Below are 57384 nucleotides of genomic sequence, written 5' to 3' on the forward strand. Positions count from 1 at the left end.
GTGAAGCCTGGGGTTATCGACATCACTCTGCCTCCTACTGATCGTGAACTGACTCACAAGCAGCCTGACGCAGAGGGACGGGGAACAGTTGCGGGGGACTCGCGCGGGTTAGTCCTCGTCGGTGATGACGGAGAGCGTGACCGCGATGTTGCCGCGGGTGGCGCGGGAATACGGGCAGACCGCGTGCGCGGCCTCCATGGCTGCCTGAGCGGTGGCCGGGTCGGCGCCGGGGATCTGCGCCTCGATGGTGACCTCGAAGTCCAGGCCGGCGGCCATGCTGCCCACCAGGTTCACGGTGAGGGTGACGGCGGACTCGGAGACGTCGATCTTGTTCTGGCGGGCGGTGGCCTTGAGGGCGTTGTGGAAGCAGGCAGCCCAGCCGCTGGCGAAGAGCTGCTCTGGGTTGGTGCCAGGGCCGTCGTCGCCGCCCATGTCCTTGGGGATGGACAGGTCGAGCTGGAGTTTGTTGTCGCTGGTGACGACCTTGCCGGTGCGTCCGCCCCAGGAAGTGGCGGATGCGGTGTACATGGCGTTGGTCATGATTGTCTTCTTTCGGGTAGAGCGGAGGACACTGGACTCAGTGCTCGAACCGAGCACATCGCTAAAGTGCTTCGTATTCGAAACAACTCTATACACCCGGTAACGTGAGGACCGCCCATGGGAATTCCCGAACCAGCCATTTCGGCCGATGAGATGCGTGCCTGGGCGGCTCTGTTCGAGACGTCGAACATCGTGCAGTACGCGGCAGACCGCAATCTGCGCGACAGCGTGGGGCTCACCCTGGCGCAGTTCGAGATCCTGTTGCGCATCGGCGAGGCCGGCACAGACGGCCGCCGGATGACCGACATCGCCGACGCGCTCACGGTCTCGCGCAGCGGGCTGACCTACCAGGTGGGCCAGCTCGAGAAAAAGGGACTGGTGATGCGCGGGCCCGCCCCCGACGACGACCGCTCGGTGATCGCCCAGGTCACCCCGGCCGGCCTCGACCTGCTGCGGGCGGGCATCCCCGGCTACGTCACCCTGGTGCGCGAGATGCTCTTCGACCGCTTGAGCCACACCGACCTGATGACGGTCACCGAGATCCTCGACGACGTGCGCCGCCAACTCAAGGACCAGCCCAAGCGGTCGACGTTCCGGCGCGGGCGGCGCACCGGCGAGGTCGCCGCAGGGGCGGATGTTCCGGCCGAGCCGGCCGGGTCCGCACCCGAGTAACGCCCATCAGAGCCGGTCCGCGACGGGGTTGCATCCTGTGGCACGGTGGGCACACTGGGGAGATGAGTACCGCACCCGGTGACACCCCAGACGAGACCCGCTCCGTGGCCCTGGTGGAGGCCGAACGCCGGTACGTGTTGCTGCAGGGTGGCGTGCGGGTCGGCTTCACGACCTATGTCGACCACGGCCAGCAGCGGGTGTTCGTGCACACCGAGATCGACGCCGATCAGGCCGGCAAGGGTCTGGCGTCTGTGCTCGTGGCCGGGGCGCTGGCCGACGTGCGGGCCCGGCGGCTGCGGGTCGTGGCGATCTGCCCGTTCACGGCGTCGTACCTGCGCGGCGACCGCGAGTACGACGATCTCGTCGACCCGGTGACGCCGCGGCTGAAGGCCGATCTGCGCGCCGCCAAGATGCTCTGACCCGAGCCGCGCACCGGTGCCGTTCACCGGCCCGCGGGGGTACTGTGTGCAGCGAAAAGCAGGCCGACTCACAAGGAGATGCATCATGGCTGGAGCCGTTTCACGCCGCGACCGATTCGAACTGCCCGACTCGGTCCGGCGGTTCTTCGAGGGTGATTGGGATTCCCCCGCGCTGCGGGTGGAGGAGTATCAGGACGGCAGCACCCTGGTGGTGAAGGCCGAGCTGCCCGGCATCGACCCGGACCAGGACGTGGACATCTCGGTGTCAGACGGGGTGCTGCACATTCAGGCCGAACGTCAGGAACGCACCGAGCACAAGGAGAAGGGCGGCTACCGCACCGAGTTCCGCTACGGCTCGTTCGCCAGGGACATCCCGCTGCCCAGCGGCAGTAAGGATGCCGACGTCACGGCGAGCTACCGCGACGGCGTGCTCGAGGTGCGGGTGCCCGTGATCGAGCGGCCGGAGACCACGGCGAAGATCCCGGTCACGCGCGGCTGACGCGTGTTCCCCGAGGGCCCACGACGATCGGGCGATCACCGGGTCTGGCGGCGGCGCTTCCGCGGGAGGGATCGATGAACGTCGATCCGCATGGCAGGATGGAGGGATGGCGACAGTGGACATTCTTCAGGCCCCCGCGGATGCCCAGGCGGCGGAATGCTGTGCGCCGCCGGTGCGCCAGGCGCTCGCCGCCGAGGGTGCGGAGAAGCTCGCCCGCACGCTCAAGGCCGTGGCCGACCCGGCCCGCCTGCGCCTGATCTCGATGGTCGCAGCGCACGACGACGACGAGGCCTGTGTCTGCGACCTCACCGAACCGCTCGGGCTCAGCCAGCCCACGGTGTCGCACCACCTCAAGGTGCTGGTGGATGCCGGCATCCTCTCGCGCGAAAAACGCGGCACCTGGGCGTACTACCGGCTGGTTCCCGGCGCGCTCGATGCCCTGGCGCACTCGGTGGCCACGGTCTGACCCTGCTCGATGCGTGCATATGTATGGACGCACACGGGATACCCAGATAGCTGATGTAACGTCACTTTCCTGCGCCCGGGCCGATGACGCCCCCGTGGCGCTGGATTCCCTTCGACGGAACCGGTCCGGTTCCGCCGCTCCCGCCCTACACCGGCGCGCGTTCTAGCGCTCGCCGGCGAGTGGACCTCTGCCGAGGTCACGTGGATCCTTCGTCCTGATCCTGACTCGACCAGAGAGTTCCCCATGCCGTTTCACACCATCCACCCGCGCGACACGCGCTTCAGCCGGGCGGCCCATGCGCGGGGCTAGGCGTACGGGGTTCGTGGCCCCGCCGACCCTTCGCCGCAGCCATCCGCGCCGCCGCCAGGCGGCTGCCGTGACGGCCATGTCTCTCGTCGCAGCCCTCACCACGGTGGGTGCGCTGCCCGCGCATGCTGCCCACCTCGACCCGGGCGTGGCCATCCCCGTCGTGGCCGATCGGGCGGCCGATGCCGCGGCGGCCCGGCTCGCCGCCGGTCCGGTGCAGAGCATCACCGTGACGGCGCAGGCGCCCGTCGCCGTGCAGGTCGATACCTTCACGGGCAAGGAGATCCCGCCGCCCCCGCCGCCGCCACCTGTCGTCGCGCCCGCCGCCACCGCCGCGGTCGCCGCCGGTGTGGAGGCCGCACCGGCCGCCCCTGCCGGAGCCGCCGTGCGCTGGCCGTTCGCCGGCGCCACCCGGATGTCCGACGGGTTCGGCCCGCGGTCCGCTCCCTGCTCCGGCTGCTCCTCCTTCCACGACGGTCTCGACCTCAACCCCGGTGTCGGCGCCCCGATCGGCTCGATCGCCGACGGCATCGTGAGTTCGGTCACCGCCTCCGACAACGGCGGGCTCGGCGTGCACGTGATGATCGACCACGTGGTCAACGGTCAGCGGGTCACCAGCACCTATGGGCACATGCTCTCCGGCTCGGCAGCCGTCAGCGAGGGCCAGTCCGTCACGGCGGGCCAGCTGGTCGGCAACGTCGGCAGCACCGGCCAGAGCACCGGACCGCACCTACACCTGGAGATCTACAGCGGTTCCACCGCCCTCGACCCATACGCCTGGCTCACCGAGCACGCCGGACCGATGTAGTCCGGTCCCCGCCGGCCTGGCTGGCTTGGCCCCGCGTGGCCCGGCCTGGTCAGTCGGCCAGTGGCGCGACCTCGAAGTACAGGTGGGCGTGCAGGCGGCAGCCATCGTTGAACGCCGACCCGCAGGCCGGGCAGCCAGACACGCCCCGGTACTCATCGATGGACAGGGTGTGCCCGCAGGCGCCGCAGAGAATTGCCCGTTCGGCCCACTCGGTGGGTGCCCAGCGCGTGGCCGGATGCGTTTCGGCCTCGGCGTGGCACTGGAAACACGGGTAGAACCGGTCGCAGCAGCGGAACCTGATCGCGATGATGTCGGTGGGCCCGTTGTAGTGCACGCACCGGGTGTTGTCGTCGATGACGGCCCCGTGCACGCGAACGGCGGCTGGCTCGTTGGCCGCTCTGCTGCTGGTCACGTCGTCGCCTTCCTCGGGTTTCGCCGGTCGGTGTCGGCCGGGCGCATCCGCAGATACGCATCCGCAGATAACTGTGGCCGGTGCGGACATCTGCGCCCGGTGTGCCGGGACCATTTGTCCGCACCGGCCACAGTAGTCGAGGCGGGTGCGTCGAGGCGGGTGCGCGCGGGTACTACTCGGCGGAGGCCTGCTCCATGACGAAGGTCTCGAAGGCCGCGGCGTCTTCGAGGGCGCCGGTGTACTGCACGCCGTTCACGATCACCGTGGGGGTGCCGGTGAGCTTGTCCAGCGAGGAGTTCGGCAGCGGGTTGTCGAGGGCACGGTCGGTGGCATCGCCCACCCAGGAGCTGAACTCCTCGTCGGTGATGCAGGTGGCGACGGAGGCATCCGTCACGCCGGCGGTCTCGACGACGCTGACCAGCTCGGCGTTGGTGAGCCCGCTGGTGCCCTCGGTGGGCTGGTTGGCCATCAGGGCGGCGCTCACGTCGAGGAAGCTGTCCGGCGAGTAGTTGGCGACGCAGGAGGCCGCGTTGGCCGACCGGGTGGAGTACTTGGTGCCGTTCGACGCGTTGTCGAGGATGGAGATGGGGTGCACCTCGAGAGTGGCGGTGCCGGCGCTGACCCAATTGTTGATCTGGTCGGCGTTGGTGGTCTCGAAGATGTTGCAGTACGGGCAGAGGTAGTCGAGGTAGACCGCGATGTTGACGGTGTCGGAGAACTCACTCAGATCGGTGGGGACGGGCTCGGCGTCCGCGGCGGTGGCCGGGGTGGACACGGCGCTGATGGTGCTGCCGTCGCCCTCGAAGAGGATGCCGTCGCTGGCCATGTTCTGCGGGCCAGGCGTGGGCGGCTTGATGCTGCCGACCACGAGCACGGCCACGATGGCGGCGATCGCGATCAGGCCGACGCCGATGCCACCGCGGAGGAGCCAGCGGTTGCGGGTGTCGCGCTTCTTCTGCTGCTCCCGCTGGATGCGGGCGGTCTCGCGGGCCACATCGCGGCGGTCCTTTTTCGGGGGGAGCGGCTGGCCGGGGGATTGTGCGTTCATGGACTGCGTTTGCCGTTTCGTCGGGACAGATTCGCTCCCCACACTATCGACCGAAACTATGAGGCCGGTCGGGGGGTGCTGTGAGCGCGCTGGGAGGGGTGCGTCGGCGGGCCCAGAACGAGCCTAGACCGGATGCGACGCACCCCGGCAGGGACGTTCGACCCAGACCGTCGGGCTAGAACCAGGTGCTGAGGTGCGGGGCGTAGGCGGAATGCAGGGCCGTGTCCAGCCGGACGGCGGCATCCGTCGTTCTCTCGATGATGCGACCGGCGCGGGCGAGGTCGACGGCGCTCGTGCCGCCGAGGTACAGCGACGCCAGGTCGGCGGCCGAGAGGGCCACCTCGACCGTGCCGGCAGGGGTCGTGTCGGCGTCGCCGTGCGGGCGCACCCTGGCGGTGCCGTCGGCGGCCACCGTGAGCAGGAACCGGCCCTGGGCGAAACCGAGGTCGTCGGAGACGTCGAGCAGGTAGTCGCCTGCGGTGCTGTAGCGGCGGGCGCTGAGGGCCGCCGGAACGTCGAGGATGCGCAGCCAGAGGTGGTCGCGCTCGCCGGTCTTGCGCACGGCGCGGTGGTCGGAGACCTGCCAGGCAACCGGTTCGGAGACGCTGCGCAGCGGCGCCTCGATCTCGGAGACCATGTCCATCTCGATCACGAAGCGCCAGAGCGCGGCGTAGGCGTCGTCGGTGGCGGCGACCAGGTCGACCAGCTTGAGCCGGCCGGGCTGGCTCACTCCCTGCAGGGCGATCTCGTAGAGGGCGAAGCCGGCGATGGCGCCGTCGGCGTCGTCGTAGCGCACCGCACGGATGCCGCGCTTGTGCGCCTCAGGCTCGTTCGGCAGCAGGCCGAGGGCGCGCTTCCACCAGATCTCGCGGCGGTCGACCTCGCCCGGGGAGCGCTCGCGGGTGCGCTCGAAGACCGCGGGGCCGTCGGCCAGGAGCGACTCGGCACTGACGAACTGCACCCGCCCGGTCGGGGTCGGGCCGATCCAGCGGGCCCGCGACGTGTCGACCAGGTACGCGGCCTGCCGGGCGGAGGGGCCGAAACCGTAGCGGCCGTAGATGGTGGCCTCCGAGACGGTGAGCATGGCCAGCGGCAGGCCCAGCTGCACGGCGGTGCGGAGTTCGGCGGTGAGCATGGCGCGGGCGATGCCCTGGCGGCGGTGGGTGGGGGAGACGGTGACCGAGCTGATCGCCCAGCTGTCCAGGGCGGCGCCGCCGGGAACGGTGAGGCCCATCTGCCACGAGCGCACGGTGGCGACGGGGGTCTCCGGGTCGGCCTGCGACGCGTCCCACACCCCGGTGACCCGGTCGGTGGCGATGTCCTCGACCTGTACCTCGAGGGTGCCCTCGGTGGGGGTCACCTCGTGGAACCCGCGCGCATCCGCCAGCAGCCAGCGCTTGAGGCCGGCCTCGTCGGTGGCGTCGAGCACCGCGAGCCTGAGGCCACGCTCGGTCAGGGCGGCGGCGGATTCCGGGTCGACGGGTGCGGAGGTGTAGGAAGTCACGCGTTCAGCCTAGTCACGGCGGTGCCGGGGGCCGCGGGTTGACAGTGCCGGCTCTGGCCGGTCAGGCTGGTGAGCATCTTCCCCGTGATCGGGGGTTGTGGCTCGCTGCGGTGGCGCGGACCGGCAGGACGAAGGTGACCGGATGACGAGTACTGACCGCGTGGTGATCGCCCCGGACTCGTTCAAGGGCACAGCAACGGCCACCGAGGTGGCCAGGGCGTTGGCCGCCGGCTGGGCCTCGGTGCGACCGGCCGACGAGCTGGTGCTGCTGCCCATGGCCGATGGCGGCGAGGGCACCCTGGACGCGTTCGAACTCGCAGTGCCAGGGGCGAGACGGATGCCCGTGCTGGTGGTCGGCCCGGACGATCGCGCGGTGCGGTCGCACTGGCTGCTGCTGCCAGACGGCACCGGAGTGGTGGAGTTGGCCTGCACGAGCGGGATCACTCTGCTGGCCGAGCTTCGACCACTTGACGCCCACACCGTCGGCTTCGGCGAGGCCATTGCGGATGCGCTGCGGCACGGTGTTGACCGGCTCTACCTCGCGCTCGGCGGCAGTGCCTCGACCGATGGCGGGGCCGGAGCCCTGACCGCCCTGGGCGCGGTGCTGCTCGATGACGCGGGCCGGCCTCTGCCGCCGGGCGGCCGGGGCCTGGCCGAGGTGGCCGCGGTCGACCTCGCCGGCCTGCCGGCACTGCCGCCAGGCGGCGCGCTTGTTCTCAGCGACGTGACCAACCCGCTGCTGGGCGCGGCCGGCGCGGCGGCCGTGTTCGGGCCGCAGAAGGGCGCGGATGCCGGGCAGGTCGCTGTGCTGGAGGCGGGGCTGGCTCGGTGGGCGGGGTTGCTCGGGTCGGTTAGAGGTGCCGGGGGTGCCGGAGTTGCCGGGTCGGCTGGACTCGGGTCGGCCGGGTTCGCGTCGGCCGGGGCGCCCGGTGTCGATCCGGCCACGCCGGGGGCCGGGGCTGCCGGGGGCGCCGCGTTCGGGCTGCTGGCCTGGGGCGCCCGCCTCGCCGCGGGCTCGGCCGCCGTGGGGGAGGCGCTGGGGGTGCCGGCCGGTGTCGCCGGTGCATCCGTCGTGATCACCGGCGAGGGCCGGTTCGACGCCCAGTCGGCGGCCGGCAAGGTGCCGTCGTACCTGGCCGGTCTGGCAGCGGATGCCGGCGCCCGCGCCCTGCTTGTGGCCGGCGCGATCGACGCCACCGCGCTCGCCGCCGACCCCGGCCGGTTCGCGCACGCCGTGTCGCTCACCGACCTGGCCGGCGGCAGTGCTGCCGCGATGGCCGACCCGTTGGTCTGGCTGGAGGTCGCGGGGGCACGGTTGGCGCGCGGGGCCTGAGCCGGCGCGCATTCGTCCGTGGCGCGGTTGGTGGCCCTCGCGCGGCTTGGCGTCGGGCTCGCGGCGCAGCTCGCGGCGCAGGATTGTGCTCGCGGCCCGGGTTGTTCCCGGCGGCACGAGTTCGAACACGGGCCGTGAGCACTTACGCGTGCCGCGAGCGCTAACACGTGCCGCGAGTCTGCCCGCGGCGGTCGCCACGGCTGCAACGTTGTAACTCACGCTGTATGTTCGGAGGCGAACCGGTAGTTGCCGGGGCGGTGGTGACGGTCGCGATCGCGGCCGGACGCATCCGCTCGGCGCGACACCGACCACCCAGGGAGCGAAATGGCAGCAACACTGCGCGATGTGGCGGCGCTCGCCGGGGTGTCGATCAAGACCGTGTCCAATGTGGTGCACGACTTCGAGCACATCCGCCCAGCGACTCGCAGCCGAGTGCGCGCGGCCATCGACGAGCTCGGCTACAAACCCAACATCACCGCCCGCAGCCTGCGCTCCGGCCGCACCGGTGTGATCGGGTTGGCCCTGCCCGAGCTCAGCCTGAGCTATTTCGGCGAGCTCGCGGACGCGGTGATCCGGGCGGCGGAGCGCGCCAACCTGGTGGTGCTCGTGGAGCAGACCGGCGGCGGCGACCGGGATCGCGAGATCGCGATGCTCTCCAGCGCCCGGCTGCAGATGACGGACGGGCTCATCTTTAGCCCGCTGGGCATGACCAGCGACGATGCCCAACTGCTCGCGGTGCCGTACCCGCTGGTCGTTCTCGGTGAGCGGGTCTTCGGCGGGCCGGCCGATCACGTGACCATGCAGAACGTGGCGGCGGCCCGGGCGGCCACCCGGCTCCTGATCGACCGCGGATGCCGGCGGATCGCCGTCATCGGAGCGCGCGCGGACGAAGCGGTCGGCTCGGCGGCGCTGCGCCTGCAGGGCTACCGGGAGGCCCTCGCCGAGGCCGAGCTTCCGTTCGATCCCGAGCTGGTGGGCGTGGCTGAACAGTGGCACCGGGTGGACGGCGCCGAGGCCATGCGGGCCATGCTCGCGACCGGCGTGCGATGTGACGGCGTGTTCGGCTTCAGCGATACCCTGGCGCTCGGCGCTATGCGGGAAATTCAGGCGGCGGGCCTGCGCGTGCCCGAGGATGTGGCTGTGATCGGCTTTGATGCCCTCGACGAGACTCGATTTTCGCTGCCGACGCTCAGCACCATCGATGCGGGCCGGGAGCAGATCGCCGACACCGCGGTGCGGCTGTTGGTGGAGCGGATCGCGGGGCGGAGCGAGCCGGGTGCGGTGCATTTCGCCGACTTCACCGTTCTCCAGCGGGAGTCAACTGCGGGTGAACGCGGGCCAGACCCGGCGGCCTGAACCGACCAGGGGTTGACGTCCCCGGTCGCCGCCCGACACAATGGGTTCACCATTTACAACGTTGTATTTTCTGAGAGTCGAGTCCCCGCATGACCACCGCACGCATCAGCATCGACCGCAGCAGCGTGGTCGCCACGCTCAACCGGCGCATCTTCGGATCCTTCGTGGAACACCTGGGCCGTTCGGTCTACGACGGCATCTACGAACCAGGGCACCCCGCCGCCAACGACGACGGTTTCCGCCTCGATGTGGTGGAGCTGGTGAAGGAACTCGGCACCACCACCATCCGCTACCCCGGCGGCAACTTCGTCTCCAGCTACCGCTGGGAAGACGGCGTTGGACCGCGCGCGGCGCGTCCGGTGCGCCGCGACCTGGCCTGGCACTCCCTGGAGACCAACCAGGTCGGCCTGCACGAGTTCGCCCGCTGGTGCGAACTCACCGGCTCCGAGCTCATGATGGCGGTCAACCTGGGCACCCGGGGCATTGAAGCGGCGCTGGACCTGCTCGAGTACGCCAACGGCGAGGCCGGAACGGCACTGGCCGACCAGCGGGTGGCCAACGGGCGCGCGGAACCGTACGACATCCGCATGTGGTGCCTGGGCAATGAGATGGACGGCCCTTGGCAGATCGGCTACATGACGGCGGAGGAGTACGGCACCATCGCCGCGCGCACCGCCGCGGCCATGAAGACCGCGGATCGGACCCTCGAGCTGGTGGTCTGCGGCTCGTCGGGGTCGAACATGCCCACCTTCGGCGACTGGGAACGGGTGGTGCTGGAGAAGAGCTACGACCACGTCGAGTACATCTCGTGCCACGCCTATTACCAGGAGCGCAAGGGCGACTTGGGCTCCTACCTGGCGTCGTCGCTGGAGATGACCTATTTCATCGACACGGTCGTCGCCACGGCCGACCACGTCAAGCACAAGCTGCGCAGCCAGAAGACCATTCAGCTCTCCTTCGACGAGTGGAACATTTGGTACCTCGACGAGCACCAGGCCTCGGAAGAGGTCAATGATGAGTGGCGCATCGCGCCGCGTCAGCTCGAGGACGTGTACTCGGTGGCGGATGCCGTGGTGCTGGGCAATCTGCTGATCACCCTGTTGCAGAACCACGACCGGGTGACCAGCGCTTCGCTCGCGCAGCTGGTGAACGTGATCGCGCCCATCATGACCGAGCCGGGCGGCGACTCCTGGCGCCAGACCACGTTCTTCCCGTTCTCGGTGACCTCGCGGCTGGCCCGCGGCGAGGTGCTCAAGCCGCGGATCGACGTGGGCAGCTACGACACCGCGCTGTACGGTGCGGCCCCACTGGTCGACTCCGTGGTCACAGTGGATACCGAGACCGGCACCTCCGCGGTGTTCCTGGTGAACCGCAGCCAGACCGAGTCGATCGAGGTGTCGATCGACGTGTCCGGGTTGGACGCATCCGTCATCACCGAGGCCGTCTCGCTGCACGACGCCGACCCGTACGCCAAGAACACGCTGGCCGACCAGAACCGGGTGGGTCTGTTGCAGCTGGAGGGTTCCGTGCTGGCCGACGGCACGCTCACCGTCACGCTGCCGCCCGTCTCCTGGTCGGCGCTCGCGCTCGGCTAGGACGAACGGTATCTCGCGAAAGCGGTGGCGTGGTCGCTTTGGATGGCGTCAGGTGACCGCTACCCCGCTTTCGCGAGCTGGTGCATCCGCGAGAGCGGTGGTGTGGTCGCTTCGGGTGGCGTGAGGTGACCGTTACGCCGCATTCGCGAGCTGTGCGGGTGCACCGCGAGACCGGCGCGCGCCACGCGGGGCGCGCACCGGACCCGGTCAGGCGCGGTGGGCCGCGTACTGCGCGCGGATCACCGGGCGGTGGTCGGGCGCCGGATGCGCCGCGAGGGTCACCGTCCAGGCCGGGCGGGAGCCGGTGAGCGCCCACGCGGCCTGGGCGGCGCCGCCGTCGGCCACGTACTCGCCCGGCTCCGGCACGGCCACTTGCGCATCGAAGACCTGCGCCGCGATGAACTGCACGGCCGGGTTCTGCGCGGCGCCGCCGATCAACAGGATGCGCTCGACGGTGACGCCCTGCGCGCGCACGGCGTCCATGCCGTCGGCGAGGCCGCAGAGCAGGCCCTCGATGGCGGCCCTGGCCAGGTTCGGCCGGGTGGTCGAGCCGAGGGTGAGCCCGAACAGCGACGCGGTGGCGTCGGGCAGGTTCGGGGTGCGCTCGCCCTCGAAGTAGGGCTGCAAGACCAGGCCGGCTGCGCCGGGCTCGGCCTCGAGAGCGAGCCGGCCGAGCTCATCGTGGCCCACCCCGAGCAGGCCGGCGATGGAGTCGAGGATCCGGGCAGCGTTGAGGGTGGCGATCAGCGGCAGGTGCAGCCCGCTGGCATCGGCGAACCCGGCGACGGTGCCTGAGGCATCCTCGCTGGGAACCTCGGTGACGGCGAAGACCGTGCCGCTGGTGCCGATCGACACGACCAGGTCGCCGGCCGCGGCGCCCAGGCCGAGGGCAGCCCCGGCGTTGTCGCCGGCGCCGACGCCCACCAGCAGGCCGGCGGGCACGCCGGGCAGCGCCACCGTGGTGCCGGCGGTGTCGCCGGGGCCGAGCACGCGGGGCAGCTGCGCGTCGTGGCCGAGCCCGAGCACGAGCAGCTCACGGTCGTAGTCGCCGGTCGCGGCCGAGAAGTAGCCGGTGCCACTGGCATCCGAACGGTCGGTGGTGAGTTCGGTGAGCACCGGGCCGAGCTCGCTCTCGCCGACCGGGCCGTAGCCACGCAGCCGCCAGCTGAGCCAGTCGTGCGGCAGGGCGACCGCGGCGACCCTGGCCGCGTTGGCCGGTTCGGCATCCCGCAGCCAGCGCAGCTTGGTCACCGTGAACGAGGCCACCGGCACGACGCCGGTGCGGCGGGCGTACTCGGCCGCGCCGACCTCCACGATCAGGTCGGCGGCGGCCTGCGCGCTGCGGGTGTCGTTCCAGAGCAGCGCCGGGCGAATGACGCGGCCGTGCTCATCGAGCACCACCATGCCGTGCTGCTGCGCGGCCACGGACACGGCGGCGACGTCGTCGAGACCGCCGGCGGCCTGGATCGCGGCCAGGAGGGCATCCCACCAGGCGGCGGGATCGACCTCGGTGCCCACCGGGTGGCTCGCCTTGCCGGTGCGCACCAGCGCGCCCGTGTCGGCATCCCGCACAACGACCTTGCAACTCTGTGTCGACGAGTCGACTCCGGCAACCAATGTCATGACCTGCTCCAAGCTCGAAAACCGCGGTGGGTGGGCATAACTCCTGCAATTTCTGTCCGAGCCGGATGCCGACCCCGGAATTCCGGGGCTGCTGGCATCCCGTACCGAGAATTGCAGGAGTTATGCCACCATCCCGGGTGGGAGGGCTTCCTCGCCGACGTCGCCCAGGGTGGTTCACACATAAAATGTTCTGGGACTAAACATATTCGCTTGGCGGCGCTGGATCAAACGGTGACGGATGCCGCCCGGCCGACTCTCCACCCGATGCCGCAGAAGGTGCGTCGCGGGCACGCGTGTGGGAGCGGGTGTGTTGATTCTGGTTGAATTTCTGATCTAGTTAGTGCCTTTTGCCCCCGTTATGGGGTAACTTGACGTACCGGGGGTCGCGGGCGTCGTCAACGCACCATCAGTGCCCCTCGATCGCAGGCAGGCACCACGATGGTTCGCAGTTCCCCCACCGCTCTCTGTTCCGCCTGACCGCCGGACTCGGCCTGACCGCGGCGCTGGTCGTCGGTGCGACCTCGTCGGCCATGGCCGCCGTCACCACCGACGGTCCGATCAACCTCGGCACCGCCGCCAGCTACGGCGTGCTCGGCGCCAGCACCGTGACCAACACCGGCCCCACCGTCGTCAACGGTGACCTCGGCCTGTCTCCCGGCACCTCGATCACCGGGTTCGGCGCCGCGCCCAACGGCACGGTCACCGGCACGGTGCACCAGACGGATGCCGCCGCCGGCCGAGCGCAGCGCGACACCACCACCGCGTACAACGTGGCCGCCGCGCTCGAGCCCACCCAGACCGGCATCGGCCAGCTGAACGGGCTGTCGCTCAGCCCCGGCGTGTACAGCGGCGGCGCGCTCAACCTCGCCAACAACGGCGAGCTGACCCTGGCCGGCAGCGCGTCCTCTGTCTGGGTCTTCCAGGCCGCCTCCACCCTCACCATCGGGTCGGCGTCCACCATCACCATCACCGGCGGTGCGTCCTCGTGCAATGTGTTCTGGCAGGTCGGCAGCTCCGCCACGATCGGCACCACCGCCGCGTTCCAGGGCACCGTGCTGGCGCAGGCGTCGATCACCGCCACCACCGGCGCCACCGTCGCCGGCCGGCTCCTGGCCCGCACGGCCGCGGTGACGCTCGACACCAACGTCGTCACCGCCCCAACCGGATGCGCCGCCCCCGGCACCCCGTCGGGAACCATCGCCCCGACCATCACCTCTGGTGCCCCGCCGGCCGCAACCGTCGGCACCCCGTACTCGCACACCGTGACCGCGTCCGGCACCCCCCGGCCCGCCTTCACCGTGAGCGCGGGCACCCTGCCCGCCGGACTGACCCTGGACGAGACCACCGGCGTCATCTCCGGTACCCCCGCCACCCCGGGCACCAGCGACTTCACCGTCTCGGCGGGCAACGGCACCGCACCGGATGACACGGCCGACTACTCGGTGCCCACGGCGCCCCGCGCGGTGACGCCGACGCCCACGCCAACACCGACCGCGACCCCGACGGCCACGCCGACGCCGACACCCACGCCGACGCCGACACCCACGCCGACGCCGACACCCACGGCGACCCCGACACCCACAGCGACCCCGACGCCCACGGCCACGCCGACACCCACGGCCACCCCAACGGCCACGCCCACCGCGACCCCGACCGCCACACCCACGGCAACGCCCACGGCGGTCCCGGTGTCCACCCCGACGCCCACGACCCCCGCGAACCCACTCGTTCCGGCCGGAGGCGGCGGTACCGGTGGCGGCGGTACCGGCAGTGCGGGCGGAGACAGTGCCGCCCCGGGTGAACTGGCCGAAACCGGCACGGACAGCGTCCCCCTGATCGGGCTGGCCGCCCTGCTCCTCGCGGCCGGAGCCGCCGCGGTGACTCTGGTGGGCATCCGTCGCCGCCAGGCACGCGGGTAGTTCGCAGCCGTCACACGGTGGGCCGCCTGCGCCCACCGTGCCCGGTGCGGGGAGGATTGAGCCCGGAACCGTGACCACACCAGCGGCACGGTGAGGCGCAGTGTGCTTCGATGGGTACCTGCGGATGTTCACCGGTCATGTCGGAGGCTCGCGGACCCACTCGAAAGGTCCCCATGAGCATCCCCGTTCCCCCTCTTGCCGCCGGCCCCGGTGACCCGGATGCCGACGCCGCGCCCGTCGTCGCCGCTCTCGCCGCCGTCGCGACCGTCACCGCCGTGCCCAACGGAGTCGTCGACGCGTTCTACCTGCTGCAGAACGCCGAGGCGCTTTACCAAACCCGACTGCGGGACCGCCTGGGCCTGCGCACCAACGAGCTCTGCGCCATGCAGTACATTTATCGCCTGGAGACTCTCGGTCGGGACGTGCGGGCGCTGGATGTCACCCGCAACCTCGGCGTGACCAGCGGTGCCACCTCGGTCATCCTGGCGCACCTCGTGGCCCGCGGCTATCTCACCCGCACGATCAACCCCAAGGACGGCAGGGGCAGGCTGCTGCACCTCAGCGAGGAGGCCGCCTCCGCGGTGAGCCACGCCCTGGACGACAGCCGCTCCGACCTCAGCCAGATCGTGTCCGGGTTGACGATCAGGGACTCCGAACGGGTGGTGAACCTGCTCGCCGCGGTGACGAAGTCACTGGAGCAGCGCGGGCACCCCGAACCGTAGGCACCCCGCATCATCGGCCCCCAGCACTAGCCTCGGCCGGGCGACGGGGCGAAGATCTTCCCGACGGCGCCGACGGCCGGCGCGGGAGGGAGACGCGTGCACGCCGACACCGGCAAGCCCTGGACGACCGCGACGTTGCGCCGCCGGTTCATCACCACGGAACTCGTCTCCGGAGCCGTGCTGGTGAGCGTGGTGATCGCCGTCGCCGACGAGTCCGGTGGCATCCTCGACGTCTTCGCCATCACCGTGCTCAGCCTGATCATCTTCTGGCTCACCGAGGTCTTCGCGCACACCGTCGCCGCCCAGCGCCGCCGACGGGACACCGATGTGCTCAGCGTGCGCAGCTCGGTGCGGGCCGCGGTGGCGGACTCCAGGGGACTGCTGCTGGCCGGCATCCCGCCGCTGATCTTTCTGCTGCTTGGCCTCGTCGGGGTCGGCGACGGTGAGGTGGCCTACTGGACGGCCCTGTGGGTGCAGGTGGCCCTACTCGCCGTGGTCGGCTGGATCGCCTTCGGCGGCCCCCGCATCGCCTGGTACTGGCGCGTCGGTGGGGCACTGGCCACGGCCGGGCTGGGCATGCTCGCGATTCTGCTCAAGATCCTGGTGCACTGAATCCTCGCACCGAATCCGCGTGCGCTGACCCGGTCGGCCAATCACCCCGCCACCCGGCCGAGATCGGGGCGGATGCGCTCAGCCGCGCTCGAGCACCCCCAGCTCGGCGCCGTCGGCATCGAGCAGGCGCAACCGGTCATCATCGAGCACGGCTACCCGGGCGTCGATCACCCAGGACGGGACCAGCTCACCCGCGCAGCCCATCGCGGTGGACATGCCACCGGTGGTCAGAATCGTTCCGCTGGGATCGACCACCCAGCGGCCCGCGTTGCCGTTGCAGCCGTCCGATCCGCTCCAGGTGCCATCCGCTTCGAAGAGCGCGTGCGGGTCGGTGTAGTCGTCGAAGCCCACCGGCACCCAGCGCCCGGCCAGGTCCTCGGCGGTGGCCGGCGTGGCATCTGCCGGTGCCGCAGCCGGCCGGGCGAGGGCCGCGCGCACCTCGGCCGTGATCGGCGGGGGTTCGGTGAGGGAGTCGATCACGGTGGGGATCGGGTCTGGCGTGCCGTCGATGGTGAGGGAGGCCAGCACGGCGCCGTCGGCGCCGGTGAGGTCCCAGCCGTCACCGGCGGGCCGATAGCCGGTGACGGATTCGAGCCAGGGCAGCTCGGGGAGGGACGCGCCGGGGACGCATTCATCGGTGGCGCTGTTGACGTAGGCGAGGAACAGGGTGTCGGTGGCCCGCCACGAGCCCGAGATCGGTCCGCAGTCCCGCCAGAGCTGGAACTCGTGCGCGTCGAACCGCAGCCAGGTGTGCGGCTCTTCGTCGGCGACGCCGGAGACCCGCCAGACGTTGACCAGCCCGATCGACGTGGACTCGGCCGTGGACCCCGGCCCGACCGGCGGCGACGAGCCGGCCGGGTCGCTGGCGCACCCCGTCAGCAGCAGCGCCGCCGCGCACAGCAGCGCCAGTGTCGGGTGTCGAAACCGGGCCGTACCCGCTCTGTTGCGACCCACTCCGTTGCGCATGCGCCACCCCCGTCTGCCGGGGCGAGCGCCCCGTTGCCGGTCAGGCTACCAGCGCCGCCGGCACCGGGTCAGGACCCCGTTCACCCGGCGGGGGCAACCTCGCGCCCGCCTCGGCTGGCACCTGCCCCGCGGTCCGGCGCCCTGCCCGCGGAGCGGCGCTGCGCCCGCGCAGCTCGGTGCGCGGGTCAGGCGCCGTTGCGCTGGTGGTGTGCCGCCCGCGAAGCGGCGCTACACCCGCGCAAATCCTGGGGATGCCGCACCAATCGCGCCGCACCCGCACCCGCACCCGAACCCCGCCACCCCGAACCCCGGCGCCCCGAACCCCGGCGCCCCGAACCCCGGCGCCCCGAACTCGCCACCCCGAACCCCGGCGCTCCGAACCCCGGCGCTCCGACCCCCCAACCCGCGCGCCCGGGCGCGCACGCAAAACCCCGGCCAGGTTGACCCTGGCCGGGGTGGATGGTGCGAGTGGCGATGCCGCACCCGCGAGAACGTACTCGCGGAGCAGCGGGCCGGGGGCTAGCGGGCGCCGAGCAGGTGCTCGAGCGCCAGCTGCTGCAGGCGAACGAAGCCGAAGCCCTTGCCGCCGAAGTACTCCTCGGGGGCGAAGTCCTCGTAGGCGCTGGTGTCGGCGAGGAAGTCGTCGTAGCTCTCGCCGGCGGCCAGGGTCGTCTGCGACAGTTCGGGCACGCGGGACGCGGCGAGCTGCTCCTGCACCTCGGGGTCGGCGCGGAAGGCCGCGGCACGCTCCTTGAGCAGCAGGTATGTGCGCATGTTCGCGGCAGCGGAGTCCCAGACGCCGGTGATGTCCTCTGTGCGGCTCGGCTTGTAGTCGAAGTGACGCGGGCCGTCGTAGGACGGTCCACCGTTCGGGCCGCCGTTTTCGAGCAGGTCCACCAGCGAGAACGCGTTCTGCAGGTCGCCGTGGCCGAAGACCAGGTCCTGGTCGTACTTGATGCCGCGCTGGCCGTTGAGGTCGATGTGGAACAGCTTGCCCTGGTACAGCGCCTGCGCGATGCCGGCGGTGAAGTTCAGCCCGGCCATCTGCTCGTGGCCGACCTCGGGGTTGACGCCGACCAGCTCGGGGCGCTCGAGGGTGGTGATGAACGCCATGGCGTGGCCGACGGTGGGCAGCAGGATGTCGCCGCGGGGTTCGTTGGGCTTGGGCTCGATGGCGAAACGGATGTCGTAACCCTTGTCGGTGACGTAGTCGCCGAGCAGGTTGACGGCCTCGCGGTAGCGGTCGAGGGCGGCACGGATGTCCTTGGCCGCGTCGTACTCTGCGCCCTCGCGGCCGCCCCACATCACGAAGGTCTTGGCGCCGAGCTCAGCGGCGAGGTCGAGGTTGCGCATCACCTTGCGCAGGGCGAACCGGCGAACGGCGCGGTCGTTCGAGGTGAAGCCGCCGTCCTTGAAGACCGGGGCGCTGAACAGGTTCGTGGTGACCATCGGCACGATCACGCCGGTGTCGGAGAGGACCTGCTTGAGGCGGTTGATTTCCTTCTGGCGGGCGGCATCCGTGGAGCCGAAGGCGAAGAGGTCGTCATCGTGGAAGGTGAGGCCGTATGCGCCGAGCTCGGCGAGGCGGGTGACGGCCTCGACGGTGTCCAGCTGCGGGCGGGTCGGACCGCCGAACGGGTCGGCCCCGTTGTAACCGATGGTCCAGAGGCCGAACGAGAACTTGTCGGCGGGGGTGGGGGTGAGTGTCATGTTCGGTGGCTCCGATTCAGCGTCATTGGCGATTTGTTGCAATTACCAACATATTACACGCGCCGGATGTTTTTGCCCACCGGAGTCTGTGCATCGTTGGAATAACGCCGGACACAACATATTCGGCCGGGTGCTCCGGCGCTCCGCGACGGGGTCGCCGCGCCGAGAATCGTTTCACCGACGATCCCTGTCTCCGCCTCGCGAGTATCCGGAAATTCGGGCAGAACCCCCTAAACAGGGGTATTTTCACTCGTGCCCCTAGCAAAAACCGCCAGAGGCGAGATAAGTTCTCTCCGTCAACAAAGGCCGCAAATGTGCGGTGGGTCAATCACAGCGATGTCCCGTTACAAGGAAGTAACCCAGACACGCGCTCGCCCCAATGTCGGGGGAGCGAGTCGACAGGTTTTCTTCCTCTGGCAGTCCCGCTCACGGCGGTGGCTGCGGTGACTGGCAGCTCTCAGAGAGGAAAGCTCCGAAAATGTCCAGAACTAAGAAATTCCTTGCCCTCGCGGCGACCGGCATCTTCGCCCTGTCGCTCGCATCCTGCGCGACCGGCGGCGAAAGCACCGACGGCGGTGGCGGTGACGCCGGCGCGACCGCCACCGAGTGCAACGTGGGCATCTCGATGCCCACCCGTTCCCTCGAGCGGTGGATCAACGACGGCGAGCAGCTCAAGTCGCTGCTCGAAGAGGCCGACTGCACCGTCGACCTGCAGTACGCCGACAACAAGACCGACCAGCAGATCAGCCAGATCCAGAACCAGGTCGCCGGCGGATCCAAGATCCTCGTGGTCGCCGCCATCGACGGTCAGGTGCTCGCACCGGTGCTCGCCGAGGCCAAGGCCCAGGACGCCACCGTGATCGCCTACGACCGCCTGATCAACGGCACCGAAGACGTGGACTACTACGCGACCTTCGACAACTACAAGGTCGGCCAGCTGCAGGGCGAGTTCCTCGAGACCGAACTCGACCTGGCCAACGCCACCGGTCCGATCAGCCTCGAACCGTTCGCCGGCAGCCCCGACGACAACAACGCCAAGTTCTTCTTCTCCGGCGCCTGGGACGTGCTGCTGCCCTACGTCGAGAGCGGCGTGCTCGTCGTTCCGAGCGGCCAGTCGCCCGCCTCCAACGACGACTGGGCCTCGATCGGCATCCAGGGCTGGGCCAGCGACAAGGCGCAGTCCGAGATGGACAACCGCCTGTCGTCCTTCTACACCGGCTCCGACACCGTCGACGTGGTGCTCTCCCCGAACGACAGCCTCGCCATCGGCATCATCGCCTCGCTCAAGTCCGCCGGCTACACGCCGGGTGCTGACTACCCGCTGATCACCGGGCAGGACGCCGACAAGGCCAACGTCCAGGCGATCCTGGCTGGCGAGCAGGCCATGACCGTCTGGAAGGACACCCGCACGCTCGGCGAGCAGGTCTTCACCATGATCCAGGAGATCGTGGCCGGCGACGAGGTCACCGTCAACGACACCGAGACCTACGACAACGGCGAGAAGGTCGTGCCGTCGTACCTGCTCGACCCCGAGGTTGTCGTCGAAGCGGATGTGCAGACCAAGCTCATCGACTCCGGCTTCATCCAGGCATCCGACGTCGGTCTCTAACCAGCCGATACGGCCGGCTCGCCCAGCCAGGGCGAGCCGGCCCATTCGACGGCACCCGCACGACGGATGCCGGACCACCAGCAAACAGGAGACGGCAGTGGAGCATTCGATCATCCTCAGGATGAACAACATCGTGAAGGACTTCAACGGGGTGAAGGCCCTCGACGGCGTGTCCCTCGAGGTCACGCGGGGGCAGGTGCACGGTATCTGCGGCGAGAACGGGGCCGGCAAGTCCACCCTGATGAAGGTGCTCAGCGGGGTCTACCCGGTGGGCAGTTTTGACGGCACCATCGAGTTCGAAGATCACGAGGTGGCCTACAAGACCATCAACGACAGCGAGCACGACGGCATCGTCATCATCCACCAGGAACTGGCCCTGAGCCCGTACCTGTCGATCGCCGAGAACATCTTCCTCGGCAACGAGAACGCCACCCGCGGGGTGATCGACTGGAACAAGACCAACCGGGAGGCGGCGCTGCTGCTGGCCAGGGTGGGTTTGAACGAGAACCCGGCCACCAAGATCCTCGAGCTCGGTGTGGGCAAGCAGCAGCTCGTGGAGATCGCCAAGGCGCTCTCCAAGCGGGTCAAGCTGCTCATCCTCGACGAGCCCACCGCGGCCCTGAACGATGAGGACTCCACCCATCTGCTGGGCCTGATCGACCACCTGCGCACGCAGGGCATCACCTGCATCATCATTTCCCACAAGCTCAAAGAGATCAAACGCATCGCCGACACCGTCACGGTGATCCGCGACGGCAAGACCATCGAGACCATCGACATGAAAGGTCCGGACGCGACGGAGGCCCACATCATCCGCGCCATGGTCGGCCGGGACCTGAACAACCTCTTCCCGCCCAGGGAGCCCGCCGTGGGCGCCGAGGTGCTCCGGGTGGAGAACTGGACCGTGCACCACCCCGTCGACGTGGCCCGCAAGGTCGTCGACGGCGCCTCCTTCACCGTCAAGGCCGGCGAGATCGTCGGCTTCGCGGGCCTGATGGGCGCCGGCCGCACCGAGCTGGCGATGAGCCTGTTCGGGCACTCCTACGGCACCAACATCTCCGGCCAGGTCTACAAGAACGGCACCGAGATCCACATGCGCACCGTGGGGGAGGCCATCCAGCACGGCTTCGCGTACGCCACCGAGGACCGCAAGCGCTACGGTCTGAACCTGATCGGCGACATCACCGTCAATGTGTCCGCCGCCGCCCTGGCCAAGCTCGCCAAGTACGGCGTGATCGACAAGCACCGCGAATACAAGGTCGCCGATTCCTACCGGCAGAAGATGAACATCAAGGCGCCCTCGGTCGCCTCGATCACCGGCAAGCTCTCCGGCGGCAACCAGCAGAAGGTGGTGCTGTCGAAGTGGATCTTCTCCGGCCCCGACGTGCTGATCCTGGACGAACCGACCCGCGGCATCGACGTGGGCGCCAAGTACGAGATCTACGGAATCATCAACGAACTCGCGGCCCAGGGCAAGGCGGTCATCGTGATCTCCTCCGAGCTGCCAGAACTGATCGGCATCTGCGATCGCATCTACGCGATCTCGGAAGGAAAACTCACCGGTGAGGTCGACAAGGCCGACGCCTCGCAGGAAACACTCATGCACTACATGACCGCAGGAAAGGACTGAGCGCGATGACCACCACCACGCCAGCGAGCAGCAAGGCGCCCACAGAACCACCCGTCAAGCGCCGGATGCCCAGGCTCTCGATCAATCTCCGCCAGTACGGCATCGTCGCCGCCCTGGCCGTGATCGTCATCCTCTTCCAGATCCTCACCGACGGGCGCCTGCTGCTGCCCGGCAACGTGAACAACCTCATCCAGCAGAACGCCTACGTGCTGATCCTGGCCATTGGCATGGTCATCGTGATCATCGCCGGTCACATCGACCTGTCGGTGGGGTCGGTCGTGGCCATGGTCGGCGCGGTCGCCGCGATCAGCATGAACAACTGGGGTCTGCCCTGGTGGGGCGCGGTCATCGTGTCGCTCGTGGTCGGTGCCATGGTCGGCGCCTGGCAGGGCTACTGGGTGGCCTTCGTCGGCATCCCGGCGTTCATCGTCACCCTGGCCGGCATGCTCATCTTCCGTGGCCTCACCCTGGTGCTGCTCACCGGCGGCACCATCAGCGGCCTGCCCGCCGAGTTCACCGCGATCGGCGCCGGTTGGCTGCCGTCGTTCCTGGGCGAGGTGGCCGGGCGTGACCTGCTCACCCTGCTGCTGGGCATCCTCACCGCCGTGGCCCTGATCGTTTTCTCGCTGCGCACCCGTGCCACCCTGGCCAAGCTCGACCTGCCGCGGGAGCCCGCGGCGTCGATGTGGACCAAGAACGGCATCGCCGCCATCGCGATCATCTGGTTCGCCTGGCTGCTCAGCGGCTACAGCGGCACCCCGATCATCCTGATCGTGCTCGCCGCGCTCATCCTGATCTACAACTTCGTGCTCAACCGCACGGTGTTCGGCCGTCACGTCTACGCCATGGGCGGCAACCTCTTCGCCGCCGTGATGAGCGGGGTGAAGACCAAGTGGGTCAACTTCTTCATCTTCGTGAACATGGGCGTGCTGGCCGGCCTGGCCGGTGTCGTCTCGACCGCCAGGGCCGGCGGCGCCGTCGCATCCGCCGGGCAGAACTACGAGCTCGACGCCATCGCCGCGGTCTTCATCGGCGGCGCTGCGGTGCAGGGCGGCGTGGGTACCGTGGTCGGCGCCGTGGTCGGTGGTCTGGTGATGGGCGTGCTCAACATGGGCCTGTCGATCCTGTCGGTGGATGCGGCTTGGCAGATGACCATCAAGGGCCTCGTGCTGCTGCTCGCGGTTGCGTTTGATATCTTCAACAAGCGGCGCGCAGGGGGACGATAGCCAGACGCCACCCGGCTGACGTCGGGACCCGCACCCCGAGAGGACCGTGACCCACCCGTGAGCCAAGCGTCACCCACCCTCGGGGTTCGGGGCGGCACCAGCAACGATCAGCTCCGCCGGTACAACCTGTCGATGGTCATGACGATGCTGCACCACGCCGGCGGATGCTCGCGGGCCGACCTCACCAAGCGCACCGGGCTGAACCGGTCGACGATCGCGGCCCTCGTGGCCGAGCTCGTCGACCTCGGCATGGCGTTCGAGGTGGAGCCGGAGAACGTGGTCGGCCGGGTGGGCCGGCCGAGCCCCCAGGTGGTGCCCAATCCGGGGTTGGCCGCGATCGCGGTGCACCCCGATGTGGACGCCGTCACGGTGGGGCTGGTGGGTCTCGGCGGTGAGGTGATCCGGCGCATCCGCTTCGACACCACCCGGGTGCCCACGGTCGCCGAGGCGATCAACGCGGTCAAGGCCATCGTCGACGGCATGCGCGGCGAGATCGACCAGAGCTACACCATCGCCGGGGTGGGGGTGGCGGTGCCGGCCCTGGTGAACTCGTTCGACGGCCGGGTGCTGATCGCCCCGCACCTGGGCTGGCGCGACGCCAACCTCGCCCGCGACCTGGCCAGGGTGCTGGACTACCCGGTCTCGGCCGGCAACGACGCCAGCCTGGGTGCGATCGCCGAGAGCATGTTCGGCGCGGCCCGCGGCATCAACGACCTGGTCTACCTCAACGGCAGCGCCAGCGGCATCGGCGGCGGCCTGATCATCGGCGGCAGCCCGTTGCGCGGTACCAGCGGTTACGCGGGCGAGCTCGGCCACACCCTGGTGAACAGCGCGGGCCGACGCTGCCACTGCGGCCGGATCGGCTGCCTCGAGACCGAGGTGAGCATGGCCAGGCTGCTCGCGGTGCTGAAGCTGCCCCGCGCCGACCTGGACGACCTCGACATCGCCCTCGGCGTCTCCCGCGACCCGGCCGTGCTGGCCGAGGTGCGCCGGCAGATCGAGCTGCTCTCCGAGGCCATCTCCAACTTCGTGAACATGTTCGACCCCGAGATGGTGGTGCTCGGCGGCTTCCTCGGCTCGCTGCTCTCGGTGGGCCGGGAACAGTTGACCGCCGCCATGATCGTGCGCTCGATGAGCAGCATCGGCCACACCGTGGCGATCGAGCGGGCCAGCCTGGGGTCGCGGCTGTCGCTGGTGGGCGCCGCCGAGCTGGCCTTCGCCGGGTTGCTCGACGACCCGGCCGGCTTCGTGCGCGGCCGCGCCGACCGCCGCTGATCTGGTATTTGTCGTCAATAACCACAAACTACTTGCGGAACTGAGGATGTCTGTCGTAGGCTCCCTTCGAGGCAGTCGAAACGTTTAGCGAAACGGCTGCCGCCCGGCGGCGAATCCGCTATCGGGCATCGAGTATCCGAACCGACGATGGAGTCTCTGGTGGCGAACATTCACGACGTGGCACGCGTCGCCGGGGTGTCGATCAGCACGGTCTCTTACGCGCTCAGCGGTAAGCGCTCCATCGCGGCCTCCACCAAGCAGCGCATCGACCAGGCCGTTCTTGAGCTCGACTACCGGGCCAACGCCGGTGCGCGGATGCTCAAGGGCGCCCGCACCCAGATCCTCGCGCTGAGCGCCCCGCTGCACGCCGGCACCCACGCCCCGGCCCACATGGCGTTTGTGCTCAGCGTGGTCACGGCCGCCAGAGCCTACGACTACGACGTGCTGCTGCTCACCCAGGACGAAGCCACCATGGGCCTGCGCCGAGTGGCGCGCAGCTCCCTCGTCGACGGCATCGTGCTGCTGGATGTCTCCACCTCCGACCCCCGCACCGAGCTGGTGCGCGAACTCGGCCTGCCCGCCACGGTGATCGGCATCCCGAACGACACCGCCGGCCTCACCTGCGTCGACCTCGACTTCGAAGAGGCCGCCGTGCTGGCCGTGCGCCGGCTCGTCGACCTCGGCCACCGCGAGATCGGCCTGATCGGCCAGGCGCCGCTCGTCTACGAGCGCGGCTCCAACTTCCCGCCGCGCTTCCGGGATGCGTTCCTGGCCGAGGCCGCGCGTCTGGGCGTCACCGTGGCCTTCACGCCCGCCGCCGAGGAGTCGGCCGGGGTCCGTGCGGCCGTCGACCTGGTCACCGCGGCCCTGCCCGGCATGACCGGACTCGTGCTGCACTGCAACGAACCCGTGCAGTCCATGGTGCTCGACGTGCTCGGCCAGCGCGGCATCAGCGTGCCGGGGGACCTCTCGGTCATCTCGGCCTGCTCCAGTTTCTCCACCGACCATCTCAACCCGCCGCTCGACGTGATCCCGCTTCCCGCTGACCAATCCTGTACTCGCGCAATCGAGCTCACGATGGCCCAGTTTGCCGGCGACACCGAGCCACACGTCGAGTACATCACTCCGACGTACGTCGAGCTCGGCTCGACCTCCGCCCCCACCCCGCTCTAACCGACCCGGAAAGGATTTCGGCAGCGTCACTGTCGAAACGTTTCGACAGTTCGATTCACCCGCAGCACCCGTTCCACCCCCGCATCACGCAGCATCCCGATGAATCACTACAAGGAAGTAGAACAGTGAAGAAAAACACGAGAACCCTCGCCGGCGTCGCCGTCCTCGGTGTCAGCGCGCTCCTCCTCTCCGGCTGCTCGGCCGGCGCGGCCGAGAGCGACTCCAACACCCTCAAGCTCTGGCACTTCGAGAGCGACACCAGCGCCATGGGCATCGCCTGGGAGGAGGCCATCACGGTCTTCGAAGAGGAGACCGGTGCCACCGTCGAGTTCGAAGAGAAGAGCTTCGAGCAGATCCGCTCCACCGCGAGCCAGGTGCTCAACTCCAACGAGGCGCCCGACATCCTCGAGTACAACAAGGGCAACGCCACCGCCGGGCTGCTGGCCAGCCAGGGCCTGCTCAGCGACATGGACGACATCTACGCGGAGTACGGCTGGGATGACGCCCTCGCCCCGTCGCTGCAGACCACGGCCCGCTACGACGAGAACGGCATCATGGGCTCCGGCGCGTTCTACGGCGTGCCCAACTACGGCGAGTTCGTGGAGGTGTTCTACAACAAGGACATGTTCGCCGCCGCCGGCCTCGAGGTGCCCACCACCCTGGCCGAGTTCGAGGCCGTCATGGCCGCGTTCGTCGCCCAGGGTGTCACCCCGCTGGCCGAATCGGCCGCGGAGTACCCGCTCGGCCAGCTCTGGTACCAGCTCGCGCTCACCCAGGCCGACCGTGGCTTCGTCGACGACTACCAGCTCTACACCGGCGACGTCGACTGGAGCGGCCGGGAGCTGACCTACGCGACCGAGACCATCAAGGACTGGACCGACGCCGGCTACATCTCCACCGACGCCACCGGCTTCAAGGCAGAGGATGCCGGCACCGCGTTCATCAACGGCACCTACCCGATCTTCTACTCGGGTTCCTGGTGGCACAACCGGTTCACCACCGAGGCCACCGGCTTCGAGTGGGGCACCTTCCTCTTCCCCGAGGCCGAGATGTCGCCCGGTTCCGCCGGCAACATGTGGGTCATCCCCGAGAAGGCCGCCAACAAGGACCTCGCGGCGGAGTTCATCGACATCACCATGCGCCCGGAGATCCAGGCGCTGATCGGCAACAACGGTGGCATCCCCGTCGCCGCCAATACCGAGGACATCACCGATGAGAAGAGCCAGGAACTGATCGGCAACTTCAACACCCTGACCGAGCAGGACGGCATCGCGTTCTACCCGGACTGGCCCACCGCCACGTTCTACGACGAACTCAACGCGGGTCTGCAGGAGCTCATCAACGACACCAAGTCGCCGGCCGAGGTCAACGAGCAGCTCGGCGGCCAGTACCAGTCCGGCGTCGACGACATCGTCGGCTAACCAGCCACCACCCCAGGCACGACCTCGCAGTACCCGGCCAGGGGCCCCACCGGGCCCCTGGCCCCCACTCGGAGAGTTGGAAAACGCATGACGAAAGCATCCGTAGCCGATGCGCCCGTTGTGGCTCGGAAAGCCGGCGGTCGATCAGCCGTCCGGCAGAGCCTCATCCCGGGAAGCAACCCCAGAACGTTCTGGATCTACCTCGTGCCCGGCCTCGCGCTGCTCACGCTCATCATCGTCGTTCCGCTGATCTGGAACGTCTACCTGACCTTCACCGACTACCGCGGCATCAAGCCGCCGGAGTGGGTGGGCCTGGAGAACTGGGTCAAGCTGGCCGGCGACACCACCTTCTGGACCTCGTTCAGCAACTCGATCGCGATGATCGTGGCCATGGTGGTCGTACCCACCCTGCTCGGCCTGGTGCTGGCCGCCATGCTCTTCGACCTGATCGGCAAGAAGTTCGGCGGCAAGATCGCCAGCTTCCTGCGGGCCACCTACTACCTGCCGCAGATCCTGCCCGGCGTGGTCGCCGCGATCGTGATCGGCTGGATCCTGCGCCCGCAGAACGGCGCGCTCAACCAGGTGCTCGAGGGTGTGGGCCTGAATGGTCTCGCCCAGAACTGGCTCGGCAACCCCGACACCGCACTGCCCAGCATCATGGTGATCATGATCTGGGTGCAGCTCGGCTACCCGATCGTGATCTTCATGGCCGCCCTGCAGCGCGTCGACCCCGAACTCTACGAGGCCGCCGAACTCGACGGCGCCAACTGGATCCAGCGCTTCCGCGCCATCACGGTGAGCATCATCCGGCCCGAGATCTTCGTGGTCACCCTCACCTGCACCATCGCCGCCCTGAAGGTCTTCGGCCCGATCTACACGCTCACCGGCGGTGGCCCAGGCACCTCCACCATCGTGCCCGCCTACTACGCCTACAGCGAGTTCTTCCAGAGCCAGCAGGTGGGCTACGGCGCCACCATCGCCACCGCACTCACCATCGTCATCGCCATCGTCTCGGTCGTCTTCCTCCTCGCCCAGACCCGGCTCGAACGCCAGGAAGAGGAACGCTAATGACCTCCACCATCATCGACGAGGCCGCGAAGGCCCCCGTCGTGGGCCCGCCGGCCCGGCAACCGCGGAAGCGGCGCAGCAGCACCACCCGTAAGACCCTGGGCGACTGGATGATCCTGGTCGTCGCCATCCTGATCGGCCTGCTGATCGCGGTGCCGTTCTTCCTCATCCTGATCAACTCGTTCAAGTCCCCGGCCGACTACAACGCCGCCGGCCCGCTCACCCTGCCCACCGAGCTGTACCTCGACGGCATGGTCAACTTCTGGCAGCGGGTGGACTTTCCCCAGAAGCTCTGGAACAGCTTCTTCATCTCCAGCGTCGTCGCCATCCTCGCCGTGCTGGTGTCGCTGCTGAACGCGTTCGCGCTCGGCATCGGCCGGGTGCGCGGGCGCACCTGGATCGTGCTGTTGATCCTGCTGGCCAACATGCTGCCGCAGGAGGTGCTGCTCTACCCGCTCTACTTCATGTTCAAGACCGTGGGCCTCTACGACAACCAGTGGGCCGTGATCATCATCTTCGTGGTCATCCAGAGCGCCTTCGGCACCTACCTGCTCGCCAGCGTGCTCGGCACCTTCCCCAAGGAGATCCTCGAGGCCGCCTCGCTCGACGGCGCGAACAAGTGGACGATGCTCTGGCGGGTGGTGTACCCCATCACCAAGCCCACCCTGAGCGTTCTGGTGATCTTCTTCTTCATCTGGACCTGGAACGAGTTCCTCATCCCGCTGACCTTCCTGGTCAGCAATGCCAGCCAGACCGTGCCCGTGTCGATCGCCGTGCTGCAGGGCGACCGGCTGATGGACGTCACCACCACGAGCGCCTCGGCGCTGCTGGGCCTCTTGCCCACCCTGATCTTCTTCCTCATCTTCCAACGCACCCTCACCAGGGGCATCACCGCAGGAGCAGTCAAGTAGTTATGAAATTCACCGATGGTTTCTGGCACACCCGCCCCGGCGTCAGCGCGTTCTACGCGCAGGAGGCGTACGACATCGAACAGATCGGCGCGGCCCTGCGCATCTCCGCGCCGACGAAGGTGATCGAACGCAGAGGCGACGTGCTCAACCGCGCCCTGCTCACCGTCACCCTGACGTCGCCGCTCGACGGCATCATCAAGGTGCGGGTGGACCAGCACACCGGCGCGAGCACCGGCCCCGGCTTCGACCTGGTCGGCGCCGAGGCGGATGCCGGTGTCATCGTGATCGACAACACCGGCGGCACCCTCACCGCCGGCCCGCTCACCGCCAGGGTGGCGCCGGGCGCCCCGTTCAATCTCTCCTTCGAGGCCGACGGCCGCACCCTGACCGAGAGCGGCCACAAGTCGATCGGGCACATGCAACTCGCGCCAGGCGCGCCCGTCGCCGCGGAACCGGCCGGGGTCTCCGGCGTGACCACCACCGGGCTGGCCCCGGCGGCGTCCTACACGCACGCGCAGCTCTCCCTCGGCGTGGGCGAACTGGTCTACGGTCTGGGCGAGCGCTTCGGCCCGCTGATCAAGAACGGTCAGACCATCGACATCTGGAACGCCGACGGCGGCACCTCCAGTGAGCAGTCCTACAAGAACGTGCCGTTCTACCTCACCAACCGGGGCTACGGGGTGCTGGTCAACCACCCGGAGCACGTCTCCTTCGAGGTGGGCACAGAGGCCGTCGAGCGGGTGCAGTTCTCCGTCGCCGGCCCGGCGATCGAGTACCTGGTGATCTACGGCCCCACCCCCAAGGACGTGCTCGAGCGCTACACCCGGCTCACCGGCCGCCCGGCCCGGGTGCCGGCCTGGTCTTACGGCCTCTGGCTGTCGACCTCGTTCACCACCCAGTACGACGAGGCCACGGTGAACAGCTTCATCGACGGCATGGCCGAGCGCGACCTGCCGCTGAGCGTCTTCCATTTCGACTGCTTCTGGATGCGCGAATTCAACTGGACCGACTTCGAATGGGACCCGCGGGTGTTCCCTGACCCCGAGGGCATGCTCACCAGGCTGCACGAGAAGAACCTGCACGTGAGCGCCTGGATCAACCCGTACATCGCCCAGCGGGCCGGCATCTTCGCCGAGGCCGCCGAAGCCGGCTACCTGGTGAAGAAGGCCAACGGCGACATCTGGCAGTGGGACTTCTGGCAGGCCGGGATGGGTCTGGTCGACTTCACCAACCCGGCCGCCGTCACCTGGTTCCAAGACAAGCTGCGCGGCCTCTTCGCCCAGGGTGTCGACGCCATCAAGACCGACTTCGGCGAACGCATCCCCACGGATGTGGTCTGGCACGACGGCTCGTCACCCGAGGTGATGCACAACCTGTACACCCAGCTCTACAACAAGGCCGTCTTCGAGGTGCTGCAGGAGCACCGCGGCGAGGGCGACGCGGTGCTCTTCGCCCGGTCGGCCACCGTCGGCGGCCAGATGCAGCCGGTGCACTGGGGCGGAGACAACTCCTCCAGCTACGAGTCGATGGCCGAGACCCTGCGCGGCGGCCTGTCGCTGGCGTTCTCCGGCTTCGGCTACTGGAGCCACGACATCGGCGGCTTCGAGGGCATGCCGGACCCGGCGGTGTTCAAGCGCTGGCTGGCGTTCGGCATGCTGTCCAGCCACTCCCGGCTGCACGGCTCCACCAGCTACCGGGTGCCGTGGCTCTTCGACGACGGCCGGGAGGAGCCGGGCCAGAGCGCCGTGGACGTCACCCGGCTGTTCACCAAGATCAAGCTCGCCCTGATGCCGTACCTCTACAACGTCGGGTTGGACGCGCACGCCAGCGGCACGCCGTTCATGCGGCCCATGCAGCTCGAGTTCCCGCACGACCCCGCCGTGGACTACCTCGACCGGCAGTACCTGCTCGGCCCCGACCTGCTCGTGGCCCCGGTGTTCAGCGAGTCCGGCGACGTGCAGTACTACCTGCCCGCCGGAACCTGGACGAACTACCTGACCGACGAGGTCGTCGAGGGACCGGTTTGGCGCCGCGAAACCCACGCGTTCGACAGCATCCCGCTGTGGGTGCGCGGGGGAGCGGTGCTGGTCACCGGCTCCCGCGACGACAGGCCGGACTACGACTACACCGACGAGGCCCTCGTCACCGTCTACCCTGGCGGTACCGGTGATGAACGTGCCGTCGACATCAGCAACCCGCTGGACGGCAGCCACGTCACCGTGACCGTCAGCACCGACGGCGAACACACCGTGGTCACCAGCGACTCAGCGGCGCCCTTCCGCGCCCGCCTCGCGGGCGGCCGCACCGTGGTCGCGACCCACCGAAAGGCACTACTCCGATGACCAGCACCGCCACCCAGGGGGCCATCGTCGGCACCATCGACTACCGGGATGCCGGGCTCGTCTTCCCGGAGTCGTTCCTGTTCGGCTCCGCCACGGCCAGCTACCAGATCGAGGGCGCCTTCGACGAAGACGGCCGCGGCCCTTCGATCTGGGACACCTTCAGCCACACCCCCGGCAAGGTCTGGAACGGGGACACCGGCGACGTCGCCTCCGGGCACTACCACCGGCTCGAGCAGGACCTGGACCTGATGGTGACGCTGGGCCTGCAGGCCTACCGGTTCTCCATCGCCTGGTCACGCATCCAGCCCACCGGCCGGGGACCGGCCAACGAGGCCGGGCTGGACTTCTACCGTCGCCTGATCGACGGCCTGCTCGCGCGGGGCATCCGCCCCATCGTCACCCTCTACCACTGGGACCTGCCGCAGGCGCTCGAGGACGAGGGCGGCTGGACCAACCGGGCCACCGCGTACGCGTTCGCCGACTACGCGGCGATCCTCGGCGAGGCGTTCGGCGACCGGGTGGACACCTGGACCACGCTGAACGAACCGTGGTGCTCCGCCTACCTCGGCTACGGCTCCGGCGCGCACGCGCCCGGCCGCACCGACGGCGCGGCGGCGCTCACCGCCGTGCACCACCTCAACCTCGCGCACGGCCTGGCGATCCTGGCGCTGAAGCCGCGCGTGAGCAACGACCCGAAGTTCTCCATCACGCTGAACCTGCACGTCATCCGCGGTGAGGGCGAGAGCGGGCCGGAGGCCGTGCGACAGATCGACGCGCTGGCGAACCGGGCGTTCCTCGGCCCGCTGCTGCATGGCGCCTACCCGGCCGACCTGTTCGACGACACGAAGGACGTCACCGACTGGGCGTTCGTCATGCCCGGCGACACCGAGATCATCCACCAGCCGCTCGATGTGCTCGGCGTGAACTACTACTCCACCACCCTGGTGCGGCTGTGGGACGGCGTGTCGCCCCGGCAGAACGCCGACGGGCACAAGGACGTCGGCGGGTCGCCCTGGCCCGGCGCCGACCGGGTCGAGTTCCTCGCCCAGCCCGGCCCGTACACCGAGATGGGCTGGAATATCGAACCGGCCGGCCTCGAGGAGCTGCTCGTGTCACTGCACGAGGAGTTCCCGAAACAGCCGCTCATGGTCACCGAGAACGGGGCTGCGTTCGCCGACACCGTGGTGCAGACGGATGCCGGCCGACGGGTGCACGACGTGGACCGCACCGACTACCTGCGCCGGCACTTCACCGCCGCGCACAGGGCTATGGCCCGCGGTGTCGACCTGCGTGGTTACCAGGTCTGGTCGTTGATGGACAACTTCGAGTGGGGCTACGGCTACTCCAAGCGCTTCGGCATCGTGCACGTCGACTACGACACGCTGGAGCGCACCCCCAAGGACAGCGCGCACTGGTACGCCGCCCTGGTGGCGACCCGCACCCTGCCGGCCGTGTAGCGATCGGCCCGAGTTGCCCCGGTGCGGGGCAACTCGGGCAGCCGGCGCGAATCCGGCTATGGGGTCTAGCGGGGGTCGCGCCAGGAGTGCTTCGGGGCGAACCCGAGCAGGCGGCGGGCCTTGTCGATCGAGAGCAGGGTGTCGGTTCCGCTGACCTCGTGGGTGAGCTCCACCCGGGGGAAGACCTCGGCGGCCAACTCGGTGCTGGGGCGACGCATCACGGTGTCGGCGGCGGCGATGATGAACCGCTCGAACCCGGGCGGGGCCACCTGCAGCGCCTTGAGCACGGCCTGGGCGCCGTCGCGGCCGTCGATGTAGCCCCAGAGGTTCCACTTGCGCAGCGTCGCATCCGCCTGGAAGGTCTCGAACCCGTCGTAGTCCTCCGGGTTCATCACGTTGGAGAACCGCAGCGCCGTGATCGACAGCTCCGGGTCCCAGCGCACCAGCTCGATGGCCATCTGCTCCTCAAGGTGCTTGACCAGCGAGTAGGTGCTCTCCGGCCGGGCCGGGTACTCCTCGTCGACGGGGATATAGGGCGGGTCGACATCGAACGGCAGACCGAGCACGGTCTCGCTGGAGGCGTAGACGATGCGCTTGATGCCGTTGCGGCGGGCGGCCTGGAAGACGTTGTAGCTGGAGAGCATGTTGTTGTGGAACGTGGCGACATCGGGCGCCAGGCCCGGCGCGGGGATGGCACCCAGGTGCACGACGGCGTCGAAGCCGTCTGCCTGGTCGTTGACGCCGGCGAAGGCGTCCACCACCTGGCCGTAGTCGGTGAGATCGATGCGCACGAAGCCCGCTCCGCGGCTGCCGGCCAGGTCGAAGTTGATCACCTGGTGGCCCTCGGCGCGCAGGTGGGCGAGCACGGTCGAGCCGAGCTTGCCGGTGCCGCCGGTGAGGGCGATTCTCATGCTGGGAAACGTCATGGACATCCTTGTCTGGAGCTTGTCTGAGCCGGGTCTGGCCCGATTTGTGGCGTTCTGCAACGTATCACGGCCGGTCGGGAGAGTTGCCGGGTATTCTGGGGTCCAGAGTGACTCGCGCTCGCAAGAACCGGGCGTAGGCCAGACGGAGGAACCGTGCAGGGCAGCAGCCATGACGACGTGCGTAGACACAACCTGTCGGTGGTGCTCCGACTGGTGCACCGCAGCGGTGCGGCCTCGAGGTCCCAGCTCACCAAGGTGACCGGCCTGAACCGGTCCACCATCGCCGCTCTCGTCGCCGAGCTGGTCGAGCGTGGCCTGGTCATCGAACGCGAACCGAGTTCCACCAACCAGGTCGGCCGGCCCAGCCCCATCGTCAGTGTGAGCGAGCAGGTCGTCGCGCTCGCCGTGAACCCCGAGATCGACGCGGTCACGATCGGCATCGTCGGTCTCGACGGTCAGGTGCACCGGCGGGTGCGCTACCCCACCGACCGGTCGCCGAGTGTGCTCGAGGCCGTGAACATCGCCGCCGCCGTGATCGACGGCATGCGCGGCGAACTGGACGCCAAGTTCACCGTGGTGGGCATCGGCGTGGCCGTGCCGGGTCTGGTGCGCGCCCACGACGGCCTGGTGCGGCACGCGCCGCACCTGGGCTGGGTGGACGAGCCGCTGGCCGAGATGCTCGAGGCCGCCACCGGCTACCCGGTGCTCGCCGCCAACGACGCCAGCCTCGGCGCCATGGCGGAACGCTTCTTCGGCGCCGGGCAGGGCATCACCGACCTCATCTACCTCAACGGCGGCGCCAGCGGCATCGGCGGCGGCATGATCGTGGGCGGCGTTCCGGCCGGCGGCATCGGCGGTTACGCGGGCGAGTTCGGGCACACCAGGGTCAGCGACAGCGACAGGGTCGACTCGGCGGGCATCCGCGGCACCCTCGAGGCCGAAGTCACCCGCAGTGAGCTTCTCGACGTGCTCGGGCTGGCCGGGGCGGATGTCGACGAGCTCGAGCAGGCGCTGCTGGCGTCGACCTCGCCGGCGGTGCGCGCCGAGGTCAACCGGCAGATCGACCACCTCGCGGTGGCACTGGCCGGGGCCATCAACATCCTCAACCCGCAGCTGGTGGTGCTGGGCGGGTTCCTCGCGGCACTGCTCGCGGTGGATGCGGACCGGTTGCGGGCCGCCGTCGGCTCGCATTCGCTCGGCGCCGCGTTCGGCACCGTGCGGCTCAGCGCCGCGGAGCTCGGCGCCAACCTGCTCATGATCGGCGCCGCCGAGCTGGCCTTCGAGGGCCTGCTCGACGACCCCGCCGCCCTCCCCGCCGCCCCGGCCCCCGCCCAAGGCGCATAACAGGCCGGGTAAACATGCAGAAAACCCCGGATGCGCGCAATCTTTCACCGGAATGCATTGCCGGGGAATAGATCCGGGCGCCGGCGGCTTTTTTCACACGGGCGCTCGCCCGCTTTCCACCCAGTTCGATCCGACCGAGGACTCTCTTTCGTGACTACCGCCGTTATCCCCGTCATTACCGAGGCCCAACTCCGCTCCACCGGCAAGCACCCCGGTGACGCGCTGTCCCGTGGTCAGCGCGTGGTGTACATCATCATCCTCGGCGCACTGACGGCGCTCGGCCCGTTCACGATCGACCTGTACCTGCCGGCCTTCCCCACCCTCGAAAGCGAGCTCGGCGTCTCCGCCGCGGCCATCCAGCTCACCCTCACCGGAACCATGATCGGCTTCGGCTTCGGCCAGCTGATCGTCGGCCCGTGGAGCGACAAGGTCGGCCGGCGGCTGCCGCTGCTGCTCGCCACCGGCTTCCATGTGTTGGCCTGCGTGGGCGCGGCGCTGTCCAGCGACATCGTCACGCTCGGTATCTTCCGGGTGCTGCAGGGCTTCGGCGCCGCGGCCGGTGCCGTGGTGGCGATGGCCATGGTGCGCGACCTCTTCGGCGGCAAGCCGCTGGTCAAGATGCTCTCCCGCCTGGCCCTGGTCAGCGGCCTGGCGCCCGTGCTCGCCCCGGTCATCGGCTCGCAGCTGCTGCTCGTGATGCCGTGGCGCGGCATCTTCTGGGTGCTCGCCGCCTATGGGGTCATCGTCATGGTGGCCGTGGCCGTGTGGATCGTCGAGACCCTGCCGCAGGAACGCCGCACCGTACCGGGGCACTCCAGCCTCGGCCAGCGCTACCGCGCCGTGCTCAGCGACCGCACCTACGTGGGTGTGCTCATCATCGGCGCGATGACCTTCACCGGTCTGTTCTCCTACCTCTCCGCGTCGCCGTTCCTGTTCCAGCAGGTCTACGACTTCAGCGCCCAGGGCTACGGGCTGCTCTTCGCGATCAACTCCCTCGGCATCGTGGTGGGTGTGCAGACCAGCTCGCGCCTGATGCACCGCCACAACGTCGGCCCGCAGAACATCCTGATCGGCGCCACCACGATGCTCGTGCTCACCTCGGCGGCCATCTTCATCCTCGACCTGCTCGGTGCCGGCCTCTGGGGCACCCTGATTCCGCTGTGGTTCTTCATCGCCTCCTGCGGTTTCACGTTCCCCACCGTGCAGGTCATCGCCCTGAACGCGCACGGCAGCGAGGCCGGTACGGCCGCATCCCTGCTCGGAGCGGCCAACTTCGGCATCGCCGGCCTGATCTCCCCGATCGTGGGCCTGCTCGGCGTCGGAACGGCCGTGCCGATGGCATCCGTGATGGGCGTCGCCGCGATCATCTCCCTCCTCAGCCTGTGGATCATCGTGCGCCCCCGCACGGTCGAGTCGCTCTCGCACTGATCCTTGGCCACGACCCCCCAACGGGGCGCGACATATGGAAGACTCTCGAAGGTGACGAATCCTGTGCTGACCGGTCCGGATGCTGCCTCGAACCCGGCAGCGGGTGTGCTGGAGCGTAATCGCGTCTCGGTGGCGGGCGATGCGGCCAAGCCCGCGATCATCTTCGGGGCTGGCTACGGCACCAGCCAGGACATGTGGCGCCTGGTCGCACCGCAGTTCACCGACCGGTACTTCGTGGTGCTCTTCGACAATGTCGGCTCGGGCGAGACCGACGTGTCGGCGTACGATCGCCGCAAGTACGACTCGCTGCGCGGCTACGCGGCCGACCTCCTCGAGATCATCGGGGTGCTCGATCTGCACGACGTGGTCTTCGTCGGGCACTCGGTGAGCGCCATGATCGGCGCTCTCGCCGCCATCGCCGAGCCGCAGCGCTTCGCCAGGCTCATCATGCTCGGCCCGTCGCCGCGGTACCTGAACGACGAGGGGTATCTGGGCGGCTTCGAACGTTCCGATGTGGATGCATTGCTGGACGCCATCGAGGTCGACCACGCCAGCTGGGCCCGCGACATGGCGCCGGCGCTGATGAAGAACTCCGAACGCCCAGAGCTCGCCGCCGAGCTGGCCGACAGCATGGCGCGCAGTAGCACCATGGTCGCCCAGCACTTCGCCAAGGTCACGTTCCTCTCCGACCTGCGCCGGTACCTCAAGGACATCCGCACCCCCACGCTCATCCTGCAGTCCGCCGACGACCTGATCGCGCCGATCCAGGTGGGGGAGTACCTGCATGAGCACATCAGCAACAGTGAACTCGTCGTGTTGAACGCGGCCGGCCACTACGCCCACCTGTCCGATCCTGCCGAGATCGAGCGGCAGATCCGACGTTGCCTGTGACCCCGGACAGCATCTCTCTGGCGCTCTTCCAGCAGGCGCCGGCCGGACTGTTCGCGATGTCGACCGAGGGGGTCATCCGCTCCGCCAACGACACCTTCTCCGATTGGACAGGCTACCCGCGGGAAGATCTCGTCGGTCGGTACTTCCTGTCGCTGCTCTCCCGGGGCAGCGCGCTGGTCTTCGAGACTCGGTTCATGCCGCTCCTGCAGACCCAGCACACCCTGAGCGAGATGATGCTCACCCTGGCCACCCGCACGGGCGGCACGCGGAATGTGCTGGTCAGCTCGGTTCTAGACGAGTCGGGTGCCGCACCTGTCGTCTACGCGGCGGTCTTCGACGCCGGCAACCGGCTCCGGTACGAGCGCGACCTCCTCGACGCCAGACGCACGGCCGAGACGGCGATGGCGCGTGTGCGCATCCTGCAGGAGGCCGCCGCCGGGCTCGCACCGGCCAGCACCCTGGCCGCGTTCGGCTCTGCGCTGCGGGTGGCCGCCGAGATGGCCACGGATGCCGCGTCGGTGTCGGTCATCGTCGCCGAGCCCGACGGCAGCCTGGAACTGGTCTCGGGCGACCGGCCGCTGAGCCCAACGCACGAGCTGGCCGGCCTGCTCCCGGTGCTGGAGTGCCTGCGCACCGGCGAGCCCGTGCTGTGCTGCAACCCGGCCGAGATCGCGGCGCGGTATCCCGACCTCGCGGCCGGGCTCGACGCCGAGGGGGTGGAAGCGCTGGTGGTCATCCCGGTGATCGAGGATGCCACCGTGGGCGGCGCCATCGCCTGCTGGTTCCAGCGCCCGCGTGAGCTCGACGAGGACCTGCTCGACCTGCTCGCCGCACTCGCCACGCAGGGGGCGCCCGTTCTGCAGCGCATCCATCTGCAGCGTCGCATCGAGCACCAGTCGCTGCACGACTCGCTCACCGGCCTGCCCAACCGGCGGTCGCTGCAACGCCGGCTGCGGCTGGTCCTGGGCGATGCCGAGCGGCTCGGTCATGCTGTGGGGGTGCTGTTCCTCGACCTGGACGGCTTCAAGGCCATCAACGACGACTTCGGCCACGAGGCCGGCGACCAGGTGCTGCAACAGGTCGCCGGGCGGCTGCTGCGCACCCTGCGGGTCGGCGACCTGGCCAGCCGGTTCGGCGGCGACGAGTTTGTGATCGCCTGCGACGGTATCGACGAAGAGACCGTGCTCGACGTGGCGCGGCGCATCCGTGCTGCGGTGAACGAACCGTTGGACGGCCTCGCGCGCGGCTCCACAGTGTCGGCCAGCATCGGCATCAGCCTCTTCACCCCCGGCGGGTCCACGCAGACCACACCGGATGCCCTCATCCATCTCGCCGACGAAGCCATGCTGGCCTCCAAGCGTGCGGGCAAGGGCCGCGACACCCTCGTCACGGCCTGACCCGGCGGGCCGGGGCCAGGCCGTGAGCGGTCAGCGGGCGGCGGCTGGCGTGCTCTGCTCGGCTGGCGCGTCGGTGCCGAGGTGGTGCAACTGCTCGGCATGACCGCGTGCTGCGTGTGCCTTGTCGTCCCCGTTCTCGTAGGCGTTCTCGGCATGCAGGCTGATGTCCAGGCCGCGCGCCTCGACGGGCCCGTCGACACGGATGCCCACGGTGAGGTCGAGCACCTTGGCGATCAGCCAGGTGATGGTGAAGGTGTAGCCGAAGACCGCCAGGATGGCCACGGCCTGGCGACCGAGCAGCTCGAAACCCCCGCCGTAGAGCAGGCCGGTGGCACCGCTGGGCGCCTCGGGTGTGGCCAGGATGCCGATCAGCAGGCCTCCGACGACGCCCCCGACGAAGTGCAGGGCGGTGACGTCGAGGGCGTCATCGAAGCCGAGCTTGTACTTGATCGAGACGGCGAAGTAGCAGACCGCTCCGGCGGCCCCGCCGATGGCGAGTGCGGCCAGCGGGGTGACGGCGCCGCAGGACGGGGTGATGGCCACGAGAGCGGCGATGGCACCGGAGGAGGCGCCGAGCGTGGTCGAGTGACCGTCCCTGAGCTTCTCCACGACCAGCCAGATGATGACGCCGGCACAGGTGGCGGCCACGGTGTTGAAGACGGCCACGGCCGCGTTGTTGTCTGCGGCACCGAGTCCGCTGCCGTCGAAGCCGATCCACCCCGTGAAGAGCAGCCCGACACCCAGCAGGGTCAGCGGCAGGCTGTGCGCCTTGGGCTGCACGGGCCAGCTGCGGCGCTTGCCCAGCACTAGGGCTAGAGCCAAGGCGGCCACTCCGGAGTTGACGTGGATGGCGGTGCTGCCGGCGTAGTCGATGGCGCCCAGGGTGTTGGCGATCCAGCCGCCCGTGACGGAACCGTCGGCGGAGTCGAAGGCGAAGACCCAGTGCGCTACCGGGAAGTAGACCAGGGTCACCCAGATGCCCGCGAAGAGCAACCAGGCACCGAACTTCATCCGGTCGGCGGCCGCGCCGGCCACGATGCCCGCCGTCAGACCCGCGAACATCAGGTGCAGGGCCGCCAGGGCGAGCGGCGGCAGGGCGGCACCCTCCGGAGCGGTCAGTAGCTGGCCGAGCCCGGCGTACTCGAGCGGGTTGCCGAGCAGGCCCAGGCGAGGGAATCACCGAACACCGCGGAGTAGCCGAAGGCCACCCAGAGCACACCGACGACGCAGAACGATCCGAAGACCATCAGCATCATGTTCATGGTGGTTTTGCGGCTGACCATGCCGCCGTAGAACAGGGCGAGGCCCGGGAGCATGAGGGCGACGGCGACGACGGCGGTGAGAACCCACGCCGTGTTGCCCGCGGTGGTGGCAGTGTCCATTCGATTCTCCAGAGGCTAGATAACGCCGCACGCCGCCCAGTGCGGGCACCAGCGTTTCGATACGTTATCTATATTTGTGGAGAGGACCTTTCAATGCTGTATCGAATTCGTTTCGAGTGCGTTAACTCTCGCCGGCCTCGGCGGCGCCCGCTGAAAGTTCAGTCGCGGCGGCCCGGATGGCGGCCAGGTCATCTCGGTGCGCGAGAAGGCGGGTGATGGTGGTGTCGGCGCTGAGCCGGCAGACCTCGTCGGCGGAGTACGAGAGCACGCCGGGCAGTGGTAGGCGATAGTGGCGCTGCAGGCCTTCGTTCAGGCCCAGCGCTGCTGTGGCCGCGTCGGCCGGGTCGACGGCATCGAATTCGCCGGCGTCGACGCCCTGCCGCACCAGAGACTCGATCATTCGGTGAAGCTGGGCATAGTCATCGAAGAAGGCGCCGAAATTCTGCGGCTGCAGGCGGGCCACTCGCTCAAACTCGTAGAAGTCCAGGGGTGCGCTGCACAGCTGCAGCACGTCGGCGTGTAGCACCGCGTACAGTCGGGGGGCCACTGGCCCCGGCTGCGCCTCGAGCACCGTCGCGAGCGCCAGGGAGCTGCGGTTCTCCTCGAGCAGGGTCTGAAGGATCAACTCCTTGCGGGCGAACCAGTAGTAGAGCGACGACTGGCGCAGGCCCGCGCTGCGCGCGATCTCGGTCATGGTGGTTTCCGCGTAGCCCTTCGCCACGAACAGAGCGGTGGCCTCGCGGATGATGTCCAGCCTGGGTGACCCGGTCGCTTCGCCGCTCAGGCGCGGCCGCCCGACGGTGGGTGGTGCCGAATCGCTTGTCATAACCAGCCTCTGTGCTCATGTCGTCGTGCTCTGGCACAAGCCTATCCAGAAGGATTAACCCGGCCGAAACAATATCGAAACTGTATTGAAATTGCGTGGCCGCAGGCTTTCGATAACTTATCGAAAAGGCATTCACCGGATGCCGTAGCGCACTGGACTCGGAGACACCATGAAGACAGAAACCGCACAGACCGCCGTCGACACCGTGCAGCAGAAGCTCAGCGAAGCCGGGGTGAAGTACGCGATGTCGAGCTTCGTCGACCTGCACGGCAACATCAAGACGAAGTTCGTTCCGCTGGCGCACCTGCCGCAGATGGCCGCCGGCTCCGAGTTGTTCACCGGTGCGGCCCTGGACGGACTGCCGCAGGACATCAGCGACGACGAGCTCGCCGCGATCCCCGACCTGGACAGCGCCGTGCAACTGCCCTGGCGCAAGGAGGTCGCCTTCTTCGCCAGCGACCTGCACACCGGCGGCAAGCCATTCGAAGCGGCGTCCCGCAACATCCTCAAGCGCCAGCTCGTCGCGGCTAAGGAGATGGGCTTCACCTTCAACCTCGGCATCGAGACCGAGTTCTTCGTACTCAAGGACACCCCGGACGGCCCGGTCGAGGTCAGTGACCGCGACAACCTCAGCAAGCCCTGTTACACCGCGCCGGCCGCGCTGGACAACTTCGACTGGCTCACCGAGATGGTTGAGGCCATGAATGACATGGGCTGGGGGGTCTACTCCTTCGACCACGAGGATGCCCAGGGCCAGTTTGAAATCGACTTCAAGTACTCCGACGCACTCACCATGGCCGACCGCGCCGTGTTCTTCAGGCTCATGGCCAACGAAATGGTGCGCAAGCACGGTTACTTCGCCACGTTCATGCCCAAGCCTTTCGCTGACCGCAGCGGATCCGGTGCGCACTTCAATATGTCTCTCGCCGACGCCGTCACCGGCGTCAACCTCTTCGAAACCGATGACGACCCACGCGGGTGCGGCGTCTCCGAACTGGCCTACCAGTTCATCGCCGGTGTCCTCAAGCACGCCCCCGCCATCTGCGCCGTTATCGCCCCCACGGTGAACAGCTACAAGCGCCTGGTGCGCAAGGGCAGCATGTCCGGTTCCACCTGGGCGCCGGTGTTCGTCAGCTATGGCAACAACAACCGCACCAACATGATCCGGATCCCGAAGGTCGGTGGCCGGGTGGAGTGCCGGGCCGCCGATATCAGCTGCAACCCCTACCTCGGCGCCGCGATCATCCTGGCCGCGGGCCTCGAGGGTATCCGTGAGAACCTCGACCCCGGCGCGCCGCACACCGAGAACATGTACAACTACACCGAGGCCGAGATCCTGAAGAACGGCCTGGGCCTGCTTCCGCGAAGCCTGGGCGAGGCCGTGGAGGAGTTCGCCGCCGACAGCCTCTCCCGCGACGTCTTCGGCGACATCATGTACAACGCCTACATCGACTACAAGGGCCAGGAATGGAACGAATACCAGGCCCACGTGTCCGAGTGGGAGACCAAGCGCTACCTGAAGTTCTTCTAGGCGGTCGCCAGGTGCACAGGGAATTCGCCCTCGGCAGGTTCGAGCTGGTCTCCGGCTCGAACCTGCCCGATGCCACGCTGGCGTATCAGACCCACGGTGTGCTCAACGAGGCCGGGGACAACTGCATTCTGCTGCCCTCGTACTACACCGGCACGCACGCGAGCTATCAGCCCTGGATCGGGCCCGGCCTGCTGGATCCAGAGCGCTGGTTCATTGTCGCGGTGAACATGTTCGGCAACGGACTGTCCACCTCGCCGTCGGCTGCCGCGCCCCTGATTCGCGGAGCGGCGTTCCCGTCGGTCAGCATCGCCGACAACGTGATCGCCCAACATCGCCTGCTGGCCGGCCTCGGTGTCCGACGCATCCGGCTCGTGGCCGGCTGGTCGATGGGAGCCCTGCAGGCCTACGAATGGGGCCTTCGGTACCCGGAGATGGTCTCGAGCCTGCTCCCCATCGCGGGTGCTGCCCGCTGCTCGCCGCACAACTTCGTCTTCCTCGAGGGGGTCAAAGCGGCGCTCACGGCCGACCCCTCATTCGACGAGGGCCGCTACTCGACGGCTCCGACGAGAGGGCTGCGGGCCTTCGGAACCGTGTACGCCGGCTGGGCCTACTCGCAGGAGTTCTTCCGAAACGAGGTCTACCGTCAGGTGGGTTACGACAGCATCGAACACCTGCTCTCGGCCTGGGCGGCAGACCACGAGCAGATGGACGCGAACAACCTGCTGGCCATGCTCGATACCTGGCAGCGAGCGGATGTGGGCGACGGACGCAGCGGGTTCGAGGCCGCCCTGGGCCGGGTGCAGGCACGCACCATCGTGATGCCGAGCAGCACCGACCTTTACTTTCCCGTTGCCGACAGTCGAATCGAAGCGGAGCTCATGCCCCACGCGGAAATGCGCCCGCTCGACTCCGACCTGGGGCACATTGCCGGTCGTCCGGGCATCCGTGCGGCCGAGACGACGCAGATCGGCGCGGCCATGCGCGAGCTGCTGGCCGGGTGAGCTCGACTGGGTGGTAGCGGGTTCTCGGCGGGCAGGGCGAACGATCTAACATGGGCTGATGGACCCGTCCCGCCCGCCCGAGTATGAGCCCACCGCAGCCGAGACCCAGGCGCCGACCGCCGCGACACCCGAGAAGGCCGCGGATGCGCCCTCCCGCCGCATCGCCAGACGCTGGCCGCTGATCAGCGGTGCGGTCGCCGTGGTGCTCGCGTTCATCCTCGGCGCCCTCATCCTGCTCCGCGGCAACGGCAGGCCCATCGAGGCGGATGCGGAGTGGATGGAGGAGATCCTCGAGCACCGCTCCCCGATCTGGGAGGTCCCCGCGCTGGTGATGAACTTCCTCGGCGCCGGCATCGCCGGGGTGTTCGTCATCCCGATCGCGATCGTCGTGCTCCTGCTCGTGCTGCGGCGCCCGTGGGCCGCGCTGTACTTCGTGATCGCCACCGTCGTCAGCGCCGGCCTGGTGCAACTGCTCAAGACCCTGTTCGGCCGGGCCCGCCCAGAAGACATGCTGATCACCTCTGACTTCGGTTCGTTCCCGTCCGGGCACGTCGCCAACGCGGCGACCATGGCGGTGGCGCTCGGCATCATCTTTCCCTGGCTCTGGGTGTGGATCGCCGGGGCCGTGTACACGGTGGCGATGATGGTGAGCCGCACCTACCTCGGCGCGCACTGGCTCACCGACACCATCGGCGGCCTGCTGCTCGGCGCCGGCGTGGTCATCGTGCTCTGGGCGCCGCTGGCGGCCAAGCTCGACGGCGAGAACACCAAGGCCAGACGACGGGCCAGCCCTCCGACGCCCCCGTCCTCCGCCCGCTCCGGTCGCTGACCGCGGTTTCCCGTGCCCGCTCTCGTGCCCGCTCTCGCGAGATGGGGCTCGGGGCTGACATTCGCGGTCGCAGCGCGCTAGCTTCGGGGCATGAAGATCCTTCTCGTTGGGGCGGGTGGCGTCGGTGACGCCTTCGCGAAGATCATTGCCCGCCGGTCCTTCTACGAGGGAGTCGTGGTGAGCGACTACGACCTGGCCAGGGCGGAGCGCACGATCGCTTCGATCGAGGCCAGGCACGGCGCCGAGACCGCGGCCCGGTTCACCCCGGCGCAGATCGACGCCTCCGACCCGGATGTTGTCGCTCGCGTGGCCCGCGAGCACGGCGCCACCCACGTGATGAACGCCGTGGAGCCCAAGTTCGTGCAGAGCATCTTCGCCGGCGCCCTCGCCGCGGGAGCCGACTACCTGGACATGGCAATGAGCCTGTCAGAGCCGCATCCGACCGACCCGCACACCGAGACCGGCATCAAGCTCGGTGACGACCAGTTCGATCAGGCCGCCGACTGGGAGACCAACGGACGGCTGGCGCTGGTGGGCATGGGCGTGGAGCCCGGGCTCTCCGATGTCTTCGCCCGGTACGCCTCCGATCACCTATTCAGCGAGATTGACGAACTCGGCACCAGGGATGGCGCCAACCTGGTGGTGCGCGACGAGGCCGGCACCGAGATCTTCGCTCCCTCGTTCAGCATCTGGACCACCATCGAGGAGTGTCTGAACCCGCCGGTGATCTACGAGAAGGACCGCGGGTGGTTCACCACACCGCCGTTCAGCGAACCGGAGGTCTTCGACTTCCCCGAGGGCATCGGTCCGGTGGAGTGCGTGAACGTGGAGCACGAGGAGGTGCTGCTGATGCCGCGCTGGCTGGACGCCAAGCGGGTCACCTTCAAGTACGGCCTCGGCGAGGAGTTCATCGGGGTGCTCAAGACCCTGCACCTACTCGGTCTCGACAGTGTCGTGCCCGTGAAGGTGCGCACCGCTGACGGCCCCGCGATGGTCGCACCGCGCGACCTGGTGGCCGCGAGCCTGCCGGACCCGGCCACGATCGGCCCCCGCATGACCGGCAAGACCTGCGCCGGCGTGTGGGTGACCGGCACCGGCACGGATGGAGCGCCGCGCGAGGTCTACCTCTATCACGTGAGTGACAACGAGTGGACGATGACCGAGTATGACGCCCAGTGCGTGGTCTGGCAGACCGCCCTCAACCCCGCGATCGCGCTCGAACTGCTCGCGACGGGCGTCTGGGCCGGCACCGGCGTGCTCGGCCCGGAGGCCTTCGACGCCCAGCCCTACCTCGACCTCATGAGCGCTCCGGAGCCCGCCGGATACGGCCAGCCCTGGGGCCTCCAGGAGCGCACCCCCGCCTCTGACACCCCCGCGGTCTGACACCAGCGGTCGGACACCAGCGGTCTGACCTGGCACCACGAACGGGCTAGTCCGGGGCGGCAGGGCTCTTGCTGCGCAACCTGATCAGGGTCTGGCCGGGATCGACCGCGGCCGGGGGTCTGAGCCAGTAGGTGCCGTGGTTCTCAAAGATCTGCCAGCCCTGGTTGTGCAGCAGCAGGTGGTGTGGTGGGCAGAGCAGGATGCCAGAGCGGATGTCGGTGCTGCCGTGGTCGCGGAGCCACTGTTCCAAATGGTGGGCTTCGGTGCGGGAGGGGGGTTTGTCGCACTCTCCCCACATGCAGCCGCCGTCGCGGGCGGCCAGGGCGAGTCGTTGGGCCTGGCTGAAGACACGGTCTTCCCGCCCGAGATTCAACGGTTGGCCGTCGGCGTCGAAGCTGACCTCGACGGTGCCGCTGGTGCAGATGATCCGGTCGATGGTCTCCTGGGAGACCGGGGTCGGGTTGCCTTCGATGAAGCCGTGGCCGGTGCCGTCGGGGATCGCGACCAGCGCCTCGGTCGGATCGGGCTCTGCGGCCGGGCCCGTGGGTGCGGCCGGTGCGTGCGGGGCCGCGGTGGTCAGGATGCGGACGGCGGGGGTGCGGCCGCCGAGCATCCGATCCGGGTTGACGGTGCTGCCGGCCTTGAGCAGTTCGAGGAAGCCGTCGGCGGTGAGTTGGTCGGTGCTGCGCGGGTCGTCCTGCACGGCTTTGGCCCAGGCGGCCCGGTCGGGGTCGACGAAGCGCACGCCGCCGCGGCGGGGGCCGGTGAGGCTGTCGTAGACATCGAGGATGTATTGGCCCTGTTCCGGCGGGAACAGGCCGTGCACGTGGACCTGGCCGGTATCGATTCTCCAGACCCGCAGGTACCGGTCGTCCCAGGCCTTCTTCTCCCGCACGGCGATGCCGGCCTCGTCGAGGCTGTCCCGCATCCGGCGCGCCCGCTTGAGCAGTTCGTCCACGGTCAGCCGGGTGGCCTCGTGCACCAGGGTGTGCACGGCGTCGGCGAGCTTCTCGGCGGTGACGACGGCGTCGATGTCGCCCAGGCCGGTGCGGATCGCGTGCGCGGCGGCAACGGAGAGGGTGCCGGTGGCGGCGGCACGGGAGATCGGCGCGTACCAAGGCAGGGCGACGGGCTCCGCGTCGATGGTGGCCTGGTCGAAGAGGCCGGGTGGCGTGCCCGCTTCGCCCGGGTCGTCGGTCCCGTCGAGCACCCGCCGCGCCTGCTCGTCCGCGGCCGCCGCGTCCGCGGCTTCGGTGTCGGCGAGCATCCGGCCCACATCCACGAGCTTGCGGGCGTCGTGGCGGGTGGAACCGGTGAAGTTCTGGATCAGCTCGGCCGGGGAGAGGAAGCCCTGCTGGGCCGCGAGACCCTGCTGACCCAGCTCGGGCCGGGACCGGTGCGCGAGGGTTTTGGCCAGCCACGCCTTGCGGGTTTCGACCAGCTGGCTCAGCCGGGCCAGGTCCCGTTGCCCGGCGAGCAGCTCGGCATCCGTCAGCGCGTCGTAGTCGGTGCTGCAGGCCCCCAACCGCTCGACCGAGATCACCGCGGCGGCCAGCGAATCGGCGGCCACGGCCGGTTTCGGCGGGGTGTCGGGGGCGGATACAGCTGCGATGCTGGGCATGTAGTGAGAATAGCTCAGTATCGAAGTCTTGTGTTGTGAAAAACAGGCTTGTGGAGAACTTTTTTGCTGAACGCGGGTGCTTCCAGCCGCCCCGGCCGGGTCAGCGGCGGTGGTGCGCCGCCGAGGCGAGTACCCGGCGGCCGAGGAGGTCGCAGGCGGTGACCGTTCGTTTGGCCAGGCGGTGCACGGGGATGCGGCCGCCGCCGGCCAGCGCGGCGTCGTGCCGGATCACCGAGGCGATGCCGCGACCGTAGGTGAGGTGCAACGATTCGGTGAGCCGCTTGGTGCGGAACCGCCCCCTGGTGCCCATCGCCACCACGGTCACCCTGGCCAGTCCCGCCTGGCCGTACCGTTCCCGCACGGCGCTGAGCAGTTCGTCGGCGGCGGCGAAGCCGAGCGGGGTGTTCGCGGTCGCGATCACGGCGATGATCGACGGCGACTCGAGCAGGTCGAGGCCTTCACCGAGGGCGTGCGGCCCGAGGTCGTGCAGCACCAGGCCGGTATCGATCGTGGCCGCGTCGTCGCCGCGGGGCAGCCGGGCGCCCACCGATCCAGAGGAGTGGTCGGCGATCGCCGGCACGCTGGGTGAGAGGCGCGACAGCTGGTCGAACAGGATGGCGGTGAGCGTGGTGGTGCCCACGCCGCCGGCCGTGCCGCAGACGATGATGCGCAGATTACCGTGGGTCACAGTGCCGGCTCCTCGATCAGGGCGGCGGATGCATCCGGGGCCGGCTGCAGGGCGTGCGCGATCTGCACGATTCGCGGCCGGTCGCCGCGGCGAACCACCCGGCCGCGTCCTGGCGGCATCTGCTCGGCGTAGACGCCGGGCAGGATCTGGCCCTCTGTGCGTTCACCCGACATCACCAGGCTGGTCGCGCCGGTGTCGCGCAACGACTGCAGCACCACGTCGTAGAGTGCCCGGGAGGCGCCGGCCACCGGCCGGGTGACGATGACGTTCAACCGCAGTTCGCGGGCGCTCGGCAGGAACGGCAGCAGCGGCGCCAGCGGGTCGGTGCCGCCGGAGGCGAGCACGTCGTAGTCGTCGGCGATCACCACGATCCGCGGTCCGGCGGAGCGGTCGGGGGAGCCCTGCCGCTGAGCGAGTTCGCTGGCGATGGCGGTGGTGAGCACGCGTGCCTGCCCGCTGGAGTCGGCGAGCCCGCCCAGGTAGTCGTCCGGGCAGGACGCCGCGATCTCGCCGCGCACGTCCATGATCGCGATGACCAGTTCATCGGCGGTGTACCGGTCGATGAGGCCCTGCACGATGCCGCGCACGAAGGTGGACTTGCCGGAGGCGTGGTCGCCGAAAACCAGCACGTGCTGGTCACGCGACGCGAGGTCGAGGTAGGCCGGCTCCATGGTGTCCTGCCGCAGGCCGAACGGCACCGCGTCTGGCGAGTCGATGGCGTCGGGCAGTTCGTCGGGCGAGAAGCTGTCGGGCAGCAGACGGATGGGCGCGGCGCTCGGCCCCTCCCAGCTGTGCGCCGAGCGGGAGGCGAGGGCTTCGATCTCATCGCCGATCAGGTCGTCTGCGGTGTCGTCCAACACCGGCAGGGCGATGTGTGCGAACAGGCCGTCGTCGGTGATCGCCCGGCCGGGCTGGTCGGCGCGCAGGGCGCCGGAGAGCTTACGGCCCACCTGCGAGTCCATCGGGTCGTTCAGGCGCAGCTCGATCCGGGTGCCGATCAGCGGCTGCTGCGCCATCCGCAACTCGTTCCACCTGGTCATGGCCAGCACCACGTGAATGCCGAAGCTGGAGCCGCGCGCGAGGATGTCGAACAGGGGCTGCTCGAACTCCTCGAATTCGCTGCGCAACGCCCCCACACCGTCGACGAGCAGCACGATGTCCGCCGCCACGAGCTCTGGCACGCCACCGTCGGCGTGCATCCGCCGCAGCGTCGGCAGCGAGTCGATGCCGCGCTCGGTGAACAGTCGCTCGCGGGTGGCGAGCATGGCCGCGAGCTCCTCGAGCAGGCGTCGCAGCCGGTCCCGGTTGGCGCGGGTGGCCACACCACCCACGTGCGGGAACCCCTCGATCCGGTTCATGCCGGAGCCGGTGAAGTCCATCCCGTAGATGCTCACCTGCCGGGGCGTGTGGGTGAGCGCCAGCGACGCGGCCATGGTGCGCAGGAACGTGCTGCGCCCGGTCTGCGGGGCGCCGAAGATGGCCAGGTGCCCACCGCTGCGGGTGAGGTCGATCAGCCACGGGTCCTGGCGCTGCTTCTCCGGCTCGTCGAGCAGGCCCATCGGCACCTTGAGTTCTGGCGGCGCTTCGTCGGTGAGGATGCGCGAGAGCGCGAAGCGTTCCGGCAACGGCAGCAACCAGATCGGCGGCACCGTGCCGGCCGAGCCGCGCAGCCCGTCGACGGCCTCGTCGATCAGTGCCCGCCCGGTCGACGGGCTGGCCAGGGCGTCCTCGGCCGTCTCGTTCTCGGTGCGCTGCTGCAACCCGTTGTAGAGCGGCAGCGGCAGGGCCGTGAGGGCGTCGAGGTCGGCGGAGCGGTCCGGCGCGGCATCGGTCTGCACGGCGGGACCGGAGACGAACCCCGAGCGGAACCGACGGTAGATGGAGGTGTCGACCTTGAGGTAGCCGTAGCCGGGGATGGCGGGCAGGTGGAACGCATCGGGAGTGTCGAGCACGATGGCGCTCTCCGACGCGGAGAAGGTGCGCAGACCCACCCGGTAGGAGAGGTAGGTCTCCAGGCCGCGGAGCTTGCCGGCCTCGATGCGCTGGCTGGAGAGCAGCAGGTGCACACCGATCGACCGGCCGATACGGCCGATGGTGAGCAGCAGGTCCACGAAGTCGGGTTCGGCGGTGAGCAGCTCACCGAACTCGTCGATGACGATGAGCAGGTGCGGCAGCGCCGGCAGGTCGGGCCGCTGGGCGGCGATCTCCCGATAGTGCGTGATCGACGGCGAGTTGCCGGCGTCCTTGAGCAGCTGCTGGCGGCGCACCACCTCACCGGCGATGCTCACCCTGGCCCGCTGGGTGAGCTGCGGGTCGTCGGCGAGGTTGTCGATGATGCCGGCGACGTGGGGCAGGCCGGCGAACGGCGCGAACGCGGCGCCACCCTTGTAGTCCACCAGGACCATGCTCACGTCGTCCGGACCGTGCGAGAGCGCCAGGGCCAGGATCAGGGTGCGCAGCATCTCACTCTTACCGGAGCCGGTGGCGCCGATGGCGAGACCGTGCGGCCCCATGCCGAGCTGCGCGGATTCCTTGAGGTCGAGCAGCACCGGCTCACCGAAGTCGTCCAGGCCCACCGGCACCCGCAGGAAGTCCCGCGGGGAGCGCGGCTCCCACGCGGTGGCCGCGTCGAACGCGGTGACGTCGCCGATGCCGAGCAGCTCGACGATGTCCACGGCCTTGGCCGATTCCACCTCGTCCTGCCTGGTCATGCTGAGCCGGAGCGGCGCGAGCATCCTGGCGACGGTTTCGAACAGCGCGGCGGAGATCTGGTCGAGCGCAGCGGACTGCACAGGCACCTGGCCGTCGCCACCGTCGCGGGCATCCGAGATCTCGGCCCTGTCGTCGCCGACGGTGACCCGGATGGTGACGTCGGAGGGTTCGTGCAGGCGGTCGCTGAGCAGGTGCACCATGGTGATCTGCAGGTCGATGGGGGAGAGATCGGCGTCGGGCACGGGCAGAACGGATGCGACGTGGCCGTAGTCGTCCACGAACACGATCAGCCGGGCGTTCTCGGCCGGTCCGGCGTTCCCGCCGCTGCGTTTCGCGGTGGCCGCCAGCTGGGCGCGGTCGCCGAGTTCCTGGCCGAGCACCCGGCGCAGGGCGTCGGTGTCCCTGGCCACCCGGCGCGCCGGCACGGGGCCGTCGTAGGTGTCCTCGTCCACGAAGTGCGGCAGCAGGTCGACCCCGCGCCAGTCCTCTGCGGCGGAATCTGGGTAGGCGATGGCCATGTGCACGTCGTCGGGGGCGTGCAGCGCCGCGATCTGCAGGATCAGCGCGCGCGCCACCTGCAGGGCGTTCTGCCGGTCGCCGATGATGGCCACGGCGCCGGCGCCGTCCAGCGTGAGGTCCACCGGCATGCCGCGCACGGTGGAGTAGTGCTCGGTGACCTGCCTGGCCTCACCGGCCAGGATCGGGTCGTACGGCTGCACGGGGTTCTGCTCGGCGGGGATGGCCAGGTCGAACCAGGCCACGTCGCCGACGCCGAGGCGGGGGCTGAGGAAGTCGGCGTCGTGCCGGCGGCGTTCCCACAGCCGGCCGGGGTCCCGCACCAGCTCGATCAGCGCGGCGGGGTCCGGGTTGAGCAGTTCGGCGGTGGCGCGCACGGACTTGCCGCGCTGACGCATCCGGGCCCGCAGCCCCTCGAGGTAGTCGAGGTAGCGTTCGCGCTGCACCCGCCGGGTGCGGGCGGCCGCGCCATGAACAGGGCGTTGCCGCGCAGGGTGACCATCATGATCACGCTGGTGCCGGCGCCGAGCACCGGCAGCAGCGCCTGGATCGGCACGCCGCCCTGGGCGCCGTCCTGCATGGCCGGCGGTGGCGAGATCACCTCGGCGTCGGCGCGTTGCAGCGGTCGGGTGACCCGGGTGGGCCTGTGCACGAGTCGCAGGGTCATGCGGTTGCCTCACGGTGGGAAAGTTCGGCGCCCAGCGAGAGCTGCGCCTCGGTCATGATGGTGCCGGCCAGCTGCGCGTAGGCGATGCGGGTGCGCGCGCTCATGGCGGCGCTGGCGACGGGGGCGGCCGAGCCGGCGGTGGGCTCGTACGGAATGCGGATCAGGGGAACACCGAGGTCGCTGCCCACGCCCTGCGGGGCCTGGCCGCGTCCGTCGCCGCCCACGTCGACGATGACGAGCACCACCTGCGGGCCGTCCTCCACGCCGGTCAGCGCGGGGATGACCGCGGCGGCGTCTTCGAGTTCGTGTCGGCGGGAGGGCGTGACAACGCAGAGCACGTGGCTGGCCATGGCCACCTGGGCCAGGTCTATCTGGTAGCCGCGCACCCCCCAGTCGGTGATCGCCAGGTCGAAGAACCGTGACACCGGGTTGATCCGGTCGAACCAGAAAGTCATCACGTTCAGCGATGCGTCTGCGATCCTGAACCCGCTCAGGGAATCGATGGAGCGCATCACCGGATTCGTGTCGCGGCCCGTTGACCTTCTAGGAATGTCCAACCGGCAGACATTCGATGTGCTGGGTCTGGGGTACACCAAGTCCCCGTTCCGCAACGATCTATTGCTCGGTCGGGCGTTCTACGACATCCGTTTCGACGCGCCGACGCCATCGGCTGTCACCGTGCCCGACGGCCCCCTCCGTTTCATGCTGGCCGAGGTCAAGGACCCCACCATGAACATGACGGATCCGGCGGCCAAGGCACAGGCGATCAAGGACCAGTGGGCCGGGTACGAGGGTGTAGAGCGGAAGGCAATGCTCGCGCTCTACGGAGACATCGGCTACGACTTGGGCAACGCGCTCGACCCAAAAAACCCGTTCCGCGGATCTGGGTTGTCTGGCACGCAGAACGGCTTTTCACCGGAGGGCACCCTCGGTCGCGATGGCGTCCCGGTGCCCAACGGTGCAGAATTGTGGCGCACCCTGCCGAACGGAGAACGTGAGTTCATGGCGGTGTACGAGAAGCCGAATCCGAAGGCTCCGGGAACGTGGCTGCTGACCGATGCCGCCGTGCAACCGGGGATGCTTGACGGAATCGCTCCGCGACCCACAGCGGGCGTGGGGGCTACGATGCGGGAGAACGACTAGGTAGATGGAGCCACATAGCGAGCTGACGAAGCCACACAGCGTTCACGTCCTCGAGACGGCGGAGCTCGACGGTGGTGTGTCAGCGGTCACCGGCTTCGCCACGCTGCGCGGGGAACGGGTCTACATCCAGGGAGTCAAGGCCTCGGGACTCGTCAGCGTCAACGGGCCGATGTCCCTGCAAAACGTTCCGGGCCTGGGCGCCGACCATCAGACCGGCAGCGTCTCCGGCGATGTGCCATTCGATCAGCTGGAGCGGTTCTGGCTTGTCCGCACGTCGCGCTACGACCGGATCGATGACCGCAGCCCCGCTCCCGGGCTGACCGCGGTGATCGCTGGAACGACATTCGGGGTGACGGATACCTGCGGAACGGTCAGCGACGCGGGGGAGCGGCAGCTGCAGCTGGTCTGGCTGGACGCCACCCGGCCGGATGGGCCCGAGTGGGTGCTGGATGGCTACGGCTACTGGACCACATTCGTGCCGCGCAACTCGGTTGCCGTGGTGACCTACGTGGAGTGGACTGCGATCTGGCGGGACATCACGGTGAATGTGGCGGGAGTGCGGGACGGTTCGGCCCACATCTTCGTCCCCAGCGGCGGAGTGCCCGAGTTCGATGCCCCCGAGATCGAGCACGGTGACAGTGTGCGCAGTTGCTGGTCGGCCGTGGTCCCGGTGGGCGAGCTGAGCCTGCGCTCCTGGATCTCGGTGGATCGACCCGTTGGCCCCGGCGTCGTCACCGGTGAGGTTGGGCTGGTGAAGGGGCGAACCACCATTCTCGCCCGGCCGATGACGGCCGCGGCGGGTACCGTGCTCGCGGTCAAGAACCGGGGCCAGACAGTGACACCCGACTTCGTGCTGCATTCGCTGCATGATGCGCACGTTGCCCCCGTCGAGTGGCGGGCCCAGGTGCGGGAATCGGACCTCACCGGTCTGCGCCGGATCTCGTCAACGACGCGGTGGCGTGGGGAGTCCGCAGCGGTCAATGGCGCCGACGACACCGACGATGTGGTTTACGTCCCCGGCGAGTCGGTCGCGTGGTCAGAGCTGGCCGAACTGCACTCCACAGCGCAGCCGATCACACCGGATGCCCTGCCCACCAGAGCACTGGCCGTGGCCGGACAGTACAAATACTCGGAGTACCGGCTGTAGGCGCTCCGCACCCGTTCGCACCATGCGCACTCCAACTTTTCCACGTAAGGACCTCATGTCTCTCATCCAGAAAGCCGTCACCCCGCAGTTGAGCGACGCCTACCTCACCGCAGGGTGGGACCGGGTGTCCGGGTTCGTCGTGGAAGCGGCGACCGTTGCATTCGCGACCACGCCTGCCCAGCTCTTCGACGTGCACGCCCTCGGTTTCCCCGGTTCGCCGTTCTCGCCGGAAGACCCGTTCGTTGATGTCATCCGGTTCCCGGCCCGCTCCACGATGCGCCTGGAGAACGCGACCGGCGGTGTCGACCAGGCCACCCGAGCCCTCACCGGCGGCCCGTTCGTAGATCGACCGCCGTTCACGGGCACCGGTTTCGCGCCGGTCCCCGGCCACATCGTGCCGGTCTGGTGGATGCGGCACACCCGAGTGGTCCCGAACACGCAGCTGGTGCGGGTCTTCGCCGACGGCACCGAGACGCTCCTGGCCGTGTTCGCGAACATCGCCGATGGCTGGCTGGTCGATGGCGAGCCCGTTGGTCGGTCGACGCCGTTCTCCCGGCACGTCGGCACCCTGGCCAAGTGGAACGACATGTATCTCACGGCCGATGTGATCGATCAGGGCCGCCGGATCGTGCTGGCCACGCACTCCGAGCCCACCGACGAGCGTTTTGTGCGCACCGGCCGGGGTATGTGGAAGTACGTGATCCCGTTCGAGGAAGCGGACGAGGTGATGGAGCTCGACATCGAGGCGGTCTGGAACGGCCTGGAGCTGCGGATCGTCGACGAGTCGGTGGACGCCGATGGCACGAAGCTCTCCAGCGGCTCCTACGTCGGCCACAACGCCGATCTCGCCGAGGGCCTGAGGCTGGTCAAGGTGGATGCCGGAGTGTACGAGATCACCGTTCCCACCGCCATGCTGGAGGGCTTCCGCAGCACCCAGCTGACGCAGCCGTCCTGGCCCGAGTGATGGGACTGTACCGCGGTCTAGCCTGACGCATCCGCAACGGCTCACGTCGAGGAACACCCGATGAGCACACCTTCCCCGCTCACCCAGCCGCCGACTCGATGCCAGCAGTCCCCCGCCAGGGCTGACCGCGATGATTGCCGGAACGACCTTCGGGGTGACCGATACCTGCGGCACGGTCAGCGATATCGGGGTGCGTGAGCTGCAGCTTGTCTGGCTGGGCGCCACTCAGCCGGATGGGCCCGAGTGGGTTCTGGTCGGCTACGGCTGCTGGACCCGGCTCGTGCCGCGAAGCCTGGTCGACGCCCCTTGCGGGCGGCTCAAGGGGCTTCTTGACGCAAGTCGGTGCAGGCGCGTGCGCTGACATCCGGCAAAGTTCCCCTTCGAGGGCGTTAATGGGGCGTTTTGCGGCAAGTCGGATGCGACCACCGGCCGTCACCGGGACCGGCCAGCGCGGGGGGACCTCGGCGCCCGCGCACAGCCCGCACCCGAGCGGCTTCGCTAGGGTTGCCCCATGGATGACGACGACTACGACAGCCGCCCGGTCGGTTTCATGGGCAAGATGCGCGGCCGGCTCAAGGGCCTCACCTGGGTGCTCATCCTGTCCCTGATCGCCATCACGGTCGGCGCCACATCGCTGCTTTTCCTCATCCAGTAGCCGCCCGGTAACCTGATCTCGGGGGCGCGAGGCCTCCGTCGGCCTGCGCCGACTCAGCAGAGCCGACGAAAGAGACCCCCATGATGACACCCGCCGCGGCGATCGCATCCGTTTTTCGCAAGTACGCCGACTTCACCGGCCGCGCCCCGCGCAGTGAGTACTGGTGGTTCGGCCTGCTGCTCTGGGTCGTGTTCTTCGTGTTGCTGATGGTGCAGTTCATCCCCACCGGCACCACGGACTACGGCTACACCTCGTACAACCTCTCCATCGTCACGATGCTCCTGGCCCCCATTGTGGCCATCGGGGTGCTGCTGCCGTCGCTTGCGGTGCTCGTGCGCCGGCTGCACGACGCGAACTTCTCCGGCTGGTTCGTGCTGCTCGGCCTCGTCCCGGTGGTCGGCAGCGTTGTGCTGCTCGTGCTCACCCTGCTGCCGAGCAACCCCTCTGGCTCCCGCTTCGACGTGACCCGTGAGCCCAAGGCCGCCGGTCTGTCCTACCAGGGCTCCGGCCTGCGCTAACCCCGCCCCCGGCCCGGGGCGGTCCCGCCGGTCGTCGGTCCGGGCCGGCGCTGATACTCAGACGCCGAGGTCGGTGCGCGGCTCGGGCTCGCGGGGCGTACGCCCGGTGAGGCGGCGTTCGAACCAGTACAGCAGCTCAGGGCGCAGCCGGTTGAGCTCGGTGAGTGTCATCGGGTCGGGCACCCGCACGACGGGCGCCCCCAACTCGTCGGCGACGAGATCCATGGCGCCGCGCGAGTAGAACTGACCGCGCATCCGCACCAGCAGCTGGCCGTCGGCACCGGTCACGAACAGCTGCGGATGCGTGTCGATGGCGCCGCTCTGGTACAGCTCGAGCACCACGACACTGACGACCTGGTCACGGCTGAAGCTCGCCATCCGGCCGAAGAAGCCGCGCTCGCTGATGCCGGTGTCGTCGACCCAGATGCAGGTTCGCATGAACCCGAGGATGCCCACGAGGGCGGCGATCATCACCACGGCCTGGGCGATGGCCACGGGAACCCACTCGCCGAGCGGGATGGTCAGCCAGTACAGCACCGCGAAGACCGGTGCGAAGAAGGCGAGAATGGACAGCGTCGTCTGCCGAAGCAGATGGCCGTGCGGCCTCAACACCTGCGCGCGAAAACGTGCGCTCGTCACTTTCCCCACCCTCGTGTCCCCCTCGCCGGTGTACTTAGAGTATGCCCCATCTTCGGGTGGCCCAGTAGACACCGTTCGGGGGGTACAGCACGGCCGTTCAGACCGGGTGCAACGGATGGCTGTGCCCGGGCAATCCGGGTCGTAGAGTAGCAAAGTGAACTCGCGGGCAGCATCCGGGCGGGGCCCGCAGCGGCCGAGGTTTCGCCTGCACCCGGCTCAGGCCGTGGCGATCGGCTTCGCCGGGGCCATTCTCGTGGGCACCGCCCTGCTGATGCTGCCGATATCCAGGGTCGGACCCGGCGGGGCCTCCTTCATCGAGGCGATCTTCACCGCCACCTCCGCCGTCTGCGTGACCGGGCTCACCGTGGTGGACACCGCCCTGTACTGGACACCGTTCGGGCAGGTGGTGATCCTGCTCCTCATCCAGGTGGGCGGCTTCGGGGTCATGACTTTCGCGTCGGTGATCGGGCTGGCCGTGGTGCGGCGGTTGTCGTTGCGAGCGCGCGTCACCGCCGCATCCGAGGTGCGCAGTGTGGGCCTGGAAGACGTCAAGG

53 protein-coding genes (1 of these 53 only partly in view) are annotated in these 57384 nt (G+C 69.1%); 36 read left to right on the plus strand and 17 right to left on the minus strand.

What is annotated here, in order from left to right; genetic code table 11:
* Window positions 1-108: 108 nt before the first annotated feature.
* Window positions 109-540 (minus strand): organic hydroperoxide resistance protein, encoded by a 432-nt coding sequence (locus tag K2F54_RS12900; RefSeq protein WP_220606278.1) that lies wholly within the window; start codon window positions 538-540, stop codon window positions 109-111.
* Window positions 541-657: 117 nt separating this feature from the next.
* Between K2F54_RS12900 and K2F54_RS12905 the strand changes: the two genes are divergently transcribed.
* The 5 genes from K2F54_RS12905 to K2F54_RS19445 all read left to right on the plus strand — a co-directional run bounded on the left by K2F54_RS12905 (window position 658) and on the right by K2F54_RS19445 (window position 3710).
* Window positions 658-1212: a MarR family winged helix-turn-helix transcriptional regulator gene (locus K2F54_RS12905; protein ID WP_220606279.1), complete on the plus strand. Its 555-nt coding sequence runs from the start codon at window positions 658-660 to the stop codon at window positions 1210-1212.
* Between the two features lie 62 nt (window positions 1213-1274).
* Entirely contained in the window at window positions 1275-1631 is a 357-nt protein-coding gene (locus K2F54_RS12910) for a GNAT family N-acetyltransferase (protein ID WP_220606280.1), read from the plus strand.
* An 85-nt stretch (window positions 1632-1716) separates the two neighbouring features.
* Window positions 1717-2130 carry an Hsp20/alpha crystallin family protein gene (locus tag K2F54_RS12915; protein WP_220606281.1) on the plus strand — a complete coding sequence of 138 codons (414 nt, stop codon included), beginning with the start codon at window positions 1717-1719 and terminating at the stop codon, window positions 2128-2130.
* 106 nt (window positions 2131-2236) lie between these two features.
* Window positions 2237-2596 carry an ArsR/SmtB family transcription factor gene (locus K2F54_RS12920; RefSeq protein WP_220606282.1) on the plus strand — a complete coding sequence of 120 codons (360 nt, stop codon included), beginning with the start codon at window positions 2237-2239 and terminating at the stop codon, window positions 2594-2596.
* Between the two features lie 385 nt (window positions 2597-2981).
* Window positions 2982-3710 (plus strand): M23 family metallopeptidase, encoded by a 729-nt coding sequence (locus tag K2F54_RS19445; RefSeq protein ID WP_220606283.1) that lies wholly within the window; start codon window positions 2982-2984, stop codon window positions 3708-3710.
* 49 nt (window positions 3711-3759) lie between these two features.
* On the opposite strand, the gene K2F54_RS12930 is transcribed toward K2F54_RS19445, so the two are convergent.
* From K2F54_RS12930 to K2F54_RS12940, 3 genes are all read right to left on the minus strand, one after another.
* Window positions 3760-4122, minus strand: coding sequence for a CHY zinc finger protein (locus K2F54_RS12930; RefSeq protein WP_308287648.1), 363 nt, complete (start codon window positions 4120-4122; stop codon window positions 3760-3762).
* A gap of 172 nt (window positions 4123-4294) precedes the next feature.
* Window positions 4295-5170 (minus strand): DsbA family protein, encoded by an 876-nt coding sequence (locus tag K2F54_RS12935; protein WP_220606285.1) that lies wholly within the window; start codon window positions 5168-5170, stop codon window positions 4295-4297.
* Between the two features lie 175 nt (window positions 5171-5345).
* Window positions 5346-6674: a GNAT family N-acetyltransferase gene (locus tag K2F54_RS12940; protein WP_220606286.1), complete on the minus strand. Its 1329-nt coding sequence runs from the start codon at window positions 6672-6674 to the stop codon at window positions 5346-5348.
* Window positions 6675-6816: 142 nt separating this feature from the next.
* On the opposite strand from K2F54_RS12940, the gene K2F54_RS12945 reads away from it, so the two are divergent.
* The 3 genes from K2F54_RS12945 to arfA all read left to right on the plus strand — a co-directional run bounded on the left by K2F54_RS12945 (window position 6817) and on the right by arfA (window position 10958).
* Window positions 6817-8007: a glycerate kinase gene (locus K2F54_RS12945; protein ID WP_220606287.1), complete on the plus strand. Its 1191-nt coding sequence runs from the start codon at window positions 6817-6819 to the stop codon at window positions 8005-8007.
* A gap of 324 nt (window positions 8008-8331) precedes the next feature.
* Window positions 8332-9363, plus strand: a complete 1032-nt coding sequence (locus K2F54_RS12950; RefSeq protein WP_220606288.1) for a LacI family DNA-binding transcriptional regulator — start codon at window positions 8332-8334, stop codon at window positions 9361-9363.
* A gap of 89 nt (window positions 9364-9452) precedes the next feature.
* Window positions 9453-10958 (plus strand): arabinosylfuranosidase ArfA, encoded by a 1506-nt coding sequence (gene arfA, locus K2F54_RS12955; protein ID WP_220606289.1) that lies wholly within the window; start codon window positions 9453-9455, stop codon window positions 10956-10958.
* A gap of 207 nt (window positions 10959-11165) precedes the next feature.
* Here the strand turns inward: arfA and xylB are convergent, their stop codons facing one another.
* Window positions 11166-12581: a xylulokinase gene (xylB, locus tag K2F54_RS12960; RefSeq protein WP_220606290.1), complete on the minus strand. Its 1416-nt coding sequence runs from the start codon at window positions 12579-12581 to the stop codon at window positions 11166-11168.
* Window positions 12582-13111: 530 nt separating this feature from the next.
* Here xylB and K2F54_RS19450 point away from each other — a divergent pair.
* The 3 genes from K2F54_RS19450 to K2F54_RS12975 all read left to right on the plus strand — a co-directional run bounded on the left by K2F54_RS19450 (window position 13112) and on the right by K2F54_RS12975 (window position 15834).
* Entirely contained in the window at window positions 13112-14500 is a 1389-nt protein-coding gene (locus K2F54_RS19450) for an ice-binding family protein (RefSeq protein ID WP_220606291.1), read from the plus strand.
* Window positions 14501-14673: 173 nt separating this feature from the next.
* Window positions 14674-15222, plus strand: coding sequence for a MarR family winged helix-turn-helix transcriptional regulator (locus K2F54_RS12970; RefSeq protein ID WP_220606292.1), 549 nt, complete (start codon window positions 14674-14676; stop codon window positions 15220-15222).
* Window positions 15223-15318: 96 nt separating this feature from the next.
* A complete protein-coding gene (locus tag K2F54_RS12975) occupies window positions 15319-15834 on the plus strand; it encodes a hypothetical protein (protein WP_220606293.1) in 516 nt (171 codons plus the stop codon).
* 78 nt (window positions 15835-15912) lie between these two features.
* Here the strand turns inward: K2F54_RS12975 and K2F54_RS12980 are convergent, their stop codons facing one another.
* A complete protein-coding gene (locus K2F54_RS12980) occupies window positions 15913-16800 on the minus strand; it encodes an META domain-containing protein (protein ID WP_220606294.1) in 888 nt (295 codons plus the stop codon).
* A 519-nt stretch (window positions 16801-17319) separates the two neighbouring features.
* A complete protein-coding gene (gene xylA / locus K2F54_RS12985) occupies window positions 17320-18510 on the minus strand; it encodes a xylose isomerase (protein ID WP_220606295.1) in 1191 nt (396 codons plus the stop codon).
* Window positions 18511-18988: 478 nt separating this feature from the next.
* Between xylA and K2F54_RS12990 the strand changes: the two genes are divergently transcribed.
* The 10 genes from K2F54_RS12990 (at window position 18989) to K2F54_RS13035 (ending at window position 32622) form a co-directional block, all read left to right on the plus strand.
* Window positions 18989-20119, plus strand: a complete 1131-nt coding sequence (locus K2F54_RS12990) for a substrate-binding domain-containing protein (protein ID WP_220606296.1) — start codon at window positions 18989-18991, stop codon at window positions 20117-20119.
* A 121-nt stretch (window positions 20120-20240) separates the two neighbouring features.
* Window positions 20241-21749, plus strand: a complete 1509-nt coding sequence (gene mmsA, locus K2F54_RS12995; protein ID WP_220606297.1) for a multiple monosaccharide ABC transporter ATP-binding protein — start codon at window positions 20241-20243, stop codon at window positions 21747-21749.
* Between the two features lie 5 nt (window positions 21750-21754).
* A complete protein-coding gene (mmsB, locus tag K2F54_RS13000; RefSeq protein ID WP_220606298.1) occupies window positions 21755-22975 on the plus strand; it encodes a multiple monosaccharide ABC transporter permease in 1221 nt (406 codons plus the stop codon).
* Window positions 22976-23032: 57 nt separating this feature from the next.
* Window positions 23033-24250 (plus strand): ROK family protein, encoded by a 1218-nt coding sequence (locus K2F54_RS13005; protein ID WP_308287649.1) that lies wholly within the window; start codon window positions 23033-23035, stop codon window positions 24248-24250.
* A gap of 159 nt (window positions 24251-24409) precedes the next feature.
* The gene (locus K2F54_RS13010) at window positions 24410-25423 is read left to right on the plus strand and encodes a LacI family DNA-binding transcriptional regulator (protein ID WP_220606299.1); all 1014 of its coding nucleotides are present in this window, start codon (window positions 24410-24412) and stop codon (window positions 25421-25423) included.
* A gap of 125 nt (window positions 25424-25548) precedes the next feature.
* Complete coding sequence (locus tag K2F54_RS13015) at window positions 25549-26844, plus strand: ABC transporter substrate-binding protein (RefSeq protein ID WP_220606300.1); 1296 nt, start codon at window positions 25549-25551, stop codon at window positions 26842-26844.
* Window positions 26845-26931: 87 nt separating this feature from the next.
* Window positions 26932-27912, plus strand: coding sequence for a carbohydrate ABC transporter permease (locus K2F54_RS13020; protein WP_220606301.1), 981 nt, complete (start codon window positions 26932-26934; stop codon window positions 27910-27912).
* A complete protein-coding gene (locus K2F54_RS13025) occupies window positions 27912-28823 on the plus strand; it encodes a carbohydrate ABC transporter permease (RefSeq protein WP_220606302.1) in 912 nt (303 codons plus the stop codon). Before K2F54_RS13020 ends, K2F54_RS13025 begins: the two co-directional genes overlap by 1 nt.
* Before the next feature lie 2 nt (window positions 28824-28825).
* Window positions 28826-31165 carry an alpha-xylosidase gene (gene yicI, locus K2F54_RS13030; protein WP_220606303.1) on the plus strand — a complete coding sequence of 780 codons (2340 nt, stop codon included), beginning with the start codon at window positions 28826-28828 and terminating at the stop codon, window positions 31163-31165.
* Entirely contained in the window at window positions 31162-32622 is a 1461-nt protein-coding gene (locus tag K2F54_RS13035; RefSeq protein ID WP_220606304.1) for a GH1 family beta-glucosidase, read from the plus strand. The genes yicI and K2F54_RS13035 overlap by 4 nt, the downstream gene beginning before the upstream one ends.
* Before the next feature lie 65 nt (window positions 32623-32687).
* On the opposite strand, the gene K2F54_RS13040 is transcribed toward K2F54_RS13035, so the two are convergent.
* Window positions 32688-33533, minus strand: coding sequence for an NAD-dependent epimerase/dehydratase family protein (locus tag K2F54_RS13040; protein ID WP_220606366.1), 846 nt, complete (start codon window positions 33531-33533; stop codon window positions 32688-32690).
* Window positions 33534-33701: 168 nt separating this feature from the next.
* Here K2F54_RS13040 and K2F54_RS13045 point away from each other — a divergent pair, with 168 nt between their 5' ends.
* The 4 genes from K2F54_RS13045 to K2F54_RS13060 all read left to right on the plus strand — a co-directional run bounded on the left by K2F54_RS13045 (window position 33702) and on the right by K2F54_RS13060 (window position 38608).
* The gene (locus K2F54_RS13045) at window positions 33702-34892 is read left to right on the plus strand and encodes an ROK family transcriptional regulator (RefSeq protein WP_220606305.1); all 1191 of its coding nucleotides are present in this window, start codon (window positions 33702-33704) and stop codon (window positions 34890-34892) included.
* 150 nt (window positions 34893-35042) lie between these two features.
* Window positions 35043-36320 carry a multidrug effflux MFS transporter gene (locus K2F54_RS13050; RefSeq protein WP_308287650.1) on the plus strand — a complete coding sequence of 426 codons (1278 nt, stop codon included), beginning with the start codon at window positions 35043-35045 and terminating at the stop codon, window positions 36318-36320.
* Between the two features lie 51 nt (window positions 36321-36371).
* The gene (locus K2F54_RS13055) at window positions 36372-37211 is read left to right on the plus strand and encodes an alpha/beta fold hydrolase (RefSeq protein ID WP_308287651.1); all 840 of its coding nucleotides are present in this window, start codon (window positions 36372-36374) and stop codon (window positions 37209-37211) included.
* Complete coding sequence (locus K2F54_RS13060) at window positions 37208-38608, plus strand: sensor domain-containing protein (RefSeq protein WP_220606307.1); 1401 nt, start codon at window positions 37208-37210, stop codon at window positions 38606-38608. The genes K2F54_RS13055 and K2F54_RS13060 overlap by 4 nt, the downstream gene beginning before the upstream one ends.
* A gap of 30 nt (window positions 38609-38638) precedes the next feature.
* On the opposite strand, the gene K2F54_RS13065 is transcribed toward K2F54_RS13060, so the two are convergent.
* The 3 genes from K2F54_RS13065 to K2F54_RS13070 all read right to left on the minus strand — a co-directional run bounded on the left by K2F54_RS13065 (window position 38639) and on the right by K2F54_RS13070 (window position 40816).
* Window positions 38639-39670 (minus strand): ammonium transporter, encoded by a 1032-nt coding sequence (locus K2F54_RS13065; protein WP_255577087.1) that lies wholly within the window; start codon window positions 39668-39670, stop codon window positions 38639-38641.
* Between the two features lie 53 nt (window positions 39671-39723).
* Window positions 39724-39990 (minus strand): hypothetical protein, encoded by a 267-nt coding sequence (locus tag K2F54_RS19245; RefSeq protein ID WP_255577088.1) that lies wholly within the window; start codon window positions 39988-39990, stop codon window positions 39724-39726.
* A gap of 121 nt (window positions 39991-40111) precedes the next feature.
* Window positions 40112-40816: a TetR/AcrR family transcriptional regulator gene (locus K2F54_RS13070; protein ID WP_220606308.1), complete on the minus strand. Its 705-nt coding sequence runs from the start codon at window positions 40814-40816 to the stop codon at window positions 40112-40114.
* A 169-nt stretch (window positions 40817-40985) separates the two neighbouring features.
* On the opposite strand from K2F54_RS13070, the gene glnT reads away from it, so the two are divergent.
* The 4 genes from glnT (at window position 40986) to K2F54_RS13090 (ending at window position 45560) form a co-directional block, all read left to right on the plus strand.
* Window positions 40986-42347: a type III glutamate--ammonia ligase gene (gene glnT, locus K2F54_RS13075; RefSeq protein WP_220606309.1), complete on the plus strand. Its 1362-nt coding sequence runs from the start codon at window positions 40986-40988 to the stop codon at window positions 42345-42347.
* An 11-nt stretch (window positions 42348-42358) separates the two neighbouring features.
* Window positions 42359-43348, plus strand: coding sequence for an alpha/beta fold hydrolase (locus tag K2F54_RS13080; RefSeq protein WP_220606310.1), 990 nt, complete (start codon window positions 42359-42361; stop codon window positions 43346-43348).
* Between the two features lie 58 nt (window positions 43349-43406).
* Window positions 43407-44177: a phosphatase PAP2 family protein gene (locus tag K2F54_RS13085; RefSeq protein WP_220606311.1), complete on the plus strand. Its 771-nt coding sequence runs from the start codon at window positions 43407-43409 to the stop codon at window positions 44175-44177.
* A 90-nt stretch (window positions 44178-44267) separates the two neighbouring features.
* Window positions 44268-45560, plus strand: a complete 1293-nt coding sequence (locus tag K2F54_RS13090) for a saccharopine dehydrogenase family protein (RefSeq protein ID WP_220606312.1) — start codon at window positions 44268-44270, stop codon at window positions 45558-45560.
* Window positions 45561-45606: 46 nt separating this feature from the next.
* On the opposite strand, the gene K2F54_RS13095 is transcribed toward K2F54_RS13090, so the two are convergent.
* The 5 genes from K2F54_RS13095 to K2F54_RS13110 all read right to left on the minus strand — a co-directional run bounded on the left by K2F54_RS13095 (window position 45607) and on the right by K2F54_RS13110 (window position 52276).
* Complete coding sequence (locus K2F54_RS13095) at window positions 45607-47181, minus strand: DUF222 domain-containing protein (protein WP_220606313.1); 1575 nt, start codon at window positions 47179-47181, stop codon at window positions 45607-45609.
* A 100-nt stretch (window positions 47182-47281) separates the two neighbouring features.
* A complete protein-coding gene (locus tag K2F54_RS13100; RefSeq protein WP_220606314.1) occupies window positions 47282-47869 on the minus strand; it encodes a hypothetical protein in 588 nt (195 codons plus the stop codon).
* Window positions 47866-51543, minus strand: a complete 3678-nt coding sequence (gene eccCa / locus K2F54_RS13105; RefSeq protein ID WP_308287652.1) for a type VII secretion protein EccCa — start codon at window positions 51541-51543, stop codon at window positions 47866-47868. The genes K2F54_RS13100 and eccCa overlap by 4 nt, the downstream gene beginning before the upstream one ends.
* Window positions 51429-51764, minus strand: coding sequence for a hypothetical protein (locus K2F54_RS19250; RefSeq protein ID WP_255577090.1), 336 nt, complete (start codon window positions 51762-51764; stop codon window positions 51429-51431). Before K2F54_RS19250 ends, eccCa begins: the two co-directional genes overlap by 115 nt.
* Entirely contained in the window at window positions 51761-52276 is a 516-nt protein-coding gene (locus K2F54_RS13110; protein WP_220606315.1) for a hypothetical protein, read from the minus strand. Before K2F54_RS13110 ends, K2F54_RS19250 begins: the two co-directional genes overlap by 4 nt.
* On the opposite strand from K2F54_RS13110, the gene K2F54_RS13115 reads away from it, so the two are divergent.
* From K2F54_RS13115 to K2F54_RS13140, 6 genes are all read left to right on the plus strand, one after another.
* On the plus strand, window positions 52266-52907 hold the full coding sequence (locus tag K2F54_RS13115; RefSeq protein WP_220606316.1) for a hypothetical protein: 642 nt from the start codon (window positions 52266-52268) through the stop codon (window positions 52905-52907). The genes K2F54_RS13110 and K2F54_RS13115 overlap by 11 nt on opposite strands.
* Before the next feature lie 4 nt (window positions 52908-52911).
* On the plus strand, window positions 52912-54054 hold the full coding sequence (locus K2F54_RS13120) for a hypothetical protein (protein WP_220606317.1): 1143 nt from the start codon (window positions 52912-52914) through the stop codon (window positions 54052-54054).
* A gap of 55 nt (window positions 54055-54109) precedes the next feature.
* Entirely contained in the window at window positions 54110-55018 is a 909-nt protein-coding gene (locus K2F54_RS13125; RefSeq protein WP_220606318.1) for a hypothetical protein, read from the plus strand.
* 130 nt (window positions 55019-55148) lie between these two features.
* Window positions 55149-55379: a hypothetical protein gene (locus K2F54_RS13130; protein WP_220606319.1), complete on the plus strand. Its 231-nt coding sequence runs from the start codon at window positions 55149-55151 to the stop codon at window positions 55377-55379.
* A 150-nt stretch (window positions 55380-55529) separates the two neighbouring features.
* On the plus strand, window positions 55530-55673 hold the full coding sequence (locus tag K2F54_RS13135; RefSeq protein ID WP_220606320.1) for a hypothetical protein: 144 nt from the start codon (window positions 55530-55532) through the stop codon (window positions 55671-55673).
* Window positions 55674-55753: 80 nt separating this feature from the next.
* Window positions 55754-56191 (plus strand): DUF805 domain-containing protein, encoded by a 438-nt coding sequence (locus K2F54_RS13140; RefSeq protein ID WP_220606321.1) that lies wholly within the window; start codon window positions 55754-55756, stop codon window positions 56189-56191.
* A 57-nt stretch (window positions 56192-56248) separates the two neighbouring features.
* Here K2F54_RS13140 and K2F54_RS13145 read toward each other — a convergent pair whose 3' ends face one another.
* Entirely contained in the window at window positions 56249-56830 is a 582-nt protein-coding gene (locus K2F54_RS13145) for a hypothetical protein (protein ID WP_220606322.1), read from the minus strand.
* A 154-nt stretch (window positions 56831-56984) separates the two neighbouring features.
* Here K2F54_RS13145 and K2F54_RS13150 point away from each other — a divergent pair, with 154 nt between their 5' ends.
* On the plus strand, window positions 56985-57384 hold the 5' portion of the coding sequence (locus K2F54_RS13150; protein WP_308287653.1) for a TrkH family potassium uptake protein. Its footprint extends 968 nt past the window's final position; only the first 400 of its 1368 coding nucleotides appear in the window; its start codon is at window positions 56985-56987; its stop codon lies off the right edge, out of view.

Origin of the sequence: Cryobacterium inferilacus, from assembly GCF_019599185.1 — a bacterium.
GTDB classification, from domain to species: Bacteria; Actinomycetota; Actinomycetes; order Actinomycetales; family Microbacteriaceae; genus Cryobacterium; species Cryobacterium inferilacus.

Bases quoted from the DNA above. Each gene is read 5' to 3' on its own strand.
- K2F54_RS12900 (WP_220606278.1), bottom strand. From the start codon at position 540: ATGACCAACGCCATGTACACCGCATCCGCCACTTCCTGGGGCGGACGC.
- K2F54_RS12905 (WP_220606279.1), top strand. From the start codon at position 658: ATGGGAATTCCCGAACCAGCCATTTCGGCCGATGAGATGCGTGCCTGG.
- K2F54_RS12910 (WP_220606280.1), top strand. From the start codon at position 1,275: ATGAGTACCGCACCCGGTGACACCCCAGACGAGACCCGCTCCGTGGCC.
- K2F54_RS12915 (WP_220606281.1), top strand. From the start codon at position 1,717: ATGGCTGGAGCCGTTTCACGCCGCGACCGATTCGAACTGCCCGACTCG.
- K2F54_RS12920 (WP_220606282.1), top strand. From the start codon at position 2,237: ATGGCGACAGTGGACATTCTTCAGGCCCCCGCGGATGCCCAGGCGGCG.
- K2F54_RS19445 (WP_220606283.1), top strand. From the start codon at position 2,982: ATGTCTCTCGTCGCAGCCCTCACCACGGTGGGTGCGCTGCCCGCGCAT.
- K2F54_RS12935 (WP_220606285.1), bottom strand. From the start codon at position 5,170: ATGAACGCACAATCCCCCGGCCAGCCGCTCCCCCCGAAAAAGGACCGC.
- K2F54_RS12945 (WP_220606287.1), top strand. From the start codon at position 6,817: ATGACGAGTACTGACCGCGTGGTGATCGCCCCGGACTCGTTCAAGGGC.
- K2F54_RS12950 (WP_220606288.1), top strand. From the start codon at position 8,332: ATGGCAGCAACACTGCGCGATGTGGCGGCGCTCGCCGGGGTGTCGATC.
- arfA (WP_220606289.1), top strand. From the start codon at position 9,453: ATGACCACCGCACGCATCAGCATCGACCGCAGCAGCGTGGTCGCCACG.
- xylB (WP_220606290.1), bottom strand. From the start codon at position 12,581: ATGACATTGGTTGCCGGAGTCGACTCGTCGACACAGAGTTGCAAGGTC.
- K2F54_RS19450 (WP_220606291.1), top strand. From the start codon at position 13,112: ATGGCCGCCGTCACCACCGACGGTCCGATCAACCTCGGCACCGCCGCC.
- K2F54_RS12970 (WP_220606292.1), top strand. From the start codon at position 14,674: ATGAGCATCCCCGTTCCCCCTCTTGCCGCCGGCCCCGGTGACCCGGAT.
- K2F54_RS12980 (WP_220606294.1), bottom strand. From the start codon at position 16,800: ATGCGCAACGGAGTGGGTCGCAACAGAGCGGGTACGGCCCGGTTTCGA.
- xylA (WP_220606295.1), bottom strand. From the start codon at position 18,510: ATGACACTCACCCCCACCCCCGCCGACAAGTTCTCGTTCGGCCTCTGG.
- K2F54_RS12990 (WP_220606296.1), top strand. From the start codon at position 18,989: ATGTCCAGAACTAAGAAATTCCTTGCCCTCGCGGCGACCGGCATCTTC.
- mmsA (WP_220606297.1), top strand. From the start codon at position 20,241: ATGAACAACATCGTGAAGGACTTCAACGGGGTGAAGGCCCTCGACGGC.
- mmsB (WP_220606298.1), top strand. From the start codon at position 21,755: ATGACCACCACCACGCCAGCGAGCAGCAAGGCGCCCACAGAACCACCC.
- K2F54_RS13020 (WP_220606301.1), top strand. From the start codon at position 26,932: ATGACGAAAGCATCCGTAGCCGATGCGCCCGTTGTGGCTCGGAAAGCC.
- K2F54_RS13025 (WP_220606302.1), top strand. From the start codon at position 27,912: ATGACCTCCACCATCATCGACGAGGCCGCGAAGGCCCCCGTCGTGGGC.
- yicI (WP_220606303.1), top strand. From the start codon at position 28,826: ATGAAATTCACCGATGGTTTCTGGCACACCCGCCCCGGCGTCAGCGCG.
- K2F54_RS13035 (WP_220606304.1), top strand. From the start codon at position 31,162: ATGACCAGCACCGCCACCCAGGGGGCCATCGTCGGCACCATCGACTAC.
- K2F54_RS13040 (WP_220606366.1), bottom strand. From the start codon at position 33,533: ATGAGAATCGCCCTCACCGGCGGCACCGGCAAGCTCGGCTCGACCGTG.
- K2F54_RS13065 (WP_255577087.1), bottom strand. From the start codon at position 39,670: ATGTTCGCGGGTCTGACGGCGGGCATCGTGGCCGGCGCGGCCGCCGAC.
- K2F54_RS19245 (WP_255577088.1), bottom strand. From the start codon at position 39,990: ATGGACACTGCCACCACCGCGGGCAACACGGCGTGGGTTCTCACCGCC.
- K2F54_RS13070 (WP_220606308.1), bottom strand. From the start codon at position 40,816: ATGACAAGCGATTCGGCACCACCCACCGTCGGGCGGCCGCGCCTGAGC.
- glnT (WP_220606309.1), top strand. From the start codon at position 40,986: ATGAAGACAGAAACCGCACAGACCGCCGTCGACACCGTGCAGCAGAAG.
- K2F54_RS13085 (WP_220606311.1), top strand. From the start codon at position 43,407: ATGGACCCGTCCCGCCCGCCCGAGTATGAGCCCACCGCAGCCGAGACC.
- K2F54_RS13090 (WP_220606312.1), top strand. From the start codon at position 44,268: ATGAAGATCCTTCTCGTTGGGGCGGGTGGCGTCGGTGACGCCTTCGCG.
- K2F54_RS13095 (WP_220606313.1), bottom strand. From the start codon at position 47,181: ATGCCCAGCATCGCAGCTGTATCCGCCCCCGACACCCCGCCGAAACCG.
- K2F54_RS19250 (WP_255577090.1), bottom strand. From the start codon at position 51,764: ATGACCCTGCGACTCGTGCACAGGCCCACCCGGGTCACCCGACCGCTG.
- K2F54_RS13115 (WP_220606316.1), top strand. From the start codon at position 52,266: ATGGAGCGCATCACCGGATTCGTGTCGCGGCCCGTTGACCTTCTAGGA.
- K2F54_RS13110 (WP_220606315.1), bottom strand. From the start codon at position 52,276: ATGCGCTCCATCGATTCCCTGAGCGGGTTCAGGATCGCAGACGCATCG.
- K2F54_RS13120 (WP_220606317.1), top strand. From the start codon at position 52,912: ATGGAGCCACATAGCGAGCTGACGAAGCCACACAGCGTTCACGTCCTC.
- K2F54_RS13125 (WP_220606318.1), top strand. From the start codon at position 54,110: ATGTCTCTCATCCAGAAAGCCGTCACCCCGCAGTTGAGCGACGCCTAC.
- K2F54_RS13130 (WP_220606319.1), top strand. From the start codon at position 55,149: ATGATTGCCGGAACGACCTTCGGGGTGACCGATACCTGCGGCACGGTC.
- K2F54_RS13135 (WP_220606320.1), top strand. From the start codon at position 55,530: ATGGATGACGACGACTACGACAGCCGCCCGGTCGGTTTCATGGGCAAG.
- K2F54_RS13140 (WP_220606321.1), top strand. From the start codon at position 55,754: ATGATGACACCCGCCGCGGCGATCGCATCCGTTTTTCGCAAGTACGCC.